Genomic DNA, 57671 nt, shown 5'->3' on the forward strand with positions numbered 1-57671 from the left:
TTAATCACCTGATCCTGACGGTAAATACTCTCCTGGTGAATGGCATTGTAAATGGTGCGAATAAACTCATCCGTAAATCCGAGGTGTTCTCCTTCTTTCATCATTTTTTCCACAATACTATTCCATCTTTCTTGTTGAAAAACAGCGACATTTCGATCGCGTTTCAGCGAACCAATCGCATCAGAAATCATCATTCTCTTTTTCAATAAATCTAATATTTTACTATCCATATCGTCAATTTGAATGCGATAGGTTTGTAATTTTTGTAGGTATTCCTCCGTATCATCCGTGATATTGCGCAGTTTAAGTGCTTGAACAATCGTTTTTAACTGTTCAGGTGTCACCTGTTGAGCTGCATCACTCCAGGCTTTATCGGGATTACAATGCGTTTCAATCATCAATCCGTCAAAATTCAAATCCAACGCCAACTGAGAAACCGCTAAAATGCGATCACGTCGTCCTGTAATATGAGAAGGATCACAGAAAATAGGAATATGAGGCAATTCTGATTTAATATCTAAAGGAATCTGCCATTCTGGTATATTTCTATATTTTGTTTTTTCATAGGTACTGAATCCACGGTGAATCAAACCTAGTTTATTGATATTTGCTTTCTCCAATCGTTCTAATCCCCCCATCCATAACGACAAATCGGGATTAATCGGATTCTTAAGCATAACGATTTTGTCCGTTCCTCTTAAGGCATCTGCTATTTCTTGTACAGAAAAAGGATTCACAGCGGTACGAGCACCAATCCACAAGATGTCGATATCGTTTTGCAAACACAAATCGACATGTTCTGCTGTTGCTACTTCTGTTGCTAACAACAATCCTGTTTCTTCTTTTACTTGTCGCATCCAGTCTAAACCAATTGCTCCCACTCCTTCAAATCCACCTGGTTTCGTTCTTGGTTTCCAAATTCCCGCACGAAATACTTTAACCTCTTGAGGCAAAGAGTGAGCGATTTGCAACAATTGTTCCGGTGTTTCAGCACTACAGGGACCTGCTATAATTGCAGGGGCTTGACCTTGAAAAGCAGTTAACCAATCTTTACTCATTTCTTACAATTTCATTTGATGCAAATTTACGAGTTATATTCTATATAATGAGATTTAATCCAAAATGATAAAAAGTAAAAAACAGATAAAGCTCTTTTTGTTCTTTGTTTTTTATAATAATTAATACATTTACTTTTCATCAAAAATTCAACCTTAATGTCATTATTAACTTTTATCTTAATTATGTTTCTAGGCGCCTTTGCAGCTGGTTTTATCGGCTCATTATCAGGACTTGGAGGCGGTATTATTATAATTCCTTTACTTTCTGTTTTCCTTGGTGTTGACATGCATTATGCCATTGGAACAGCGTTAGTAGCTGTAATCGCAACCTCATCAGGTTCTGCATCAGCCTATGTACGAGAAGGGATTACCAACATGCGATTGGGGATGTTCCTCGAAATTGCCACAACCATTGGTGCTGTAGTAGGTGCACTTATCTCAACCAACGCCCCTACTTCGTTACTCGCTATTATTTTTGGAGCCACCTTAATTTTTTCCTCCCTTAATTCGATTCGCAAAAAAGAAGACCACCTTATTCTACCAGAACAAGGCAGTACTTTGGCGAAGAAACTTAAACTAGCAGGCAATTATCCTACAGCTAGTGGCGAGAAAGTACACTATAGTATGACTAATATCCTAGGTGGATTTAGCATGATGGGTGTTGCAGGTATGATGTCGGGTTTATTAGGTATTGGGTCTGGTGCTTTTAAAGTAATTGCCATGGATACCATAATGAAGGTTCCCTTTAAAGTGTCTACAACAACGAGTAATTTCATGATGGGAGTTACGGCCATTGCAAGTTCGGTTATCTACATTCAAAAGGGCTATATTGAACCGTCCATCTGTATGCCAGTAATTATAGGAGTATTAATTGGTTCTATGGTGGGTGCGAAAGTTCTTATGAAAGCCAACACCAAAAAACTTAAATTGTTCTTTGCGGTACTTATTTTCATCATTGCCTTGAACATGATTTACAACGGAATTACAGGAAAAATTTAAAGCCAACACTATGAGTACAACTAAATTTACAGATAATCAATTGCAAAGTATCATCGGAAATGTGTTGCGTTATGGCGTATTAAGTGCTTTAACCGTAACACTTTTGGGTGGAATTATCCTCTTAGCAAAAGATTCCCAACAGATGGTTTCTTTCTCTACGTTTGTTGAAAAAGATCAAAATCTATTTGTTGTTTTTAAAACAATCCTCCAAGGTATCAAGGATTGGAATGGAGAGTCAATTATTTTCTTGGGCATTTTACTTCTATTTTTAACACCCGCTTTGCGTTTACTCTTATCGCTCTTTTCTTTTATTCTTGAAAAAGACGCGATGTATGTTGTGATTACCTTAATCGTAATTGCGGTTATCATTCTTAGCGTGTCCTTCGGATTTTCTCATTAATTTACCTACATTTGTTTTTACTAACCTTCCAGTATATATGTCTATTAAAGTAGAAAACATTAGTAAATATTACGGCGAGCAACAAGCGTTAAGCGCCATTAGTTTCACGGTGCCTAAAGGGCAAATTGTGGGTTTCTTGGGTCCAAATGGAGCGGGAAAATCAACGCTGATGAAAATACTAACTACCTTTATTCACAGTGACGAAGGAGTTGCTTATGTCAACGAGTTTAACGTAGCAACACAAGCCAAAAAAGTACAACAATCGATTGGTTATTTACCGGAGCATAATCCATTGTATTTGGATATGTATGTCCGAGAGTATTTACAATTTAATGCCTCGATTTACAAAACAAAAAAAGAACGCATTGAAGAAGTAATTACCTTAACAGGATTAACCCCTGAGGCACATAAAAAAATTGGACAACTGTCTAAAGGGTATCGTCAGCGTGTAGGAATTGCCACAGCTTTACTACACGATCCTGAAGTATTGATCTTAGATGAGCCAACCACAGGGCTTGACCCCAATCAATTGGTCGAAATTAGAGAATTAATCAAGACGGTAGGAAAAGATAAAACGGTTTTTCTTTCTACGCATATTATGCAAGAAGTAGAAGCAATATGCGAACGCGTTATTATTATCAAGAAGGGGCATATTGTTGCAGATCAATTCTTACACGAATTATTAGACAACCAAAATGAACAAATTATTGCTGTAGAGTTTGACTTTAAGATCGAAATTGAATTCGTTAATCGAATTCCACATCTCATCCAAGCCAATCATGTACACGATACACAATGGGAACTTGTTTTTCCAACAGATCAGGACTACCGTGCTACGGTGTATGATTTTGCGCAACAACAAGGGTTAAAAACGCTTTCCTTACAACCAAAGAACAAGAATTTAGAAAAACTTTTTCACGAATTTACAACGACCGAATAATAGAAATAAAAAAAAGAGCCTCGGGCTCTTTTTTTGTCTTTTATCTAAAATAATCCATTGATTTCTGCATTGATTTTATCGATAATTAATCCTAAATCTTCAGGCTTATCTACAAAATCCATGTGATCTACATCAATGACTAATAATTTTCCTTTGTCATATCCTTTGATCCAGTTTTCATAGCGATCATTCAATCCACTTAAATACTCAATAGAAATTGAATTTTCATACTCTCTTCCTCTTTTGTGAATCTGTCCGACTAAATTAGGCACCGTACTTCTCAAGTAAATTAATAAATCTGGTGCAGCTACTAAGTCTTGCATCAGGTCAAAAAGAGTAGCGTAGTTTTTAAAGTCTCGATTAGACATCAAGCCCATAGCATGCAAGTTCGGCGCGAAAATATGAGCATCCTCATATATCGTTCGATCTTGAATAATTGTTTTTCCACTTTGTCTAATTTGAAGTACTTGGCGAAAACGACTATTCAAGAAATAGACTTGTAAATTAAATGACCATCGATCCATTTGATGGTAGAAGTCATCTAAATATGGATTGTCAACCACATCTTCATAATGTGCTTCCCATCCATAATGTTTGGCTAATAAATCTGTTAGTGTTGTTTTTCCCGCTCCAATATTTCCAGCAATCGCTATATGCATTACGGTAATTTTATTTGATAATTATTTATTTTTTGCTCGGTAAAAATACTCAATTTTTGAGTGTTATAAAAGAAGCCTAAAATGCTTTTTACATCAACTGCAATTTCCCAAATCTTATTCTTCTCCATATCAACATAGTACAGCTTATTTAGATGCGAATAAAATACTTGTTTATTATTTACAATTTGAATGTGTTCATAATCTGTAGGCAATGTATAGTCTAATACTTCATTACCATAGATATCTATCCCTTTAATATGATTAGTAGAAGTAATACGATACAAATAATTCAGGGTAGACTGATAGGTCTTGATTTGCTCCTCTTTAATTGTATAAATATTGCGTACTTCAAGTGTACTTAAATTATAACGCAACACACTTTGATTGGCTTGATTTACAATCCATAAATTCTTCTGTGTACTTGTACCTATATAAGCAGGATCCATAGCTGAGAAACGCCCTGTCAGATCAATGGTGTTTAATAGCGCTAATTCCTTACTCAATAAAACGATGGAATTAAAATCACTATAAAACAGAACAGGAAACTGAGCATTGGTTAAGTCTACCATTTTCAGTGTACCTAGCTTAGGTAAGCTAAAATGCTCTGAGCTGTATTTACTTCGTTTGCGCAATATGTTTTCTTCTTGTGTAAAGGTATTGTCAAAAATATCTTTACTGAGGAACACTTCTTTTTCCTTCAGTGTTTCACTATTTAAATACTGTGCTTGCACGGATTCTTGAGCCGTTGCAACAAAACTACCGCAAAGCATAAACAAAGCGAATAACTTTTTCATATCTACTTTCGAGTATACGTTTGAAAAGTAAAAGCGTAGGCGTGTCGTTCATCTTGTGGATGATAACTCTCCTTTACCAATTGCCAATCGGAAGTTGAGAATTCAGGAAAAAACGCATCTCCATCAAAAGAAGCGTGAATTTGAGTTAGTTCTAATTTATCCGCGTAATCCAGAGCTTGGTGATAAATTTCACCTCCACCAATTACAAATACTTCTTTTTCGTTTTGGGTCAGCGTGAGGGCTTCCTTCAAACTATGTACCACTATGCAATGTTCTGGAACAACGTAATCTTGTTGTCTCGTAATAATCACATGAGTACGATTAGGTAAAGGTTTAGGGAAAGATTCAAACGTCTTACGTCCCATAATAATATAATGATGGGAAGTTAATGCTTTGAAGTGTTTAAAATCATCCGGTAAATGCCAAATGATTGCATTGTCTTTTCCTAATACTTTATTCTCTGCAATTGCTGCTATTAACGTGATCATTATTTACTGTTTTGAATCGTCGTGATTTAAATCGCGTTTTACATCCACTAAAGGAAAATCTTTTTCCACTTTAGCGCGTAATTGTCTAATTTTTTCTTGTTGGATAGCGATTAATCGTTCAATTTCTCGCTCTTGCCAAGCAGGCCCCATAAAGCGATTAATGACCAATACATTAATCACGTGAAACAAGAGTAACAAGGCCCATGCTCCTACAGCATATGTCCACCATACGCCTACAACTTGCGGATCCTTCACCCACATATTGATTCCGTATAGTACGATAGACCCCAAAAGAAAAACAACAAAGTGAAACAACAACATCTTGCGCTGTTTGATTCGATTCTTTGCGTATTCGTACTGTTTAATTGCTTCCGTTTTTTCCATAGCATTTTTGGATTAGAATTATACAGATACTTTACCTTTTATCGCAGGATGAGACACATAATCTTCTAGTGTAAAATCCTCGTAAGTAAAGCTAAAAATATCTTTTACAGCTGGATTAATTTTCATTTTTGGCAACGCATAAGGGGTTCTACTGAGCTGCAAGTTTACTTGTTCAATGTGGTTGTTGTAAATGTGAACATCTCCAAACGTATGAACAAAATCACCCACTTCTAAATCGCAAACTTGAGCAACCATCATCGTCAATAAGGCATATGAAGCAATATTAAATGGCACCCCTAAGAAAACATCCGCACTGCGTTGATACAGCTGACAAGACAATTTTCCTTCTGCTACATAAAATTGAAAGAAGGAATGACACGGAGGTAAGGCCGCTTTATTATTAGCTACATTTTCTGCAAAAGAAACACCAGTATCAGGCAATACGCTTGGGTTCCATGCCGAAACCATGATGCGTCTACTATCTGGATTGTTCTTTAAGGTATCGATTACTTCTTTGATTTGATCAATCCCCTCTCCGTTCCAATTGCGCCATTGATATCCGTATACAGGTCCCAAATCTCCATTTTCATCTGCCCATTCATCCCAAATACGAACCCCGTTTTCTTTTAGATAAGCGATATTTGTTTCTCCTTTTAAAAACCATAAAAGCTCGTGGATAATGGATTTTAAATGTACTTTTTTAGTTGTTACCAAAGGAAATCCTTCTGCTAGATCAAAACGCATTTGATGACCAAAGATACTCTTGGTTCCCGTTCCGGTACGATCTCCTTTTTGTACACCTTTATCTAAAACTTCTTGTACTAAATTTAAATATTGTTTCATTCTTTCCCTCCTTAATTAACTATGATCGCTTACTAATTTCGTCTCTTATTCTCGCTGCTGTTTCGTAATCTTCATTACCAATAGCTTCATTTAATAATCGCTGTAAATCTTGTAATCCAAATTTACTGTAGCCCTTTCCTTCAATATCTAATTCTAGAAATTGTTCCACTTGACTTGCGATATCGTCATCTGCAGGATCTTCTTCTTCTACTTCTGGATTTCCACTTAAAATAATTCCTGCTTTATTCATGATATCAGGATAGGTATAAATGGGAGCAAAAAAGCGAATTGCTAACGCAATTGCATCGGATGTACGAGCGTCCATCACTTCTTCAGTTCCATTTTTTTCCCAAACTAAACTCGAAAAGAACACGCCATCCACTAATTTGTGAACGATGACATGTTTGAGTTGAATATCAAATGTATCGGCAAAACTTTTAAATAAATCGTGGGTTAAAGGTCTTGGAGGTCTAATTTCTTCTTCAATAGCAATGGCAATCGCCTGTGCCTCAAAAGCTCCAATAACAATAGGTAATTTTCGATCCCCGTGCTCTTCATCTAAGATAAGGGCATAGGCACCATTTTGAGAATGGCTATATGAAATTCCTTTAACTGTCAGCTTAATCAAACTCATAATTTTCTTTATAAAAACAAAAAACAGTAACTAAATCAAAGATAAACAATCTTTAGATTTTAGTTACTGTCTAAGTCAATTATCTAAATCAAAAAATGCTGATTACGCGTTTTTCGCTTTGAATTCTTTTAATTTCTCTACTAATTGAGGTAATACTTGGAAAGCATCTCCTACGATTCCGTAGTCTGCAACTTTAAAGAAAGGAGCTTCTGGATCTGTGTTGATGACTACTTTCACTTTTGATGAGTTCACCCCAGCAATATGTTGAATTGCTCCAGAGATACCTACAGCGATATAAAGGTTAGCTGCTACTGGTTTTCCAGTTTGTCCTACGTGCTCTTCGTGTGATCTCCATCCCACATCCGATACAGGTTTAGAACAAGCTAATGCAGCTCCTAATACCTCTGCTAAATCTTCTAACATTCCCCAGTTTTCTGGTCCTTTCATTCCACGTCCACCTGATACTACGATATCAGCATCAGCGATGGTTACTTTTCCAGATACTTTCTCTACTCCTTCTACTTTTAAGCTGAAGTCAGCATCATTTAAACTTGGAGCAAAATCTTCTGCAGCCGCAGCACCAGAAGTTTCAACCAATCCAAATGAATTTTTCCCTAAAGCGATTACTTTTACATCTGAACTAATTTCAGTAAAGTTAAAGGCTTTGTTTGAGAATCCTGTTCTTTTTACTACAAATGGAGCAGTACTTTCAGGTAAAGCAATTACGTTAGATGCAAAACCTGCATTTAATCCAATTGCAACTGCTGGAGCAGCGTATAAACTGTCTGTTGAAGAAGATAAAACAACTAATTTAGCTCCTTCTTTTTGAGCCGCTTGTTTAATTACATCGGCATATGCTTTTGCGTTGAATGTATTTAATTTATCACTAGATACTTTTAATACTTTATCAACCCCGTATTTCCCTAATTCGCTAACATCAGCAGCATTAACTGTTACAGCAGTAACCGTTGTTCCCATTGATTCTGCTACTTTCTTCGCATAAGAAGCTAATTCTAATGCTACTTTTTTAAATTTTCCTTCTGCTGATTCAGCATATATTAAAACTGACATACTTTTTCTTTTTAAGGTTAAAAACTACTAGATTAGATCACTTTTGCTTCGTTGTGCAACAAATTGATTAACTCATCTAAGTTATCTGGAGCAATCATTTTACAAGCTGATTTTGCAGCTGGTTTTTCGAATTTCACTGCTTTAGTAGCGGCATCTGCTCCTACAGGCTCAAGCACAGTTAAAGCTTTTGTTCTAGCAGCCATAATTCCACGCATATTTGGAATACGTAGATCTTTCTCATCTACTAACCCTTTTTGCCCTCCAATAACCATTGGTAATTTTCCTGATATTGTTTCTTTACCTCCATCAATTTGACGAATTGCTTTTACCGCTGTTCCATCAACATCCATACCTTCACATGAATTGATGAAGTCATATCCTAAGATAGCAGCTAACATTCCAGGAACCATTCCACCATTATAGTCTAATGATTCTTTTCCAGCCAATACTAAATCATATCCTCCGTTTTTCACTACTTCAGCTAATTGTTTTGCAACAAATAAACCATCTGTAGGTACAGCATTTACACGGATTGCTTCATCAGCACCAATAGCTAATGCTTTTCTCAATGTAGGTTCTGTGTCAGCTCCTCCAACATTAACTACAGTAACTGTAGCTCCTTGTTTTTCTTTAAACCAAATGGCACGTGTTAATGCATACTCATCGTTAGCATTGATCACAAATTGTACCCCATTTGTATCAAATTCAGCATCACCATTCGTGAAATTGATTTTTGATGTAGTATCAGGCACGTGGCTGATGCAAACTAATATCTTCATTATTATTATAGTTTTTTGTTTTACAATATTACTTGTGAACGAAAATAAGAATTTATTTCGAACTTTTTACTATGCAAGCATACTAATTTAGTTTGAATTAACCAAATAAAATTTACTAAATCGCATAATAAGTCACAATCTTTTCCATGATTTTGTTCATCAAATAGTCATTCTTTGAAACAAAAGACAAAAAATTAAAAAGTTTGTAATTTAATTGAAACTAGATAAAAGTAAGACACATCATCTAAACATGAATAAAAATTAAACTATCTTTTTTTTTCTAACGCTAACCTTATTAATTCTGAAAGCAAATCAGATACTGATAAACCAGAATATTCAAAGAGTTTAGGATACATGCTATAAGGCGTAAACCCTGGTAGTGTATTAATCTCATTAACAACAAAATCTCCATCTGCTTTTAAAAAAAAATCAATGCGAGCAAAACCCTCACAACAAACAACTTGATAAGCTTTTAGAGCACACAATCTAATTTTCTCAGAAATTTCAACAAGAACATCAGCAGGAATTTTCATTGTAGCCTTAGATGTATTACAGTATTTTACATCGTAAGAGTAAAAATCTGTACTTGTAACTATTTCACCAAGAGAAGAAGAAATAGGTTTCTCGTTTCCTAAAATACTACATTCTATTTCTTTTCCTTCAATTGCCTCCTCAATCAAAATCTTAGTATCGAATCGAAAAGCGAGATCTAATGCTACTGTAAAATCTCTACTATTATAAACTTTAGATACTCCAAAAGAAGATCCACCATTACAAGGTTTCACAAAAAAGGGACTACCAAGTTCCTTTACAATTTGATTAAAGGTTATTATTTCTTTATTTACTTGATATAAAGTGATAAACCGAGTAATAGGAATCCCATTATCTTTTAAAATGCGTTTCGTTATTTCTTTATCCATACAAATTGAAGATCCCAAAACACTAGAACCTACGCAAGAAATACCGAGAAATCTAAAAAAACCTTGTAAAGTTCCATCTTCACCAAAACCACCATGTATAATAGGAAAAACAACAGTAAAAATAGCTAATACTTCGTGAGTTTGGCTATCGACAATTAATCCATTCCCCTGATCCTCTTGTATATGTACTTTTCGTGCCTGACTAAAGTAGTCATCTACTGTCAAATCTACCTGTTCTTTTGCATAATCGCAATTATAATACCATTGTCCTTTTTTATTATTTCCCAAAAGAAGAACTTCAAATTGAAATTTATTAATTGCATTATAAATAGTAGTAGCCGAGATTAAGGACACTTCATATTCTGGAGATCTACCTCCAAATACTATAGCAACTTTTTGTTTCATCTTTTTATTTTGTCTTTTTTTTCAGTACATAACAAACAACCTTATACTCTTCAAAAGATTCGCGAGCATCTAAAATTTCTTTATAGACGAGATTATCAAACATATCGATAATCTCAAACCCCGTTTTTTCTATTACTTCTCTCAGATTATCCACACTTTTATACGTTTCCCAAGAATCCTCATTTTGAAAATTCAAGGGAGAGCAACCTATAACAAGTCCATCATCTGCTAGAATTTTAAAAAATTTTTTGATATTATATTCTATGGAGCCACATCTATCCAAATAATTCACATTGACTATTAAATCAAAATTATTATCTACAAAATTGTATCGCTCAAAATTTTCGCACAAAAACTTAATATTCGCAAACGAAAAACTCGGTAATTTTAAGTCTTTAAAGCCCCTATTCGCTAAAGAAATCTTTTTCCCTTTATAGCTTGATGAATTAATCTCCTTTGCAGTTTCAATCATTTTTTTTGATTCATCAAGAGCTATAATAAAACTTTTCTTATAAATCTTTGCCAAATCAAAAGTTGTCCTTCCAACACCACAGCCAACATCTAAAATCTTTTTTTTATTAGTTTCTTCTAAATTGCTTACAACTAATGATATTATAGTTCGATATAATCCTTCTGAATAGGCATAATTATTTAAATACCCATATGACCATAATGCCATATAAGCTTGAACAAAATCTTCATTCTCATATTTACTCAACTCCATCATTCATAACAATATTTCACAGTTTGAAAATCTTTTCTAAAAGAAACAACTTCGTTCTTAACCTTCTCGATACTTTTCTTCCCATAATATACATCTGAGATAAATTGTGCTATCACAGGCATATCCACCTCTGTCATACCTATTCTAGTTATTTCTGGAGTACCTATCCGAAAACCCGAAGGATTTTTAAATCCTACATCACCTGGCAAGATGTTTCTGTTAAAAATTATATTTGCTTTCTCAAACCTCTTTTCTAATTCTTTTGTTTCATATTTAGACTTATTCTTCATCAACAACATATGTGTCTCTGTAAAATCTTTATCCTTAAACAAAATATTCATATCTAGATTACTTAGCTCCCTTGCCAAGGCCTTTGAATTTAATACAACATTATGTATATAATTCCTCCCAAAAAGTTTCAATTCAAGTAAAGTTACTATAGCACTTACTGTTTCGTGTAAATGATGTCCAGATACTGTTGAAGGAAAAGTTGTCTTTTTTATAATTTCACCATATTTTCCATTAGCTACGATTATAGCGTGTTGGGGGCCTGGAATTGTCTTACATGTAGAAAAGGTCATTATATCTATACCGTCTTTCATTGGGTTTTCATAATCTCCAGTAGCTATTAATCCTGCTACATGTGAAGCGTCAAAAATGGTTAAAATATCTAGTGATTTACATAACTTTACTATTTCTTTTATTTCTTGTCTAAACAATAAAACAGATCCCCCCATAATAACTAGTTTTGGTTTTTCTTGCATAATGACCTCTAAAGTGCGTGGTACATCAATAGTAAAACCATCATTACTGACAGGAATACCTAATACTTGTAGTTTAAACATATTTTTGGGCGTTCCTCCACTCATACTAATATGTCCTCCATTTTTAATTGAAAAAGACAACACTTTATCATTAGGATTAGTAAAGGCTGTATAAACAATCATATTAGCATGAGTCCCTGAAATAGGGCGTAAGTCCACAAAATCACAACAAAACATTTGCTTGACTATATCTATTCCTATTTGTTCAATTTCATCATAATATTTAATTCCAGGAAAAATCCTTTCCCCAATCCATCCTTCTGCTACTCTATTACCTAAATCAGATATCAAACAATTTTTAGCTAATGGACTGAGCAAATTCTCGCTTGCTATAAGATTTATGGTTTGAGACATCCATTTTTCATGACTATCCAGTAGTTTTTTAGTTTTTTTAATCAAATAAATTTCTTTCATATAATTATTTTTAAGTTTGGATAATATTCTTGTATTAATGATTAATTAAAGACAGTAGAATTTCATCATGTGAGATATTCTTTCTCAAACATAATTGAGGAAAAATAGAATTTGGCATTAGACCTGGTAGTAAGTTAATTTCAAGAACATAAATATTATGTTCTTTGTCGATAAGAAAGTCTGTGCGAGAAAAATTTTTACATTTAAATTCTTTATGCAATAAATATGCTATACGTTGCATTTCTTTATAAGTATCACACTCTATATCTATTATATATTCCTTTTCATTAAAACCATTTATTTTTGATTCATGAGAAAAAAAGTCTGTAAATGTTCTAGTCTTACAGATTGGCAATCTTATACTATCATTACCGTATTCAAGAATCCCAGTTGTATACTCTGTTTTATCATTATCTATTAATTCTTCCAAAAGAAAATCACTTTGGTATTCTTCTTGAAGTATTTTAATCCATTCAAAATACTCATCTTCATTTCTAATGATATTTATTCCTACAGAATCACCAAGCTTATTAGGCTTAATAATAATATTAAATCCCAATTCTTCTTTTACTTTATCATAATCAGGAGGAGTTTGATTTTCGGAAACATAAATAAATCTAGGTGTTTTTATTCCAAGAGATTGAAAAATAATTTTTGACAAATATTTATTTGACCCCAAGAAAGATGCAGTAGAACCAGAGCCAGAATATCTCATATTATGACATTCAAGGAATCCTTGAACAAAACCAAATTCACTATATACTTTTTGTTTAATAGAAAAATCAGAAGGTGTAAATAAAACGATCGATGGATTAAGTTCAATTAACTTTGAAAAAAACATACTATGAACATCTAACTTCAGAATTTGAATCTCCCATCCAACTTTACTAAATGTTTCAACTATACTTTGATAAAACTCCTTATTTTCTTGATTTCCTAAAATCACAATTAGATCTTTATCCTGTACATTCATAAATAATACTTTTTTTGTCTTTTACTATTTCTTTTCAAAACATCTATATATCTTCAAAAGGCAATTTGAGTTTTTAATAGAAGTTATTTGCTCTTTAAAAACTGACATTCGCCACTAAATTTTCTCCTATCGCCTCAGCATTTCTAAAGAGTACACCATCTCTAAATACTTGAACAGTCATCTTAGACAAACTACTTTCCCCTGAAACAGCATGACCTGTAACAGCTATCGTTACCGGCACATCTCCTGTAAAAGAACGACTCCATCTTCTTCCATCATGATCTATAGTCTCTATTTCTCTATCCCCTTCTTTGACTTGAATCCTCGTTATACTAGCTTTTTCAGAAGCTTGCACAACCACTTCATAACGAGAAACTTGACCAAGTCCTACCTCTAAATTCGCTTCATGCTTATATCCATAAGCAACCATACCTACAGCAATAACCAATACACTTAACGCTGTCATTTTCATTTTTTTCAACATAATTCACGGGGTTTTAATTGATTTACGATTCTTACAATACGCAAGATTTTTCCTTTAAACCCTGTATCAAAAAAACAGCCATTCTATCCTTTATATACTAAACTTATCAGCAATCGTATCCATATATTTGAATTGTGTATGTAATTTTCTGTTCTTCCTTAAAAGAGAATACAAATCATCCCTTTTTTGCCTCAAATACAAACAAAAAAAGAGTCCAGCAGGGCTGAACTCTTCCTTTTATATCTTTTGAAGTTACTCTAGTTCTTTCAAGAATAAATGTAAATTACATTGAAATACTTGCTACTAAAATACTTCCATCTGCTTTTGATGTTTTCACTACTTTTCCATCTTTCACAACTTCTAGTGTTAAAACACCTGCTTTATCTGCAGTATCCACTGTACCACCTGTAACAGAAACAGCTACTACTTTCTTCCCTGAAAACGATTTTGACCATTCTTTTTTTCCAAGTTCAGCAATCGTTTCTGTAGCTCCATCTTCAACCACTACGATATTATTAATTAGCGCATTATCTGATGTTTTAGCTACAATTTCATATGCATCCCCACTTGATGAATTGTCATCACTACTACAAGAATAAAGCCCCATTGAAACCATCGCACATACAAGTGCAACTTTTACCTTTTTCATCATACTTTTTAATTTTTTTTATTGTTTACAGTTACAAATAAAACAATGATTCTCAAGCTGTACAACATTTTTTAACAAATCGGCAAAACTTCATCATCTTGCGTATTTTTTCTACAATTCCACCCCTAGATTAGACACAAATTACTCAAAAAAAGCACTCTTTTTTTCCTGATTTCTCATGGGTGTATCCCTCAGGGTATCGTTTACTTTTATCCCTTAGCCCTCTACTTGTTTTGAGGAAGTGCCGTTAAAAAAAACAAAACAGAAAGTAAGATAAGCGAGGTAAGGATATTTTTTCATACTTTTGCTCCTATTGAATAATTTTACGGAAAATAAGAACTTATGAGAACGATTCAATTTAGAGAGGCCGTATGTGAAGCTATGAGCGAAGAAATGCGTCGCGATGAAACCATATATTTAATTGGAGAAGAAGTAGCGGAATATAATGGTGCTTATAAAGCTTCAAAAGGTATGTTGGACGAATTCGGTCCTAAACGCGTAATTGACGCTCCTATTGCAGAACTTGGTTTTGCAGGAATTGGTGTTGGTTCTGCCATGAATGGAAACCGTCCAATTGTTGAATTTATGACATTCAACTTCTCTTTAGTAGGAATCGACCAAATCATAAATAACGCAGCAAAAATGCGTCAGATGTCAGGTGGTCAATTCAACATTCCAATTGTATTTCGTGGACCAACGGCTTCAGCAGGACAATTAGGGGCTACTCACTCTCAAGCTTTTGAAAATTGGTATGCTAACGTACCAGGATTAAAAGTTGTGGTACCATCTAACCCTTATGATGCAAAAGGTTTATTGAAATCTGCTATTCGCGATAATGATCCTGTGATTTTCATGGAATCAGAGCAAATGTATGGAGACAAAGGAGAAGTGCCTGAGGGAGAATATACTATTCCATTAGGAGTAGCAGATATCAAAAAAGCAGGGAAAGATGTAACAATTGTTTCTTTTGGTAAAATTATCAAAGAAGCATTAAAAGCAGCTGAAGAGCTAGAGAAAGAAGGAATCTCTTGTGAGGTAATCGACTTGAGAACTGTACGTCCTTTAGATCAAGAAGCTATTTTAACTTCTGTGAAGAAAACAAACCGCTTAGTGATTTTAGAAGAAGCTTGGCCATTTGGAAGTATCTCTTCAGAAATTACGTATTTAGTTCAAGAACAAGCATTTGATCATTTAGATGCTCCAATTCAAAGAATTACAACAGCAGACACACCTGCACCTTATTCACCAGTTTTACTTGAACAATGGTTGCCAAATGCAAACGATGTAATCAAGGCAGTGAAAAAAGTACTATACAGATAAACTTTTTTAAGTAAAAAAATATTGTATATTTGAATTACTCCATCTTATTTTTAATAGGATGGAGTTTTTTGTTTACTCCCCAATTGATTATGAAAAAAAAGATATTATTTTACCTAGTTTTCCTTTTATTAGCTAGCTTTCAATGCATTGCCCAAACAAAAGTAAGTGGTAGAATTAAAGATACGAACCAAGTTGACGTATCTTATGCGAGTGTGTACTTCAAGAATTCCACCCAAGGAGTGATTGCAAATGAGCTTGGAAAATTTTATTTGGAAACTGAAAATAACTACGACACTTTAGTAGTATCATTCGTGGGATACAAAACGGCGTATATCCCTTTAAAAAGCCGTACTAACCTCGATTTAAGCATTACTTTACAAGAAGATAATATGCTCGAAGAAGTGCGTATTTTTACGGGTAAAACCTCCAAAAAGAATAACCCAGCCATTGATATTTTGCGCAAAATTTGGGAACGTAAACGCAAAAACGGTTTGTACATGTTCAGTCAATACGAATTTGACAAATACGAGAAGATTGAATTCGACCTGAACTCTATTGACAGTGCTTACCGCAAGAAAAAGATATTCAAAGGCATGGAATTCATTTTTGATCAAGTGGATACCAACCGCATCACCGGAAAAACATACCTCCCTATTTTCATCAATGAGAATATTGGACAAGTATTTGGAGATAATATCGACAACAAAAAAATAGAGAAAACCTTAGGAAACAAAAACTCAGGTTTTGATACCAACCAACATATTATTGAGTTTGTCAAAGATTTATATGCAGAATATAATATCTACAACAACTATATCAAGATTTTTGACAAAGATTTCGTCAGTCCGTTATCGCGAACAGGAATCAATGTTTACAACTACGTTTTAGCGGACAGTGCCTTTATTGATAACAAATGGTGCTACAACATTGTTTACTACCCAAGACGAAAAGGAGAACTCACATTCAAAGGTGATTTTTGGGTTAATGACTCTACCTATGCCATCAAAAAAATCAATATGGAAGCCAGTCGTGATGCAAATATCAACTGGGTGAAAGAAATTTATATTGAGCAAGAATTTGATGTATTGAATGATTCCGTATTCTTACTGACGCGTGATCACTTCATGTCCGATTTTGCTCTTTCGAAAAAAGAAGAATCCAAAGGTATCTATGGCAAGCGAACAACCGTATACCAAAATCATCAATTCAACATCAAACATCCAGATGATTTTTATAAAAAGGATGTCAATGAATATGACGAGTCTATTTATACTCGCTCAGATGATTTCTGGCAAACCTATCGTTTTGAACCTTTGAGTAAGGATGAATTTGGTATCTACAAAATGTTAGACACCTTAAAAACTGTACCTAAGTTTAGATTTTTATTTGACTTAACGTCGACCATTGCTAGTAATTACTATAATATTCCGAAATACAAATTCGACTATGGACCTATTTTCTCGACCTTCGGTTACAATGATATTGAAGGGTTGCGTATGCGTGCTGGAGGGCGAACTTATTTTGGTCCTAATGACAAATGGAGATTAGAAGGATATGGGGCTTATGGTTTCAAAGACAATAAATTCAAATATGGTATCAGTGGAAAAGTATTACTTCACAGTCCATCTCGTTTTATCCTTTTTGGAGGAAACCGTCGAGATGTTGAACAAATTGGAGTGAGTTTGACAGAAACGAATGATGTATTGGGTCGTAGTTTCGCTTCAAGTTCTCTTTTTGCTAGTGGAGATAATTCCAAATTGACTGACATCAATCTTTCAACAATAGGGTTAGAAATTGAGCCAGTAAAAAACTTGCGTTTATTGACCACCTTCAGTTACCGAACCCTAAAACCAGCCTCGGACCTCTTCAACTTAGACTACTATGTAGACAAAGAGCGTACGCTTATCTCGAATGAAACCAAACAATCAGAAGTGGAGATGGCAATTGATTATACACCAGGAAAAAGAACAATTGGCTATGGAGTAGATCGCAAAGAAATTGACCAGAAATACCTCAAATTGTACCTGCGTTATAGTCATGGTTTCAAAGGTGCTTTCGACAGTAATTTCCAATATGACAAATTGCAATTATATGCTCGAAAACCTATTTTATTAGGAGGTTTCGGAACATTTACCACTACATTTGAAGCAGGTAAAACATTTGGAGAAGTTCCTTTAGGCTTACTAAGTGTAGTACCAGGTAACCAATCGTGGTTCAATATCGAAAATACGTTTGCAAACTTGAATTATTATGAATTTGTAACGAACGAATACGCTTCTATTCACTTAGAACACAATTTTGGAGGACGCTTACTTTCGAGAATTCCTTGGTTTAGAGATTTTAACTTAAGGGAGATTGTCGGGATTCGAGGAATTTACGGTAAAATTTCTCAAGAGAACATTAATTTAAATGCTTCTCAATTGGTATACAAAGCGCCTGAAGACTTTTATTATGAATATTATGTAGGTGTGGGTAATATTTTTAAAATTTTCAGACTTGACTTAAGCTGGAGAGGAAATTATCTAGATATGCCAGATGCGAGAAGGTTTGCAATTCGAGGTTCTTTTGGAATTTATTTCTAATATTATGGATAAAACTTGGTAAACAGCACGAATTGAAGTATTTTTGCACCCATTATTAAGTTATTTGACTATAAAAAATAAATGAATATGAGTACATTCGAAACTTTTGATGCCTTTATTGAAATCCCAGCAGGTAGTAGAAATAAATACGAATATGATTTTGATTTAAAACGATTGAGATTTGATCGTTTACTTTACTCAAACATGAGATATCCAGCTGACTACGGTTTCATTCCTGAAACGTTAGCTTTAGATGGAGATCCACTAGACGTACTAGTATTATTTACTGAACCATCTCTTCCAGGAATGGTTGTTGAAGTAAAACCTATTGGTATTTTTTACATGGCTGATGACAAAGGACAAGATGAGAAAATTCTTTGTGTTCCTGTTTCAGATCCATTGATGAATAAATTAAATGACATCAACGATGTAAATGAACACTTCAAAAAAGAAGTAGAACATTTCTTCAAAGTTTATAAAGACTTAGAAAACAAAACTGTTACTACAAATGGTTTTGGAGATAAAGCTGCTGCTGTAAAAATGATTCAAGAATGTACAGCGCGTTTTGATAACTTAGAAAACAAAGCAGAAGGTTTATTCAGCATCCGTTACTAAGCACAAAGGTTAAAAATAGTATATAAAAGCTACTTCAATAATGAAGTAGCTTTTTTTTATGCCTACCACCTTCCCTACTTCCCAACGAACTTTAGCAATCTCTTTTATTCAACTCCCAATCACCGTTCAATCATCTTCGAAAAAAAAACTTTCACAAAGAAAATTTGAGGTTGTATGGAAATGATTTAAACAAAACACCTCTGGAATCTTCTTCTTCATTTCATCAAAAAAAGCACCTTTCTCTTTCACTATACAAAACAAAAAAACCGATTACATATAATAATCACAACAAAGTTGTGTATTTGATTAAAAAATTATTATTTTTCAATTCAAAATATTTCTAATGGAAGAAGCAATTAAATTTATTAACGACATACTATGGTCTAATGTATTTATCATTTTATGTCTTGGAGCAGGGTTGTTTTTCACAATCAAAACGAAATTTGTTCAAGTGCGTTACATCAAACAAATGGTAAAACTACTCTTTACGGAAGGATCTTCCGAAAAAGGTGTAAGTCCCTTTCAAGCCTTTAGTATTGCAATTGCTGGACGTGTAGGAGTGGGAAATATTGTAGGGGTTGCCACTGCAATTGCATATGGTGGACCTGGCGCAATCTTTTGGATGTGGATGATTGCCTTTTTAGGTAGTGCTTCTGCCTTTGTTGAATCTACCTTAGCCCAGATATACAAAGAAGAGAAAAATGGTCAGTATTGTGGAGGGCCTGCTTTTTATATTGAAAAAGGATTAAACAGTAAAAAGTTGGCCTTGGTTTTTTCTTTTGTAACCATTATCAGCTGTGTGCTATTTTTACCCAGCATCCAAGGAAACAGTATTTCTATCAGCATCAAAGATGCTTTTCAAGTTCCACAATGGATTACCGGAATTGCTATCTGTGTTTTACTTAGTCTAACTGTATTTGGAGGAGCTAAAAAAATTGGTCGAATTGCCCAAGTTGTTGTTCCTTTCATGGCAGTAATTTACATTGTCATGGCTGTTATCATCATTGCCATTAACGCAAAAGAAATTCCTTCAATTTTTGCATTAATCTTTCGTTCTGCCTTCAACTTAGAAGCAACTTTCAGTGGTATCTTTGGTGCTGCTATTGCTTGGGGAGTAAAACGCGGAATTTATTCCAATGAAGCGGGACAAGGTACCGCTCCTCATGCTGCTGCTGCATCCGAAACCTCTCACCCTGTTAAACAAGGATTGGTACAAGCTTTTTCCGTTTACATAGACACCTTATTTGTTTGTACTGCTACTGCATTGATGATTTTATTCACGCATCAATACAATGTTTTCGATGAAGCAGGCAATTACATCGTCAATAATATTCCTGGAGTAGAAGTAGGTTCTGCCTATACAGTAAAAGCAATAGCCGTACACTTCCCTTTATTGGCTAGTCAATTCATCGCTATTGCCTTAACTTTCTTTGCCTTTACGACCATCATGTCTTATGTATTTATTGCAGAATCAAATTTTAATTATCTAACCAATCAACCTAGAACTATTCTTCGTTGGTTGATGCGCTTGATTTTATTAGCCACGGTATTTTATGCTTCTATCAATGAATCTTCTACTGCTTGGGGCATTGGAGATATCGGCGTCGGACTTATGGCATGGATTAACTTTATCGTCATTCTATTCCTCTATAAACCTACCATTATTGCCTTAAATGATTATATCGCCCAATACAAACAGGGCTTGAATCCCATCTTTGATCCAGAAAAGCTAAACATTAAAAATGCAAGTGCTATTTGGCAAAGATTACTAAAAGAAAGAAAAAATTAGTTGAACACTAACAAACTCTTTCCTAACTTTGTAAAAAATTAAAAAACAAAATCATGCATTTTACCATTAGACCTGCACAAAAGGAAGATTTTGATGTTGTTCCTGAATTAATGCTACAAGCGATGGAAGACATTGTATTCCGTTTTATTCAACAAGAAGATATTGAAGAAGCCATTAATTTTCTAACTACTTTATTCAAACAACCTGATAATTTATACAGCTACCAAAATACATTTGTTGCTGTTGACCAAGAAGATAATATCGTTGGCTCAATTACAGGGTATAACGGGGATGATTTTATCAAATTAAGAGAACCCGTGCTAGCATTAATGCAGAAGAAGTACAACAATGATATGATTCCGGAGCCTGAAACAGAAGGTGGAGAATATTATCTTGACACTGTTGCGGTCTCTCCCTTGGTACAAGGAAAAGGTGTTGGCAGTCATTTGTTAAAAGCAGCTACAGATTTTGCTCAATCTCAACAATATAAACAAGTGGGATTAATTGTAGACTTAGAAAATCCTAATGCCATGAAATTATATACAAGACTGGGGTTTGTTCAAGGAAAAAAACTTGATTTTGTTGGTGGAGAATATTATCACATGTACCTAAAATTCTAATTTATACAAGGGAATATCGATTTGATATTCCCTTTTTTAGTTCCCTCTCTTTATTCCTCGATAGACCCTCTCTTTTTGATAGAGATTATTTATATTTGCCTAAAAATAATAACAATGAGTAAAAATATCACGCCCTATAAAGATTCTCAGCTTGGAAAGAAACAACAAGTAGAGCAAATGTTCGATACAATTTCAGGTAACTATGACAATTTGAATCGAATGATCTCATTAGGGACGGATCAAGGTTGGAGAAGAAAAGTGCTAAAATTGGTTGCTGAAACTAATCCTACGACTATATTAGATATCGCTACAGGAACTGGTGATATGGCGATTCTTTTATCAAAAACGAATGCTCAGAAAATCACAGGTTTAGATTTATCTGCAGGAATGCTGGAGGTAGGTAGAAAAAAAATAAAAGCATTAAATCTAGACCATCGCATTGAAATGATTCAAGGTGATTCAGAAAATTTACCCTTTGAAGACAACTCCTTTGATGCCATTACGGTGGGCTTTGGAATACGAAATTTTGAAAATTTAGAAAAAGGTTTAACAGAAATTTTAAGAGTATTAAAACCTAATGGAATTTTTATTATCTTAGAAACCTCAGTTCCGACTAAATTTCCTTTTAAGCAAGGGTACTTCTTTTACACAAAAAACATTATGCCATTTATGGGTAAACTGTTTTCAAAAGACCAAGATGCTTATAAATATTTATCTGATTCTGCTCAAAATTTCCCTTTTGGACAAGAATTGAACAATATTTTAGTGAAAGTTGGGTTTAAGACTGTAAAACACCGTCCGCAAACGATGGGTATAGCAACCATATATTCTGCTTCAAAGTAGTTATGAGAAAACTGTTTATCTTACTTATTATTCTATTCACCTCTGCAAATGTATCTGCACAGTGGATTTTTGGGAGAAATCCAATACTAAATAAATCTGATTGGGACAAACAACGGGTTCACTACGGGTATTATATTGGGTCCAATTTCTTGAATTTCAATTTTGACTACGATAAACAATATTACGACAAACTGAAAAGTTTAGCTGGCGAATACGGCAGCGATCATACAGAAATACAAGTAACAACTAATATGGGTTTCAATGTGGGACTTGTAGGAAACTTGCGCATTATGGAGTATTTGGACTTGCGCTTTGAACCAGGATTGATCTATTCTAAACGCGATTTAAAATTCCCTCGCGCTTTTGTCATGGATTATTACATGAAGAACAAGCCTAATGCGGTTCCTTCTCTACAGGAAATAACCAATTCAAGTACAAAGTCCATCAGTTCGACCCTAATTCACTTGCCTTTGCTTCTTAAATTCTCAGCGTTGCGTACTGGAAATATTCGCCCTTATGTATTAGGTGGTTTTTCTGCTGACCTAAACTTAAGTAGTAACCACAAATCAGACGACGATAACTACGAAGGAGTTTGGAGAATGAAACAATGGACTACGAACTACGAATTAGGAGTTGGTGTTGACATTTACTTCGAATACTTCAAATTCAGTCCTTCTATCCGTGGTGTATTTGGTTTAGGTGATGAATTAATTCGCGATAAAGATCCAGATAGCCCTTGGACTGGACATATCAGCTCTATGAAAACAAAAGGTATTTTCTTAAACTTTACTGTGCATTAAAAACACTTCTTCGGAATTCACTCAATACTATAGAGGTAGCCATAGCTACATTCAAGCTCTCTGTTTGCTGTAAATTGCCAAAACGAGGAATTGTAATTTTGCGAGAAACCAGCTGTTCTATTTCGGCAGAAATACCATTGGCTTCATTTCCCATGACGATAACTCCTGGCATTACCTTTTTCATCTCATAGATATTCTCACCGCCTAAAAAGGTTCCATATAGCGGTACCTCTACGGTTTCTAATAGCTCCGCTAAATCCGTATACACTATGTTTACACGAGAAACAGATCCCATGGTTGCTTGAATTACTTTAGGATTATAACAATCTACGGTTTCAGATGAACACACCATATGACTAATACCAAACCAATCGCATAAACGAATAATGGTTCCTAAATTTCCAGGATCTCGAATATCATCTAAAGCGACTACCCAATCGGAAAAATCAATTGTTTTACTTTCTAAGCAATGAAATACAGCCAAACAATTAGGCGTTGTAGTCAAAGCACTCATTTTATTTAAATCATCCTGAGAAACTCGTGTAACTTGATGTGCAGGAACTCCAAAATTCATCTCATTTGTCACATATAGATGATCTAAAACGAAAGACGATTGCAAGAGTTCTTGGATGACTTTAACCCCCTCTGCAATAAATAATTGGTGCTCTTTTCTATATTTTTTTTGATGAAGGCTTTTTATTCGCTTAATTTGGTTTTTGGTAACCATAAAAAAATGTATTTTTGATCTGTATATATCGATGTAATAAAGTTGGGCAATTTTTTATCAAAAATAGTATTTATTCTTATAATCTCTGCATGTTTTTTTTCGTGTTCCTTAACGAAGAATGTGCCAGAGGATTATGATTTATTAATGGAAAACAGCATTGTTCTCAATGATAAGAAAACATCAAAAGAAGAGATTTACAACCAGCTGTACCAACAACCTAATAGCAAATTTCCTGTTATTGGCACGCGTCTACGTTTGAATTTATACAACTTAGCAAGACAAGATGCGGATTCCAACTACCACGCTTGGTTAAATAAACATCCCAAAACAGATAAAGCGCTGGAAGGAGTTCTTTCTCGCAAGCAAGTTAATCGCTTAGGTCAATCGTTTATTATTGCTGGTTTCAATAATTTCCTAATCAAAACAGGTGAACCTCCTGTATTATATGATAGCCTTAAAACAGAAAAATCCTTAACGCGATTGAAAAACTATTATTTCAACAAAGGATATTTTGATACGAAGGTTACGAATGAAACGAAACGCATCGGTGAACAAAAAATGACGAATTCCTATTTCATCACAACAGGAAATCCTTATTTGATTGATAGTATTTCGTATCTAATCAGCACACCTGCATTAAAAACATTATACGAAAGCAATCAAACCAAAAGCTTGCTAAAAACGAATACTGTATTTGATGTAAAGAACTTTGAAGAGGAACGCAAACGCATCACTTCTATTTATCGAAATCACGGAGCTTATCACTTCCAAGAAATCAATATTCGCTATGAAGTAGACACTATTTTAGATAGTAAGAACAAGGCGAACATTTTGTTGATTGTCGATCAACAAACCGTAAAATCTGGAGATACTTTAAGTCAAGTACCTTTTAAGATTTACCACATTAGCAAGGTGAATATTTTCACCGATAATGTTTCTAAAAACAAAGCCTATGTATTGGACAGCATTCAATACAACGGTTTTAATATTTATAGTTCAACGAAACTCCAATACAAGCCCAAGGCTTTAACGGATGCTATATTCATTACCCCAGAAAGCACTTTCAGTGATTCGAGACGTATTCTTACCTCTCGTTCTATCAGTAATTTACGCATCTTTAATTACCCTGTAATTGAATATGTAGAGGATCCTACTGATCCTAAAGGCGAGACATTGATTAGTAATATCTATTTAACTTCTCGTAAAAAAATGACCTTCAATCCTTCCCTAGATGTGACACACTCCAATATTCAAGATTTCGGAATTGGTGGTAGCATGGGGTTATTGTTTCGAAATGTATTTAAAGGAGCTGAAATTCTAGAATTTGGATTGCGAGGTACCATTGGTTCCTCAAGACAAATGAGTAATCCCAACGATGTGTTTTTTAACGTTACAGAGTATGGAGCTGATATTAAATTGACCTTTCCACGTTTTTTGTTTCCCTTTGCATCCAATAAAATCATCCCTAAATCCATGCTTCCTACCACAGCTATGAGCTTTGGTTTTTCAAGACAACGAAACATTGGTTTGGATAAAGATAACTTCACGGGAATCATCAATTATAGCTGGTATCCTTCGCGTACTAATTCATTTAGTGTGGATGTTGCCAATATTCAATATGTAAGAAATACAAACCCAAACAACTATTTTAGTGTATACAAATCTTCATACAACACCCTGAATAACATTGCAAAAGGATATGAAGTACCTACAGAATATGTAGATGAAAGTGGAGATTTGACCATCCAAGGAGAAGGTGCTAATCGCTTCATTAATGATGCTTTAGCCACCAATAATCCTTTAGGAATTTCTACTGAGGACTATGGCGAGATTCGCAGTATTCAAGAGCGCAAAGTTCGCCTTTCTGAAAACAACTTAATTTTAGCCTCGAATATTTCCTTTAATTCATCAACGAGAACCGGAATTAATGATAATAGTTTCTATACCGTTCGTGCAAAGGTTGAGGCTGCTGGTGGGTTACTTGATTTAATTATGAATCGCGTCAGTGACAAAGAAGGACATACAGGTAAAAGAACGTTATTTGACGTAGAGTATTCACAATACATTAAAACGGAGCTAGATTTTGTAAAATATTGGGATATTGGACGTCAACAAATCATTGCGATCCGTTTATTTGGTGGTTTGGCGGTTCCTTATGGCAATGCCAATTCTATTCCGTTCTCTCGAAGCTATTTTTCAGGAGGATCGAATGACAACCGCGGGTGGCAATCTTATCGTTTAGGTCCAGGTAAAAGTGGAGGAATTAACGATTTCAATGAAGCTAATATGAAACTCTTCTTTAGTACAGAGTACCGCTTCAATATTACAGGTAAGTGGAATGGGGCGTTCTTTGTGGATGCAAGTAATATTTGGAATGTTTTTGATAATATCGAAGATAAGAACTACACCTTCAATGGGGTAAGCTCACTTAAAGATTTAGCAGTAAGTTCAGGTTTTGGAATTCGCTATGACTTTAGTTTCTTTGTATTCCGATTAGATATGGGATTCAAGACGTATGATCCATCTATTTACTCCAAACGCAAATGGTTTGGAGAATTTAGCTTCAAAGAGTCAGTCTTGAATGTTGGTATTAATTATCCATTCTAATCAAATAATAATTAGTATTTTTGTCCAATAAATTAAACACACGACTATGGCACACAATATTAAACCTGGAGTAGCATTTGGAGATCAAGTGCAAGAAATATTCAACTATGCAAAAGAGAAAGGTTTTGCTTTACCCGCTGTTAACGTGACTAGTTCTAGTACAATTAACGGTGTATTGGAAACAGCAGCAAAACTAAATGCGCCTGTTATTATTCAGTTTTCGAATGGTGGTGCATCTTTTATGGCAGGAAAAGGTTTATCTAATGAGAATCAAAAATCTGCTATTGCAGGAGCTATTGCAGGAGCAAAACACGTACACGCTTTAGCTGAAGCTTATGGTGTGCCTGTTATTTTACATACGGATCACTGTGCAAAAAAACTATTACCTTGGATTGATGGTTTGCTAGATGCTAGTGAAGAACATATGACGAAATACGGAAAACCGTTATTTAGTTCACATATGATTGATTTATCAGAAGAACCAATCCAAGAAAACATTGAAATTTCTAAAAAATACCTAGAAAGAATGGACAAAATGGGTATGACTTTAGAGATTGAATTAGGAATTACAGGAGGAGAAGAAGACGGAGTAGATAACTCAGGTGTTGATTCTTCTAAACTATATACACAACCAGACGAAGTTGCTTATGCTTATGAAGAGCTAAGTAAAGTAAGTCCTCGTTTTACCATTGCAGCTGCTTTTGGAAATGTACACGGGGTTTACAAACCAGGAAACGTAAAACTTACACCAATTATCTTGAAAAACTCTCAAGATTATGTAGCGAAGAAATTCAACTTAGGATCTAATCCTGTTGATTTTGTATTCCATGGTGGTTCTGGTTCATCACTAGAAGAAATTAGAGAAGCTATCTCTTATGGTGTAATCAAAATGAATATCGATACAGATATGCAATTTGCTTATACAGAAGGAATAAGAGATTATATGACTTCAAAAATTGAATATTTAAAAACACAAATAGGAAACCCTGAGGGAGCAGATGTACCGAATAAAAAGTACTACGATCCACGTGCATGGGTAAGACAAGGAGAAATCACTTTCAATGCTCGTTTAGAAGAGGCATTTAAAGATTTAAACAATGTAAATACATTGTAATTTCTTCTCTAAACCTATTAACATAGTATAAACAAAACAGACATTTATGGCTTGGTTTAAAAGAACAGAAAAAGGAATTCAAACACCAACTGAGGACAAAAAGGATATACCAAAAGGATTATGGTACAAATCACCAACAGGTAAAATTATAGATTCTGAAGAACTAGAAAAAAACCTTTGGGTAAGTCCAGAAGATGGTTACCATGTTCGAATTGGCAGTAAAGAGTATTTTGAAATTCTTTTTGATAATGGCGATTACAAAGAAATAGCAAAGAGTTTATCTTCAAAGGATATGTTGAAATTTGAGGATACAAAAAAATATGTAGATCGTTTAAAAGAAGCTACTTCAAAAACGCAATTGAATGATGCTGTGCGTGTAGCTGTTGGAAATTCAAAAGGAGAGAAATTAGTTGTTGCTGCAATGGATTTTGCTTTTATTGGTGGATCTATGGGATCTGTAGTAGGTGAAAAAATTGCAAGGGGAATTGATTATTCTTTAAAGCACAAAATTCCTTTTTTAATGATTTCTAAATCAGGAGGAGCACGTATGATGGAAGCTGGTTTTTCATTGATGCAAATGGCAAAAACTTCTGCTAAGTTGACGCAACTAAGTGATGCTAAGATTCCTTATATTTCACTTTGTACGGACCCTACGACAGGAGGTATTTCTGCATCTTTCGCTATGTTAGGGGACATTAATATCGCTGAACCAGGAGCTTTAATCGGATTTGCTGGACCGCGAATTGTAAAAGATACAACTGGAAAAGATTTACCAGAAGGATTCCAAACCTCTGAATTCTTATTAGAACACGGATTCCTAGATTTCATTACACATCGTAAGGAATTAAAGAAAAATGTAAATCTATACTTAGATTTGATTTTAAATCGTCCAATTAGATAATAAAAAAAAGAGTTGCTTTAAAGCAACTCTTTTTTTTATGTGGATGGTGAGGAGTTTGATGGTGTGGCGGTGAGGTGGTGAGGTGGTATGGTGGTATGATCGTGAGGTGGTGAGGAGTTTGATGGTGAGATGATCAGATGGTGTGGTGGTGAGATGGTGTGTGGTTTTATCGATAAAAACCCTTAACTCCTAACCCTTAACTCTTAACCTACATTCCTGATCGAATTGCTTCAACTGGATCTAATTTCGCCGCCGATTGCGCAGGCAAATACCCTGAAATCAATCCTATGACGATAGACAATCCCAATCCAATTCCAATATTAAACAAACTTAATACAAAATCAAAATCAAGCAGTACACTTACTCCTTTTGCTATCACCCAAACGACAATAATCCCTACTAATCCTCCTATTAAAGCTAATATAATCGACTCAAACAAGAATTGTAAGAGAATAACACGTCGCTTAGCTCCTATTGCTTTCTGAATACCTATTAAGTGCGTGCGTTCTTTGACGGACACAAACATAATATTGGCAATCCCAAATCCTCCAACCAAAAGGGAGAACATACTGATAATCCAACCTACGATATTCATCTGTCCGATAATATTGTCCAAAAACTCCATCATGCCTCCAAATACATTGACAAAGAAATTCGTATCCTCACCTACTTTTAAACCTCGAAATGCACGTAATTTAGTGGTAATTTCATCTTCAAAAAGTTTAATATCTGCTTTTTCATTGGGTTTTAAAATAATTACAGGCGTATAGGCTTTGATGTTATCTCCAAACATTTGTCGAAATAAGTTTACAGGTATATACGCTGTTTCATCGTGCCCCCCTCCTATGGAAATTGCTCCTTGCTTATCTAAAACACCAATGACCACAAATTTACGTCCGTATAAGCGAATGTTCTTCCCTAAAGGATCTTGCCCCGGAAAAAGTGTATTGGCAATTTCGTTTCCAATAACAATAACCCCACTTCCATTCACGGCCTCTGATTCATTAAAAAAACGTCCACTAGCCATTTTCACGTTATCCAGGTATTGCATATCCGCACTACAAGGGCGTACAATCACATCATTCGCATAATAACGATCTGCTTTCATATTTTCATTGCGCACGAAAAAATTGAAGGAAGCATATTCGACATCACTTAAATTTCTTTTTAAATAATCGTATTCTTCATAAGTTACATCGGGAAACTGATCAATCTTCCAACGGGGAATTTCGGACGGTCCAAAGGAATGATTAAATACATAAATCATGTTGCGATCGAATCCACTTAATTCTGATTTTATCGTTCGATCCATCGAATCTACAGCTGCTAAAACGGCAATAATAGAAAAAATCCCCACCGTCACCCCTAAGAGAGAAAGCAAGGTTCTAAGTTTATTTGTTCTCAATGCATTGATTGCAAATTGAAAACTACTGAGTAAAAGCCTAAAATATATTATCATAGCAACAAATTCAACAACTTCCTTATTAGTAGTAGAAGAGCATAAAAGTTACACTTCTCCTCCATTTTTCTTTTAAAAAAACAAGACAATTTACGCCTCTTAAAATTAAAATAAAAACTTCTATATTAACTTTATAAATACCTAGACATTAGTTATTTTTGCCGTTTAATTAATAACACACAATGAACACAACTAAAAAGATTCAATCGGCCTTAATTTCTGTTTTTAGCAAAGACGGATTAGAACCTATTGTAAGAGAACTACACAAAAACGAAGTAACTATCTATTCTACTGGTGGTACAGAAACTTTCATTAAAGATTTAGGTATTCCTGTTGTACCTGTTGAAGATATTACTTCATATCCTTCTATTTTAGGAGGTAGAGTAAAAACTTTACACCCAAAAATTTTCGGTGGAATCTTAAATAGACAAGATCATGAGGGAGATATTCAACAAATGAAAGAATTTGAAATTCCTCAAATCGATGTAGTCATTGTAGATTTATATCCATTTGAAAAAACAGTTGCTTCTGGAGCGAATGAAGCAGATATCATTGAAAAAATTGATATCGGAGGTATTTCATTAATCCGTGCAGCTGCTAAAAACTTCAAAGACACTGTTATCGTACCTTCAGTAAATGAATACGATTTATTTTTACAGATGTTGATTGAGCATCAAGGTTCAACAACATTAGCACAGAGACGTTTACTAGCAACAAAAGCGTTTCACGTTTCTTCCCATTACGATGGAGCCATTTTCAACTACTTCAATGAAGCGGATGACACATTAAAAATCAGCCATGCAGAAGGAATTGAATTGCGTTATGGAGAAAACCCACACCAAAAAGGACACTTCTTTGGTGATTTCGATCAATTATTCAAAAAATTGAACGGAAAAGAATTGTCGTACAACAACTTATTAGATGTTGATGCTGCTGTAAACTTAATGAATGAATTCAAAGGAGAGCAACCAACATTCGCTATTTTAAAACACAACAATGCTTGTGGTGTAGCACAGAGAAGCACAATGAAAGAAGCCTATGTAGATGCATTAGCTGGAGATCCTACTTCTGCATTTGGAGGTGTTTTAATTGCAAATGGAACGATTGATGTTGCGACAGCACAAGAAATCAACCAATTATTCTGCGAAGTTGTAATTGCACCTGCTTATGAAGAGGCAGCCATTGAAATCTTAAAAGAAAAGAAAAATAGAATTATCTTGATTTTAAACGAAATTGAATTACCTAAGAAACACGTACGTACTTGTTTAAATGGTATTTTAGTTCAAGATAAAGATCATGTAACTGACAATAAAGACCACTTAACAACCGTTACTAAAGTAGCCCCTTCAGATCAAGAAGTAGTTGATTTATTATTTGCTTCTAAAATCTGTAAACACACCAAATCAAACACAATTGTTTTGGTAAAAGACGGTCAACTTTGTGCTTCTGGAACAGGGCAAACATCAAGAGTAGATGCTTTACGTCAAGCAATTGAGAAAGCTAATTCATTTGATTTCAACCTACAAGGAGCTGTAATGGCAAGTGATGCATTTTTCCCTTTCCCGGACTGTGTTGAGATTGCTGGAAATGCAGGAATCACTGCGGTTATTCAACCTGGTGGATCAATTAAAGACGATTTGAGTGTGACTTATTGTGATGAAAATAAAATCGCAATGGTTTTCACGGGAATTCGTCATTTTAAACATTAATTTACTAATTTTGTAGAACAACATAAATATTAACTCTAAAAGCCTTTTATATCTATGGGATTTTTTGATTTCATGACGGAAGATATCGCAATCGATTTAGGAACTGCGAATACCCTTATCATTCACGATGGAAAAGTTGTCGTTGACAATCCATCAATCGTTGCTAGAGATAGGACAACGGGAAAAATTATAGCCGTTGGAAAAGAAGCGAGTTTGATGCAAGGGAAAACTCATGGTAACATCAAAACAATACGCCCTTTAAAAGACGGAGTTATTGCTGATTTCGACGCATCAGAAAAAATGATAAGCCTCTTTATCAAAAGCATTCCAGCACTAAGAAAAAAAATGTTTACTCCAGCTTTACGCATGGTGGTATGTATTCCTTCAGGAATCACTGAAGTAGAAATGCGTGCAGTAAAAGAATCTTGTGAGCGTGTGAATGGTAAAGAGGTTTATTTAATACATGAACCAATGTCTGCTGCAATTGGTATTGGTGTAGACATTATGCAACCAAAAGGAAATATGATTGTTGATATCGGAGGAGGAACAACAGAAATTGCTGTTATTGCTCTTGGAGGTATTGTATGTGATAAATCTGTAAAAATTGCAGGTGACGTATTCACCAATGACATCATTTACTATATGCGTACGCAACACAACTTATTTGTTGGAGAAAGTACAGCAGAAAAAATTAAAATTCAAACAGGAGCTGCAACAGAAGATTTAGAAACGGCTCCAGAAGATATGCTTGTTCAAGGACGTGACTTGTTAACAGGGAAACCAAAACAAGTAACTGTTTCTTACCGTGAAATAGCAAAAGCATTAGACAAATCAATACAACGTATCGAAGATGCTGTAATGGAAACGTTATCTCAAACGCCTCCAGAATTAGCAGCAGATATTTATAACACAGGAATTTACCTTGCTGGTGGAGGATCTATGTTGAGAGGATTAGACAAGCGAATCTCTCAAAAAACGGATTTACCTGTTTATATTGCTGAGGATCCATTGCGTGCAGTTGTACGCGGAACAGGCCTTGCCATCAAAAATATTGACAAATACAAAAGTGTATTGATAAAATAAACTAACCCATGCAGCAAATAATTAATTTCTTTATAAAAAACAGTACTAAGTTACTGTTTTTGCTGCTTTTAGTTATATCATTTGCCCTAGTACTCCGAACTCATACGTTTCACAAGAGTTCCTTTATTAGTTCGGCAAATGGTGTGACAGGTTACGTCTATGAAAATGTAAATAATTTAAAGGAATACATGCGTCTTAAGACTGAAAATGACGCCTTAGTTCTGGAAAATGCCCTACTGAAAAAACAGGCTTTTAATAGTGCTGTTGTCACAGATTCTATCCCTATTGAATTACCTCTTCTTACAACTCAAGAAGATACATACAACGTTATTGTAGCCAAGGTGATTAAAAATGAATTTAACACCAAGGAAAACTATTTAACGATTAAAGGTGGAGAACGAGAAGGTATTACAAAAGATTTAGGAGTAATTAATAGCAACGGAATTGTAGGGATCATTCAAAAAACATCCACAAAGTATTCTACCGTACAGAGTATCTTAAACGCAAAATCTAAAATCAATGCCAAAATTAAGGGTTCAAATCACTTTGGAACCTTACAATGGGATGGTAAAAGCACAGGGTATGTTCAATTGAATGACATTCCTCGCTTAGCAGAACTCTTCCAAGGAGATACCATTGTCACAGGAGGTATTTCAGATATTTTTCCTGAAAATATCCCCATTGGTACCATTGAAAAAGCGTATACTACAGAAAGCTCGAATTACTTTACCATTGAAGTCAAACTTTTTAATGACATGACAAACTTAGGGTATGTATATGTGATTAAAAATAACGACATTAAAGAAATTATTGAACTAGAAGAAGCTACACGCAATGAATAGTGCTATTTCCAATATTACGCGTTTTGTTATCTTGCTTATTGCACAGGTATTAGTATTTAATAACTTGGATTTATTTTCTTTTATAAATCCATTTCCCTATATACTTTTTATTGTACTCTATCCCACTGATGGCAACAAAGCACTCTTTTATGTTTCTAGTTTTCTTTTAGGATTAACCATAGACATGTTTGAGAACTCAGGAGGTGTACATGCTGCAGCTTCTTTAATCCTTGCTTTTAGTAGGCCCTTAGTCCTGAAATTTTCATTTGGTATTAGTTACCAATACCACAACCTCAATATCTTTAAGAAAGTAACGAAAGATTTATTTTCTTCTATGGAAGTATTGGGTTATTTAATTATTACTGTTGTGATTCATCACGTTGTACTATTTGCACTTGAATTCCTGCGTTTTAACTTTATATTGGAAATTTTATTGCGAACTTTACTGACCACAGTAGCAACATTAATTAGCTGTATATTAATCCTCTATCTGATCAAACCATCTAAACGATGAGAAAGTTATTACTTCCTATTATCATAGTTGCAGTAACTATAACCATTCTTATTCGACTGTTCTATTTACAAGTCGTAGATGATACCTATATCAAAAAATCAGAGAATAACGCCTTAAAAATCGTTTATGAGTATCCTGAGCGCGGGTATATATTCGATCGAAATAAAAAATTATTGGTCGCGAATCAACCTTCGTATGACATCATGGTTATACCGAGAGAGGTAAAAGATATCGACACCTTAGCTTTGTGTAAATTACTCGATGTAACCCTCGATGATTTCAAAACCAAACTACAAAAAGCAACGGTTTATAGCCCACGCCTTCCCTCTGTCTTTTTAGCTCAGTTGAGCAAGGCGGAATATGCAGCTTTTCAAGAAAAAATTCGCCATTTCAATGGTTTTTATGTACAAAAACGTTCTCTGCGTGACTACCAAGTCAATGCTGGGGCCAATGTCTTTGGTTACATTCGCCAGGTTAATGAAGATAACATCAAGCGAAATCCTTATTATAGATCTGGAGACTTAATCGGTATTCAAGGGGTTGAACAGCAATATGAAGATATTCTTCGCGGTACTAAAGGGGTGAAATACATCCAACGCGACCGTTTCAACCGCGAGATTGGTTCTTTTAAAGACGGGGTTTATGATACCATTTCCATCAAAGGAAGCGATATCACCTTGACCATTGACTATGAGCTACAGGCATATGGCGAACTTTTAATGCAAAACAAACGAGGTGGGATTGTAGCGATTGAACCTAAAACAGGTGAAATTCTCGCTCTAATTAATGCCCCTTCGTATGATCCTTCCCTATTGGTCGGAAGAGAACGTTCTAAAAATTACACCAAATTATACAATGACTCTTTAGCGAAACCTTTATACAATCGTGTGTTATCAGGAGAATATTCTCCAGGTTCACCTTTTAAAATCTTAACGGGTTTAATAGGTTTACAAGAAGGAGTCATCACGGAACACTCTGCTTTTTCATGCAACCGAGGATTCTATTATGGACGAGGAGCTTGGATGGGATGTCACGACTCTGGAACATGGAGTTTAAGACATGCGATTGCCTTATCTTGTAATACCTACTTTGCACAGACCTATAAAAAGATTATTGAGAAATATAAATCGCCTGCAGAAGGAATTGATCGTTGGAGCAAGCACTTAGAAAGCTTTGGTTTAGGGCAATTTTTAGGTTATGATTTACCAGAAGGTCGAAAAGGCCATATTCCCAATTCCGAATATTACAATCGCTGGTACCCTAATAAAGGATGGAAAAGTACCACGACCATCTCCAATGCAATTGGACAAGGTGAGGTCATCATGACTCCTATGCAATTAGCAAATATGGCAGCGGCTGTAGCTAATCGCGGGTATTACTATACGCCTCATATCATCAAAAACATTGAAGATCACAATATTGATAAGAAATTTGTTACCAAACAAGTAACAACCATTGATCCGAAACACTTTGAACCAATCATCCAAGGGATGAATCAAGTTTTCCATATTGGTACTGGACGTAGTGTTGCGGTTCCACAGCTAGAGATGGCAGGAAAAACAGGAACTGTAGAAAACTTTACACGTATCAATGGAAAGCGCTATCAATTAGCAGATCACTCTGTATTCGTTGCCTTTGCACCAGTAGACGATCCTAAGATTGTCATTGCCGTTTTTATTGAAAACGGGGTATGGGGTGCACGATGGGCTGCTCCTATTACGAGTTTAATGCTACAAAAATATCTACTTCCAGAAATTGTTCGTCCTGATTTAGAAAAACGAATGCTAGAAGGAAGCTTAGAAAGTGAATACAACAAAGTTTTACAACTATACAACTTAGCGGATAAGCAGAAAAAATAATGAGAAGCGGAAGCGTACAAAAGCATATCGATTGGATAACTATTATGTTATATCTCTTACTAGTTGTTGCGGGATGGGTAAATATCTACTCTACCTCACTTCCTAGTGAAGAAGCTAGTATTTTTGATTTTAGCCAAATCTATGGTAGGCAATTGGTCTTTATTTTGACGTGTATTCCCTTAATTATCCTCATTCTTGCTCTAGACACCAAGTTCTATGAGAAGTATGCCCTAATCTTTTACATTATCGGTATTCTCTCCATTCTGGGTCTATTTGTGTTTGGTAAATCGGTCAAAGGGCAAACCAACTGGTATCAGATTGGCGGATTGGGGGTTCAACCCTCCGAGTTTGTAAAAACGACCACAGCCTTATTATTGGCCAAGTACTTTTCGGACAACCAAGGTACTTTAAAGACGCTTAAAGAACAGGTAACCGTTTTTATGATCATTGGTATACCAACCTTATTAATCTTAAAACACGATACAGGAAGTGCTATGTTATTCGCTGCTTTAATCTTTGTATTATTCCGCGAAGGATTACCTTCTTGGTATTTATGGTCGGCTTTTATTACAATAGCACTCTTTGTTGCAGCATTGATAGTAAAACCTTCCTTAATCATCACATCCATTGTATTATTAACACTACTACACTACTATTTTAACAAAAACATCAATAGAAACCCCTTTATTTATCTTATTTTAGCCACCGTAATGTGCGGCTTTGTTCTATCTGTTGATTACGTGTACGACAATGTACTTGAACCCCATCAAAAAGATAGGATAAACGTTTTACTCGGTGAAAATGTAGATCTTCAAGCCGAAGGATACAACCTCAATCAATCGAAAATTGCAATTGGTTCAGGTGGTTGGTATGGCACTGGTTTTTTACAAGGTACCCAAACTAAGGGGGGCTTTGTACCTGAACAGCATACCGATTATATATTTACTACGGTTGGAGAAGAATGGGGATTCGTTGGTTCTACCACGATTATCGTCTTATTTCTTTGCTTATTTTTCCGCTTAATCTACCTAGCAGAAAAGCAAAAAAAGCGATTTAATAGAGTCTACGGTTATTGCGTCGTGAGTTTTTTATTCATTCACTTCGCCTTTAATATTACCATGTTAGTAGGATTATTCCCTACTATTGGGGTTCCACTTCCCTTTTTCTCCTACGGAGGATCGAGTTTAATTGCATTTACATTACTCCTATTCATCTTTTTAAAACTGGATGCTAACAGGATCAATGAATGGTAAAATTCGAACAACAATAGAATCAAAATAGAGAAAAAGAAAAATGAAAAAAACGTTTTTAATTGCTGGTATGATGCTTGTTTGCACAACCGCTATGCAAGCACAAGAAGTACAAAAAGAAGAATCTACAACAATTTTACCTGAAGTTCCGGTTGTAGAGATTGTAGAAAGCGTCGTAGAAGAGGCTCCAGCCATGAATACGCAAGAATTAAAGGCATTTGAGCAAGAACAAAAGCAAATCGAGCGCGAGCGCAAAGCAGAGCTTAAAAAGCAAAAAGAAATTGCTAAAACGCAAAAGAAAATTCAAAAAGCAACAGAGAAGTTAAACAAGACTAAAGCGAAATACAACAAAGAAAACGACACGTTTAACCGCGATATGGCTTTAGGTAAAATAGCCCCTGTTCAAGAATTAAAAATCAAAACTAAATTACATAAATACCAAACACAAATTGCTAATTTAGAATTTGATATTAAAGCAGAAGAATACAAATACGAAACGCTAACAAAATAAGAAAAAGCGAAACTTAGGTTTCGCTTTTTTTGTTTACGGTTGACAGTTTGCAGAAAACAAAAAAAACCGATAACGAAAGTTATCGGTTTTTTTCTGGTGTGGTGCCTCCAGGAATCGAACCAGGGACACAAGGATTTTCAGTCCTTTGCTCTACCAACTGAGCTAAGGCACCAGTTGCTTATTCTTCGTTTAAAATTTGTGGTGCCTCCAGGAATCGAACCAGGGACACAAGGATTTTCAGTCCTTTGCTCTACCAACTGAGCTAAGGCACCAGTTTTAAACTAAATTACTAAAAGCTAATTTTGTGGTGCCTCCAGGAATCGAACCAGGGACACAAGGATTTTCAGTCCTTTGCTCTACCAACTGAGCTAAGGCACCAGTTGCTTATTCTTCGTTTAAAATTTGTGGTGCCTCCAGGAATCGAACCAGGGACACAAGGATTTTCAGTCCTTTGCTCTACCAACTGAGCTAAGGCACCAGTTTTAAACTAAATTACTAAAAGCTAATTTTGTGGTGCCTCCAGGAATCGAACCAGGGACACAAGGATTTTCAGTCCTTTGCTCTACCAACTGAGCTAAGGCACCAATTGGCTTTTAGTAGTGAACTTTTGTTCTCTTAAGCGGTTGCAAATATATAATACTTTTTTATTCTTCCAAAACTTCTCTGGCAATTTTTCTTTATTTATCTTTGTTAAACTAAGCAATAGCATCATGATCTATACCCTTGATATCGGCAATACCAGAACCAAACTCGCTATGTTTGAAAACAATAGCCTTTTGAAAACCGAATATCTTTCAACGAAAAATTTACAAGAAGAACTTTTATTTTTTTTAAAAAAAAATAAAACAAAGCCTAAAATTATAGTTGCGAGCGTAGTTCATTTGGATCCAGACCTACTAAATTGGCTTCAAACGCATACTGATTTTATAGAAATCAGTCATACCACACCACTTCCTGTAGCTAATAAATACCAAACCCCTCATACGTTGGGTATCGATCGTTTAGTGGTTGCTGCGGGATCTACACTTGTTTATCCCGACACTGCCCGTTTAATCATCGATGCAGGAACTTGCATTACGTACGACATTGTCAATGCCCAAAACGAATATTTAGGCGGTGCTATTTCTCCTGGTTTACAATTGCGTTACAAAGCATTGAACGATTACACAGCCAAACTCCCTTATTTGCAAACAGAAGACATTAATTATTTTATTGGAAAAAATACAAATGAATCCATTCAATCGGGGGTTATCAACGGAATTGTTGCAGAAATAGACAATATTATCGACCATTATAAAAAAGATTATTCTGATTTAACAATAATTTTAACGGGTGGGGATACAGTTTTTTTGGCTAAAAGATTAAAAAATATAATATTTGCTAATCCAAACTTTCTTTCTGAAAGTCTGAACTATATATATCAATACATAATTGAAAATGATAAAAAGAATCATTCTTAGCTTTAGCCTTATTTTATCCGCTCAAGCTTTCGCTCAGCAAGGAACCGCATCTCCTTATTCATACTACGGAATTGGAGACTTAGGTTACAATGGTACAAATGAATATAAAGCTATGGGAGGTACTAGTGTCTATTCAGATAGTTTGCACCTAAACTTATTGAACCCTGCCGCTATTAGCAAATTACAGGCTACAACATTCACTGTTGGATCTACCTCGAAGTTCTATAATTTCAAATCAGATAACAGCAATGACAATATAAAACGTCAAACGATTGATTATTTCGTTGTAGGATTACCTATTTCTAAAAAGTCAGGGGTTATTTTTGGACTTCAGCCTTATTCTTCTGTTGGTTACAAAATCGAAAGAGAACAAATGAATGAGTTGAATCAGAAAGAATTCAATCAACTGGAAGGAAGTGGAGGGATTAACCGAGTATTCTTAGGTACAGGTTATGAAATCAACAAAAACTTTCAAGTAGGTATTCAAGCGAGTTATTTCTTTGGTAACACAGATAATACCAATACCATAGCGTTGTTAGATGCAGGAGATGGATTTGGTTTAATAACTAGTACCAATGAAAAAAGACGTATTGACTACAAAGGATATGAGATTCGCGCAGCTCTTCAATATGAAGGAAAATACAAAGGATATGATTGGAAAGCCAATCTTACATACAGCCCTGAAACTAAATTAACAGCTGATAATGTAACCAACTTGAGAATTATCAACACAAATGGTGCTATTGTAGATTCCAAAGAAATTTTTAATGGAAGTACAAAATTAACTAAGCCACAAGAATTAGCGATTGGAGCAGGTATTGGTAAAAACTTAAAGTGGTTTGTTTCTGGGCAATTCACCTATATTGAAAACAGCAAATTAGCATCAAGCTGGAGTACGGCTCAATATGCAGGTTATGAGGATACCAAACGCTATGCTGTTGGAGGTTTTTACATTCCTAAATACAATTCTTTCACAAGCTATTTTGATCGCGTAGTATATCGCGCTGGATTCCGTTATGAGAACACTGGTTTAGTATTGAAAAATGAATCTATCAACGACTATGCCTTTTCACTTGGTGCAGGATTCCCTCTATTTGGGCGTTCTTTGTCTAATGTGAATATCGGATTGGAGTATGGAAATAAAGGAACAAAAAACAGTGGATTAGTTAAAGAAAACTACTTTAACCTTTCTATCGGTTTATCCTTAAACGATTTCTGGTTCTTAAAACGTAAATTTGATTAATACAACTCATCCATGTTGTTAACTAAAAAAACACTTTTAATTTCTTTACTACTCGGTAGCATCAGCTTTGTTTCTTGCGAGAGTAAGTTTAGAGATATTCAAAAAATACACGATAAAGCCCCATTTTACCCTGCAGGAATAGCAGAAAAAATGCGCGGTCAATATGTTGATTCGGGAAGAGTCAAAGCGATTTTAGTTAGCGAAAAAATGCTTGATTACTCCACAGTAAAATACAAGTTTACCGAATTTCCCGAAGGAATTAACCTGACGTTTTTCGATAACAATAACAATAAAAACACCGTTGTAGCAGATTATGCCATTCAATACACCGCAACGGAGCTTATTGATTTAAGAGGCAATGTAGTAATTACAACACATGACAATAAGAAATTTGAATCTGATCAGTTGTACTACAACCAAAAATTGGATTGGTTTTACACCAATGGCAAATACAAAGCTTCCACAGACAAAGAAAACTTCACCCAAGGTGTAGGAGTTGACTTCGATGGAAAGCTAAACATAATTAAAGCTAGAAATAGCTACGCAGAAAGTATTAAAAAAGAAGAAAACTAAACCCTATGAAAGCACTACGAATTATACCTTTTCTATATTTATTTGTTGCCATTCTATTCATTTATGATGCGGCAACTAAAATCATGGCAGGTGAACCCTTCTCCAACTATTGGACAAGCTTTCTTGTAGCAGGTCTAGCCGTTTTCATGTTCTTCTTCAGAAGAAAATACAGCAAAAGAATGGTTGATCATTACAATAAAAAATAAGCATCAAAAACAGATGTAAAACCGTAGAGCGATAAACAAGCTTTACGGTTTTTTTTATCCTACAAATTCAATCTTCCTCTAGTTCTTTTTCCATTTCTTGTTTTTTTATTTTTACGCTATTTGTTGTTTTTCCCACCATTTTTCCTATCTTGAATCTCGCTTTAAATAAAAAATTCTGTTTTTTAACATTAAAAAACAGCAAGAAACACATTCTTTCTTCAAAATAATAGGTTTACCCCTTTTATTATTAAAGAGATAATTGTATTTTCGCTCTCTGAAAAAAATTACACATAATAAAAAAACATGGCAGTTTTATCAAAAATTAGACAAAAGTCGGCGCTGTTAATTGCAGTAATTGGTATTGCTTTATTAGCATTCGTTATTGGAGACGTCGTTAGAAGCGGAGGTGCTGGTTCTTCAAGAAATATTGGAAGCGTAAATGGTGAAGATATCAATACGCAGATTTTTCAACAGAAAGTTTCCCAAGCAGAGCAAGGGAATCAAATGAGTAGAAATCAAGCCTACCAAATGGTTTGGAATACCGAAGTGAATAATATACTGCTAAAAACGGAATTCGAAAAACTAGGATTACAAATCGGAAAGGATCAATTAATCAACGTAGTGAAAACCAACCCTATGTTTGCTAATAGTCCTGAATTCCAAAATCAATTAGGTCAATTCGACATGGCTAAGTTCAACGCTTGGGTTATGGCAATGAAACAAGCTGGACCAGAACAATGGCAAGCTTGGTTAAGCTATGAAGTTGAATTGGAAAAATTTGGTTTACAACAAATGTACAATGCCTTGGTAAAAGGAGGAGTATACACCACTCAAACGGAAGCTAAATATGCTTACCACGGAGAAAATAGCAAAGTAACTTTTGACTATGTAACTGTTCCATATAGCACAATCAATGATGATCAAGCGAAAGTAAGTGATTCAGAAATTACAGGTTATATGAAAAAACACGAGAATAGATTCCAATCTGAACCTACACGTGAGTTAACTTATGCTTATGTTGAAAGCACTCCTTCTGAAAAAGACAAAGAAGATGTAAAAGAAACAGTTGAAGCTTTCTTAAAGCCAACAGTTCAATACAACGCTGAAACAAAAAAGAACGATACAATCGCAGGTTTTAAAGCAACCAAAGACTTAGTTGCTTTTATCAATGCAAATTCAGATGTAAAATTTGATAGCGTTTATTATGCTAAAAAAGATTTACCATTAGAATTCCAAGAACAATTATATAACTTACCTACAGGAGAAGTATTTGGTCCTTATATTTTCAATGATCATTACTGTATTTCTCGTATGGTAGGTAAAAAAGCTGGAGCAAAAGTAAATGCTGCTCATATCTTAATTTCCTATGCTGGTGCACCACAAAGTGCTGCTACTAGAACGAAAGAAGAAGCAAAAGCAAAAGCAGATGAAATCTTGAAAAAAGCTACTGCAGCGAACTTTGCTGAATTAGCTCAAGCTGAATCAGAAGATCCAGGATCAAAAGCAAATGGCGGTAAATACGAAGATATTGCTAAAGGACAAATGGTTAAACCTTTCGAAGATTTTATCTTCAACAACGCTACAGGTAAAATTGGAGTAGTTGAAACAGACTATGGATTCCACGTAATTCAAGTATTAGGAAAATCTGAAGGGGTACAAATTGCTACTTTAGCTAGAAAAATTGAAGCTTCAGAAGCAACAGCTGATGAAGTATTTGCAAAAGCAACAAATATTGAATCTGCTGCAGCTACAGGAAACTTAGTAGCAGAAGCTGAAAAAGTAAATGCAGTTGTTCAACAAAACGTAACAGTACGTCCATTTGACGAGTACTTACAAGCAGTTGGAGCAAGAAGTGAAATCGTTTCTTGGGCATTTAACAAAGAAACAAAAGATGGAGATGTAAAACGTTTTGACATTCCTGATGGTTATATTATCGCTACTTTAGCTTCAACAAACAACACTGGTTTATTGCCTATCGAAGAAGCTAGAAAGATTGTTGAGCCAATTTTAATGAATGAGAAAAAAGCGCAAGTAATTAAACAAAAAATGACGGCTGCTACAATAGAAGAAGTTTCTAAACAAACAAATGCTTCTATCGCAACTGTATCAGAAGTATCAAGACAAAACCCATTAATTCCAAATATTGGTAATGAACCTTTAGTAGTAGGTACAGCTTTTGGAACAGCTTTAAATCAAAACTCAAAATTGATTGATGGAGCAAATGGAGTTTATATGGTAAAAACAACAAACGTTGCTTTAGCACCAGATTTAGACAACTACAACAACTACAAAACAAGAACTGAAAATGCAGTTCGTATGAGCGCTTCATCTAAAGTGTTACAAGCACTGAAAGAACAAGCTAAAATTAAAGACAACAGAATTGGAATGATCCAATAATCATATCAAAAGCCATCTACGATTAGATGGCTTTTTTTATTCCTTTTCGTTTAAGTAAGAAAAATACCTTATTTTTGCTCAGAATTCTTATTTAATACGATACATATGAAAGCATACGTTTTCCCTGGTCAAGGTGCTCAGTTCACTGGAATGGGTAAAGATTTATATGAAAGTTCAGCTATTGCAAAAGAACTATTCGACAAAGCAAACGACATTCTTGGGTTCAATATCACAGACATTATGTTTGAAGGAACTGCAGAACAATTAAAAGAAACGAAAGTTACACAACCTGCAGTATTTTTACATTCTGTTATCTTAGCAAAAACAATTGAGAACTTTAAACCAGAGATGGTTGCCGGACATTCATTAGGTGAATTTTCAGCTTTAGTTGCCAATGGTACCTTAGCTTTTGAAGATGCTTTAAAATTAGTATATCAAAGAGCGATGGCCATGCAAAAAGCATGTGAAATCACACCTTCAACAATGGCCGCTGTATTAGGTTTAGAAGATGCTATTGTAGAACAAGTATGCCAGGAAATTGACGGTGTTGTGGTTGCAGCAAACTACAACTGCCCGGGTCAATTGGTTATTTCTGGAGAAACAACTGCAGTAGAAAAAGCATGTGAAAAACTAAAAGAAGCTGGCGCTAAAAGAGCATTATTACTTCCTGTAGGTGGAGGATTCCACTCGCCTATGATGGAACCAGCTAGAACAGAATTAGCTGCTGCTATTGAAGCAACAACTTTCAACCAACCTTCTTGCCCTGTATATCAAAATGTACCGGCTCATGCAGTAAGCGACCCTGAAGTAATCAAAAACAATCTTATTGTACAATTAACAGCTCCTGTAAAATGGACACAATCCGTACAACAAATGATTGCAGATGGAGCAACTTCATTTACAGAAGTAGGTCCAGGAAAAGTTTTAACGGGCTTAATCAAAAAAATTGATAAAGACGCGGAGACTTTCAACATCTAAAATTCAATTAACCATAGTTATAAAATCCTTGATTCCAAAAGTGTCAAGGATTTTCTATTTAATCAAAAATCGTGGAAAAATTATCACTTCAAGAGTGGGTATTAATCTTTACACTCGCTAGCTTAACCGCTTTAGGTCCGCTAGCCATTGACATGTATTTACCTGCTTTCCCAAAAATAGCTGCTGATTTACAAACAGACGTAAGCTATGTTCAAGTATCCTTATCAACTTTCTTAGGAGGCTTAGCAGTAGGACAATTGTTTTGGGGTCCTATATCAGACAAATATGGAGCTAAAAAGCCCATTATGTTATCCTTGAGTATTTTCCTCCCCACTTCTTTTGCTTGTTTGTATGTATCTGATATCAAAATAATGTGGGCGTATCGCTTTTTACAAGCTTTCGGAAGTAGCGGTGGGCTTGTCATTGCGCGTTCTATTGTCAATAAACGATTCGATAAAGACAAAACGCTCAAGATATTTAGCATTTTAGCCCTTGTAGGTGGGGTGGCTCCTATTGTTGCTCCTATTTTAGGAAATGCTGTACTCAAACACTTTGATTGGCCTCATATTTTTACAGCCATGGGAGTATTTGCCCTTTTCAGTATTGCCATGACGTTTACCTTTTTAAAAGAAGATTTTTCGAATCGCTTACCCTCATTAGAGGTAAAATCCATCATTCAAAACTACTTGAGGCTTTTTGAAAACAAAATATTCATTACCTATACGCTCATCGGCAGTATTGCCTTCAGTTGTTTAATGCTCTATATTTCCAATTCTCCTGTACTTGTTATGGAAGTTGGGGGATTGAGCAGCACAGCCTTTAGCCTTGTTTTTATGTTGAATTCTTGCGGGTTAATGGTCGGATCATTCCTTACCTCCTCTTTTTTGAGAAAACGCTTAGAACCGAAACAAATTATTACCCTAGGTACCAGCATACAACTAATTTCGGCTTTGGTCCTGTTTGGATTCATTGTAACAAATGTCTCCATCTATTTCCAATTGGTACCGCTTTTCTTTTTTGTCTTGCCTTTGGGGATGCTATTCCCAACTTCAACCACTTTGGCTCTATCGCCATTTAAAGCAGAATCAGGTATTGCTTCTGCCCTATTCGGGGCCTCTCAATTAGCATTTACCTTTTTAACGTCTGTACTTTTAAATACATTAAACAATGGTTCCATGTATGTTGTAGCACTTTCTTTAGCGGCTTGCGCCCTATGTTCCTTGCTCATCAATACTTTGACCCAAAAAACATAAATAAAAAAGCCTTGATTTCTCAAGGCTTTTTTTATCGGGTTCAAGGACTATCCTAAAAATGCTTTAATCTCGTCCGTGATAAATTTAATTTGATCCGCTTCTAATTCAGAGTGCATAGGTAAAGATAACACCTCTTTCACCAATTGATTTGTCACAGGGAAATCTTCTTCCTTATAACGAGGATCTAGATAAGCCTTTTGGTTGTGCAACGGAATTGGGTAATAAATTGCGCAAGGAATTCCTTTCCCTTGTAAATGTGTCATCAATGCATTTCTATCTGCATTCACAATACGCAACGTATATTGATGGAATACATGACTATCGTCATCCCCTTCAACTTTTGGTGTAATTACATTCGGATGATTTGCTAAAGCTGCAGAATATTGAGCAGCTGCTTCTCTTCTTGCTTTATTATATTGATCCAAACGCGGTAATTTTGCATTTAATACTGCTGCTTGTAAACTATCTAAACGAGAGTTAACTCCAACAACATCGTGGTGGTAACGCTCATACATTCCGTGATTAACAATTCCACGGATGATATGTGCTAATGCATCATCATTCGTAAAAATAGCTCCACCATCCCCATAACAACCTAAGTTTTTAGAAGGGAAGAAAGATGTTGCTCCTACATGAGCAATTCCTCCTGTTTTTACTTTTTTACCATCTGAAAAAGCATAACTTGCTCCAATTCCTTGTGCATTATCCTCGATAACATATAAATTGTGCTCTGCAGCAATTTTCATGATCTCCTCCATATTAGCCACGTTCCCGAATAAATGTACAGGTACAATCGCTTTGGTTTTAGGAGTAATTGCTTTTTTAATCGCTTCTACATCAATATTCATGCTAGTTGGACAAACATCCACTAAAACAGGAGTTAGCTGTAATAAGGCAATAACCTCAACTGTTGCAGCAAAAGTAAAATCAGCTGTGATTACCTCATCACCAGGTTGTAACCCTAGTCCCATCATAGCAATCTGTAATGCATCAGTTCCATTCGCACATGGAATTACGTGCTTTACCCCTAAATACTTTTCTAAATTAGCTTGAAAAGTATGTACTTGAGGTCCGTTGATAAATGCAGAAGATTCTAAAACTTCTTGAAAAGATTGATTTACTTCTTCTTTAATTCCTTTATATTGACTTTTTAAGTCAACCATTTGAATTTGTTTCATCACATTGGATTTAGTAGTATCTCTAAGTCTTCGGCTCCTCCTTATTTTAGAGCCAAACAACTTGACTGTCGATATGTTTTACAGCTACAAAAATACTAATTTCTTTACTTCAAAAATCTTTTCTTTACTAAAAGAAACGTAATTTCGCTAGATAAACTATTCCCTATGCTATTTCTTTATAATCTACTTATCCATATTGCCACTGCAGTTTTGCATCTAATTGCCTTATTCAATAAAAAGATTGCCTTATTTGTTCAAGGACGCAAAGCCTCTTTTACCATTTTAAAGCAAAAGATTCAACCTACTGATCGCGTCTTTTGGGTTCATGTAGCCTCTTTGGGAGAATATGAGCAAGGTTTACCCATCATGGAAACACTAAAACAACAATTTCCTACACATAAAATTGTTTTGACCTTCTTTTCTCCTTCAGGATATGAAGTAAAAAAGAACAACACTATCGCTGATGCTACGTTGTATTTACCCATGGATACACAAAGTAAGGCCAAAGCTTTTCTAAAACTCGTACATCCAGAAAAAGTTTTTTTTGTCAAATATGAATACTGGCCAAACTACCTCAACCAGCTAAAAAAGCAACACATTGAAACCTACTTGGTTTCTGGTATTTTCAGACCCAATCAGGTATTTTTTAAATGGTATGGTGGCTTTTACAGAAAGGCCTTGCATACATTCACTTATTTCTTTGTGCAAAATGAAGAATCGCGTGCACTTCTTGCCTCTATCCATCTAAACAATAGTAAAGTAGTTGGCGATACCCGTTTTGACCGCGTGAGCCAGATTTTAGAGAACGACAATACCTTATCTTTTTTAGAAGAACTAACACAGGGAAAAACCAAAAAAACAATTGTGGTCGGTAGTTCATGGCCCCAAGATGAAAAGATTATCGTCGATTATATCAATCAAATACAGGATGACACCCTCAAATTTGTCATCGCTCCACACAATATCAAACCAGAGCAAATTAATCAACTCTACCAATCCATTGAAAAACCTAAGCAACTCCATTCCAACTATGTTGCTGGCACAACTGACTTATCTGAAACGCAGGTCTATATTATTGACGCCTATAGCTTATTAACCAAAGCCTATAGCTACGCGACAATTGCTTATGTTGGTGGTGGTTTTGGTGCAGGTATTCACAACATCTTAGAAGCTGCTACTTTTGGGGTTCCTATTTTAATAGGCCCCAATTACAAGAAATTCCAAGAAGCCAAAGACTTGATTCGATTGGGTAGTTGTATAGTTATTAACAATGAGACTGACTTTATTAACAATTTAACCGAGTTATTAACAAACAATACCTTGCGTTGTGAATTAAATCACATCAGTTCTACTTTTATTCTTAGCAACAAAGACGCTACAAACAAAATATACAATCACATTTTCAATTAGTTACAATAAAAATCAGCTTTTTTATGCTTTAAAAAGTTATCAACATTTCTCTTTAAAACAATTGACAACCCTTGTTGATAACTTTAAAAAAGTGAAGCAGGCTCTTGCCTGTAAAACGAAAAAAAGGTAAGTAAACACTTTTGTTTACTTACCTTTTATAATATGAATTAATAATTACACTATAGGTAACTTATAGAAAGTTAGAGGTATATAAAAATTATATGAATACCGAACGAGCAATATAAGGCAAATTATTGATTGCCACAATACCTTTAATACTATTTGTTAAATTAAACTCGCACCTTAAGATTATTTGTTTTTTTAAATACCTCAATCCTTATCAGGGTTCCTACATCATTTACTTATCTTATAAAGCCTTGGGAAAACTATTTTTTTTTAACATCCCTAGCTCTGCTTTCTTTTTTTATTTTCACATCTGAATGAGCACTTTTATTTTGCTGTATTTTCTTCTATAAACATGAGGGTTTATTGCTACTGATCATCACTTTGACTCGAATATTAAAGGAAAAACAACGATTCTAAATCAATGTTCTATTTTTCGCACTACTCTTTCCTAAAAACCGAATAAAACGTCATATCCTCATTTAACACGGTGTTTATTTTTCTCAAAATACACTTAAAATAGTGGATGGATATGCAAATCGTAGCTCCTATTACCTGAATAGTTGTATCTTGCCCAAAATAAAAAATAACGAACACTTTTATGAACTTAAGACTTAAAAACGCATTTAAACTGCTCGTTGCACTTCTTATTGTTCCTGTTTATGCACAACAAGGAGGTATGTGGATTCCTTCTTTGCTAGAGGGGATGAATGAAAAGGAAATGACGACCTTAGGAATGAAAATGTCCATTCAGGATATTTACGATGTAAATAATTCAAGCATGAAAGATGCTGTTCCACACTTTAATGGTGGATGTACATCAGAGGTTATTTCTCCTCAAGGATTACTATTGACGAACCACCACTGTGGATATGGTCAAATCCAGGCACACTCTTCGGTAGAACACGATTATTTAGCAGATGGTTTCTGGGCTAAATCACAAGCAGAAGAATTGCCAAACGACAATTTGGAAGTAACTTTCATTGTGCGTATTGAAGACGTAACAAGTGCAGTCATGCATGGAATAAAAGCGAAAGATACTGAAACCCAAAAACAAGAAAAAATCAACGCGAACATTTCGCGTACTGTTGCTACCTTCCCTAAAAAGGATTGGCAAGAAAACAAGATTAAATCTTTCTATGAAGGAAATCAGTACATTTTATTTGTTACAGAAACCTTTAAAGATGTGCGTTTAGTTGGAGCTCCGCCTTCATCAATCGGTAAATTCGGATCGGATACGGATAACTGGGTATGGCCACGTCATACAGGAGATTTCTCTTTGTTCCGTATTTACGCAGATAAAAACAACCGTCCAGCGGCCTATTCAAAAGACAACGTGCCATATACACCGAAACACTTCTTCCCTATTTCATTAGATGGAGTAGCACAAGATGATTTCACTATGGTATTTGGATACCCAGGTCAAACACAAGAATATTTACCTTCTTATGCTATTGAGCAAATCATCAATGATTTGAATCCTGCTAAAATTGGAGTACGAGATGTTGCTTTGAAAATTACGGATGAATACATGCGTAATGACCAAGCGATTAAAATTCAATATGCTTCTAAATATGCAGGTACTGCCAATTACTGGAAAAAGTGGATTGGAGAAAGTCAAGGATTGAAAAAGAGTAATGCTGTAGCAGCGAAAAAAGCATTCGAACAAGATTTTATTGTACGAGCGAAGAAGAGTAAAAATGCAAAAGAGTATACCGCAATTTTACCACAATTCGAAAAATTATATCAAAAGATAGCTCCTTATTCCTTAAGTAGAGATTACTTCATGGAAGTAGCCTTGCGCAATGGAGAGCTATTAGCAGCAGCTTGGCGTGTATATGGTGTTGAAAGCGCATTAAACAATGAGGCTCAATTCCAAAGTAGAAAAGCGAACTTATTGCGTTCACAAGAGCGTTTCTACAAAAATTACAACAAAAATGTGGATCAAGATGTATTCAAAGCTATTGTAACCTTATATAAGGAGAAAGCACCAAAAGCTTATTTAGCTCCTGAATTACAACAAGCAGATGTAGCTGCTTTGACTAATGACATTTACACCAACAGTAAATTGACTACCTATGAAGGGTTAAAAGAATTATTAAGTGGAGATGCAAAACAAGTAAAAGCTGCTTTATTAGCGGATCAAGGTTATGTTTTTGCTAAAAGCTTAATTGAAAACTACCAAACGGCTATCTTACCACAATATGAAGCTTTAGATTTAGAGATTAAAGCCCTACAACGCACTTATATGAAAGCGCAATTAGAGCTTTATCCTGATGCTAGAATTTTCCCTGATGCAAACAGTACGTTACGTGTTACTTATGGTAAAGTAGATGGATATGCACCAAAAGATGCTATTTATTACGAACCTGTAACTCATTTAGATGGAATCATGGAAAAATATATTCCTGGAGATTATGAGTTTGATGTACCAGCAAAATTAGTTGAACTCTATCAAGCTAAAGATTACGGAGCTTATGCAGAAGATGGTAAACTACCTATAAACTTCATCGCAACCAACCACACAACAGGAGGAAACTCAGGAAGTCCGGCTATTGATGCGCACGGAAACTTAATTGGGTTAAACTTTGACCGCGTTTGGGAAGGAACGATGAGTGACATTTACTATGATCCAGCGATCTGTAGAAACATTATGGTAGATGCACGCTATATTTTATTCATTATCGACAAGTTTGCAGACGCAAAACACCTGATAAATGAGATGAAATTGGTAAATCCTAAAAAAGACAAAAAATAACATACTGATTTACAGTGTTTTATAAATTATTTTTTTATAGAAAAATATTTTACAAAAACAAATTGTTGAATGAAATATTTTCTATATTTGTATCGAATTAATAATTAACTTTTATAACTTTAGTAAAATGAAAAAAATCGCATTAAGCATTGCTTTAGTAGCTATGATGGGTGTATCTTTTGTTTCTTGTAAAGATACTGCAAAAGAACCTGCAACAGAAGAAGTAACAACAGAAGAAGTAGCTGCTCCAGTTGAGACAGTTGTAACTGAAGAAGTTGTAACTGAAGAGGCTCCAGCTACTGAAGAAGCTCCAGCTACAGAAGAAGCTCCAGCTACAGAAGAAGTTGCTAAATAATTTTAGCTAGCAATAAAAAAAAGCTCTCACTAGGTGAGGGCTTTTCTTTTTTATATCCGTTTCGCTTTTTAATTTAAAGCGATTAATTCTTCCATCAATTTTCTATCATTCGATAAACGAGGTACCTTGTGTTGTCCACCTAATTTATCACTTCCTTTTAGCCAATCATAAAACAATCCTCGACGCGCTTGATGCAAGACCAAAGGATTTAATGTCATATTATTATAACGTTTGGCTTCATAATCAGAATTCACTTCCTGAATACACTGATCTAATACTTCAGCAAACTTGTTTAAATCTTGTGGTGCTTTCGTAAATTCAATCATCCATTCATGTGCTCCTTTTTCTTTACCTACCATAAAAATAGGTGCTACAGTGTATTCGGCAATTTCTACTTGAAACAATGAACACGCCTTTGCTAAGGCACGATCTGTATTCTCTACCATTAATTCCTCTCCAAATACATTGATATGATGCTTTGTTCTTCCTGTAATCTTAATTCGATACGGCAATAAACTAGTAAAACGAACGGTATCCCCAATCAGATAGCGCACCAATCCGGCATTCGTTGTAATCAACATGGCATAATTCTTCCCTAATTCCACATCGCGTAAAGAAATAATTTTCTGGACACTTGTACCAAACGTATCCATCGGAATAAATTCATAGAAAATACCATAATCTAACATCAACAACAATTCATTGCATCCATTTTGATCTTGAATCGCAAAAAACCCTTCTGATGCGTTGTATATTTCATAGTATTTAAAATCACTACTTGGCAGCAATTTCTGGTATTGCTCTTTATAAGGTTCAAAACTCACCCCACCATGAAAATATACTTCTGCATTTGGCCATAACTCTAATAAGCTCCCTTTGCCCGTTTCTTGCATAATCTTATTGAAAAGTACCAACATCCAAGAAGGTACCCCCATAAAACTGGTTACATTTTCATTTTGTACTTCTTTGATAATGGCATTCATCTTGGTTTCCCATTCTGCCATTAGTGATGTTTTATTGGAAGGAGTACTACTAAACTCGGCCCAAAAAGGCATATTATCTATCAAGATTGCTGAAAGATCTCCAAAAATGGTATTGTTGTCTTCGTACAACTGTTTACTTCCGCCTAAACGAAGTCCTTTACCTGTAAATAGCTGTGAATTTTCATTGTTGTTGAGATACAAACAAAGCAAATCTTTGGCTGCTTTATAATGACAATTTTCTAATGCTTCATTACTAACGGGAATGAATTTACTTTTTGCATTGGTCGTACCACTTGATTTAGCAAACCATCGAATCGGTTCAGACCAAAAGATGTTATTCTCCCCTCTCCTCGCTCTTTCTATATAAGGTTCGAATTCTTCATACGTATAAAGAGGCACACGTTCTGCAAACGTTTCATAATTTTTAATACTAGCATAATCATATTGCTTTCCTAGTAAAGTTTTTTCATTGGCTTTAATCAAACCTAAAAAAACATCATTTTGTACCTCATTGGGGTATTTTCGAAATAAATCTATTTGATGAATTCTCTTCTTAAGAATCCATGAAGCAATAGAATTAACAATTGTCAGCGCCATATATACATTATTAATAAAGTAAACTCCTTTTTCTTGTAAAAAGAGAATCTAAACAATAAAATTTGTTTTTGTACTTTTACTCCTTACCCAAAAATAACACTTTTATTTATGCTATACGAAGGAGTTTTAAACAAAATGCAAACGGAATGGAGTAGCCCTATTGAATACTATTTAGTCTTTCAAAACAACTTCATCAATTTAAATCAAGTATTAAATCGTCAACTGAAGATTTCATTTATCGATTACCAGTGTTTAAATTGTGGGCAACACAAAAAGATCTTCCGTCAAGGGTTTTGTTATGACTGTTTTTATGCAAGTCCAGCAGTTGGTGATTGGATTATGCGTCCCGAATTAAGTACGGCTCATTTAGGCATTGCGGATCGCGATTTGGACTATGAAAGCAAAGTTCAATTACAACCTCATATTGTCTATTTGGCTGCATCTAGTGATGTGAAAGTGGGTGTTACAAGAAAAACTCAAATTCCCACGCGTTGGATTGACCAAGGAGCCTCTAGCGCTGTTCCCATTGTTGAAGTACCCAACCGCTATTTTGCTGGTATAACTGAAGTTGCTTTAAAAGGACTTTTTACGGACAAAACCAATTGGCGAAAAATGTTGCAAAATGATATTATTACAACAGATTTACTAGCTATTAGAAATACATTAGCGGATAAACTCCCAGCAGAAGTACAGCCGTTCTTTGACACAACAACGGCGGATGTATATGAATTAAATTATCCTGTACTGGAATTTCCTACAAAAATCAAAAGCTTAAACTTAGATAAAACACCAACCTATCAAGGTGTTTTAAAAGGAATCAAAGGGCAGTATTTACTATTTGAAGATGGTACTGTTTTTAATATTCGAACATATGAAGGATATGTTGTTCAACTTGATATTGAATAAAAAAAAGAGGTTATTCTTAGTCTAGGATAGCCTTTTTTATTCTAATCAAGCATTTAATCGATTTTCTATTGTTTTAATTCTTTGAAGTAAATCGTTCCATTCTAAACTATGCCCTAGTATCATATTTTCTTGCATCAATTCATAATCCAATTTCCAATTCGATAACACCTCATCAGGTGGTATAATACTCAGTTTTCCTTTTTTGTGATTCAAATAGTCTATACCCCTTATAGGATTCATTACTTTACGATGCGCTACGATTAATTCAAATAATTCATTATTTGCTAAGGCTTCTTCTCCATAGCTAGACTGCATGATTTTATCCAAATCATAAAGATGCCTACTTAATCTTTCAACTCTTATTACGTCAATCGGTTTTAAAAACTCCTCATGTAGCAATAAAACTTTTTCTAAAAAAGTCCGTGTTGGAACAACAACACGTACATTAAAAGGAAGTATTGAAAAAATCTGTTTAGTATAATACTGATCAATAAAAGAAGAAATTAATTTTGATTCAACAGGTTCTGTCAGGGATCTAGCTCCTATTTCTAAGATTACGCGTTTTTGGATATAACTAACAATCTCTGGAATTTCAGATACGTAATACACTTCTAACACCATAGGATCACTCATATCATTTACCTCAGCTTGGTATCTTATTTCATATGAATGCGAAGAAATCCCTAGCAACTCTAATTGACGAATCAATTCTTCTCTAAACTCATGTATAATGAAATACCCTGAGGCTTTTCTTAATTGTTTTATTTTGGTCTTTGAATTAACAACATCAAAGCCTAATAAACTTTTATCCAGAATTAAATCAATATCTTCCGAAAAACGCTCAATCAAATGATATGCTTTACTCAATGAAGTTCCTCCTTTAAAAAAAATAAAATCCGAATATTTTGACTGAAAAATAGCTTTTAATAAAATAGTAACCCACCAATCCTTTTCTATGGCAAAAATAGGTAAACCATAAAAATTTCCTGTTTGTTCTAATACCTTCTTCTTTTGTTCTTTTTTTAGGTCAATCCACATATGCATTGGAATAATAAAGTCTATTAATTTCTTTTTGAATCCATACTGGAGCATATCTCAATTGACTTTCTATCATCTTTCTATCAACTTTTAGTATAGCAGGTGTAATTTGCTTCAAAAATAAAAGAGTTACTTCTTCTTGTCCTTTTGCTTTAAAAGCTTGAACAATAAGATAAAGCAATTGATCTTTTATTTCGAAAGTTTTAGGTACTGTACGTTTAAAAAGAAGTATACGATTCCCAATTTTAATTTCTCTTGGAGAACCATCAGTTAAGTAAACTGCTTTCAGCGGAATTTGCGTAGTTAATCCTAACAAATATTGAGCCATAATTCCCGTAGGAGCAATTCTAATTTTATCGCGTTTTGCTACTTCTTTTGCAATTTCTTCAATACTTGGATAAATAGTTCCTAGTACTGTATCACGCTTGGGTTTTACATAAATTCCTGCAGCAAGTCTCTCAATACATTGTTTTTTCTCCAAACGAAAAAGCACCTGACGAATATTGTCAGATGTACCGTATTTCACAAAATCATCCGCAAAAAAAATAGTGCGTTTCGATGATTTAATAATTTTATTTTCTATTTGATTATGAATTGAGTAAGACATAAAAACACCTTTTAATTTGTAACAAAAATAAGACAAATTTGTGACAAAATACTCTTTAATTTACAATTGTAAAAAGCCTTATTTCAACTTGATATTGAATAAAAAAAGGAAGCTGTACAGCTTCCTTTTTTTTGTTATTCACTTTTCTTTTTGCCGAAAAGATCTTTCAATCCCTTTCCTATTTTCTCCACCGTTTCTTCGGCTTCTTTTTTCTTGTTCTCACTTTCAGGAGTGGATTCTCCATTGGCATTTTCTTTGCCTTTATTTCCACCAGTCAAGAGATCTTTCAATGCATCTTTTCCTTTGTCAAGGTATTTGTTTGCCTGATCTTCTGCTATTTGTTTGGTAAGATTCGTCACAACTTCATTCATATTCGTCCCTACCTTTGGTGCACTAAAATCACCCGTCAATCCTACTTTTACAGGAATTGCATCATATTTAGCACTTTCTTGTGGACTTAATTTTGCCAATAAATTCGCTACATCAGAACCTAGCATTTTAGCAGGTACTTTAAAATCTAACGTATAATTCATTTGTTGATCAAATCCATGTTCTCCAGAAACTTGAACATTCATGTCTTTCACTTTGAAATCAAAAGGAGAAACTTGTACTTTACCATCTTTGAACTTCAGGTGAATGCGCTTATTGTTCAAATCGAGTTTACTTAAATCCACAAATTTAACTGCTGAATCTAAAGAAGATAGTAACTTTGAATTTGCTACATTCACCTGTGAATTTAAAATATCTCCGGTAAGATCACCAGAAAGCGTATTCATAATTGGTGAAAAATCACTGCTTGCAAGTTGACCATCTAATTTGATATTGGCATTAATATTTCCTGCAATAATTCCCGCTATAGGTGCAATTTTTTTCAAGAACTCAAATTGGGTAAATGTCTCTTTAATATCTAGTGTTTTCAGTCCTAAATCCATAGCAAACTTAGGTTGTGTACCTTTGGTTGATACATCCCCAGCAAATAACAATTTCCCTCCGAAAATATCCGTTGTCATATTTTCCAAGCGTGCTGTCTCGTCTTTTACGATAAGACGACCTTTTACATTTTTCAACGTTAGATTATCATAGACCACGGTTTTTGCATCTGCATTTAACGTACAATCTAAGAAAGCAGGTATTTTTAGGGATTCTGCTGCTTTGCCCGCAGGTGCTTTCTCCTCTTTTGTTTGCTCTGTTGCTTTAGGTGTATCCTCTTTTAATAAATCCGCTAGAATAAAATTCGTAGAACGAACATTAAAGTTTCCTTTTAAGGTTTGTTTGTTGAATAAGAATCCATACAAATTATCCAAACGTCCATCTGCAGCGACGTCAGTTTGCCCCGTAACTAAAACAAACTTATTCAAGCTGACATAATTCGGATTAAACGTAATAGCCGCTTCTTTGATATCCAATGGCTTCGCCATGGCGTCCGAAGCAAAATGGAAATTCGTCAAGCTAATATCTCCTGCGTTTTTAATATTTTGATACTGACTCTTCTCTACGGAATTCATATCAAAATTCGTGGTTACATTGGCTTTCAAAATTCCCGTTAACGGAACATCCATCTGTACTGGATATGCTTTTGTGACATTGGCTAAATTAATTACTCCATTCAACTTAGCATCTACGATAGGATTCTCTGTAATATTTTTAATATTGGCACTTGCATGGAAGACATCTTGATCAATTTTAAACGACAGCTTATTCAAATCAACATAAGTATCTTTCATTAGCCCCGTTTTATTTATAACCTGCATATCAAGAACAATTTGCTCCACTGCTTTAGGCAAATCAGGATATTTGAAAGACGCTTTATTTGCTGCCATTTCAATCGCTAGTGTAGGGATAGTCGTTTCCGTTAAATTTCCTTTCACTTGCCCTTTTACTTTAAATTCACCTGTTGTTGTTACCCCTTTCAATCCTCCGGCATAGGCTTCAGGTATTAAACCTAAAAAGTTTTTAAAATCTGAATCTGGTGTAGCAAATGACAAATCAAAAGCCTGTCCTTCTTCTAACAATTGAACT

General features: G+C 34.8%; 53 protein-coding genes and 5 tRNA genes (2 of these 58 running past the window's edge). 31 read left to right on the top strand and 27 right to left on the bottom strand.

Going from position 1 to position 57671, the window contains the following annotated elements; all coding sequences use genetic code 11:
• Positions 1–1058, bottom strand: the 5' portion of a protein-coding gene (locus tag AWV75_RS00835) for a chorismate mutase (protein ID WP_060872584.1). 16 nt of this gene lie to the left of the window's left edge; only the first 1058 of its 1074 coding nucleotides appear in the window; it begins with the start codon at positions 1056–1058; its stop codon lies beyond the left edge, outside the window.
• A gap of 156 nt (positions 1059–1214) precedes the next feature.
• On the opposite strand from AWV75_RS00835, the gene AWV75_RS00840 reads away from it, so the two are divergent.
• Genes AWV75_RS00840 through gldA form a run of 3 tightly spaced genes read left to right on the top strand, consistent with a single transcriptional unit; the run spans position 1215 to position 3397 of the window.
• Entirely contained in the window at positions 1215–2057 is an 843-nt protein-coding gene (locus AWV75_RS00840) for a sulfite exporter TauE/SafE family protein (protein ID WP_060872585.1), read from the top strand.
• Positions 2058–2067: 10 nt separating this feature from the next.
• The gene (locus AWV75_RS00845; RefSeq protein WP_060872586.1) at positions 2068–2457 is read left to right on the top strand and encodes a DUF1634 domain-containing protein; all 390 of its coding nucleotides are present in this window, start codon (positions 2068–2070) and stop codon (positions 2455–2457) included.
• Positions 2458–2494: 37 nt separating this feature from the next.
• The gene (gldA, locus tag AWV75_RS00850) at positions 2495–3397 is read left to right on the top strand and encodes a gliding motility-associated ABC transporter ATP-binding subunit GldA (protein WP_060872587.1); all 903 of its coding nucleotides are present in this window, start codon (positions 2495–2497) and stop codon (positions 3395–3397) included.
• A gap of 44 nt (positions 3398–3441) precedes the next feature.
• Here the strand turns inward: gldA and AWV75_RS00855 are convergent, their stop codons facing one another.
• The 14 genes from AWV75_RS00855 to AWV75_RS00920 form a co-directional block, all read right to left on the bottom strand.
• The gene (locus AWV75_RS00855) at positions 3442–4056 is read right to left on the bottom strand and encodes a deoxynucleoside kinase (protein ID WP_002990065.1); all 615 of its coding nucleotides are present in this window, start codon (positions 4054–4056) and stop codon (positions 3442–3444) included.
• The gene (locus AWV75_RS00860; protein ID WP_060872588.1) at positions 4056–4850 is read right to left on the bottom strand and encodes a hypothetical protein; all 795 of its coding nucleotides are present in this window, start codon (positions 4848–4850) and stop codon (positions 4056–4058) included. Before AWV75_RS00860 ends, AWV75_RS00855 begins: the two co-directional genes overlap by 1 nt.
• A 2-nt stretch (positions 4851–4852) precedes the next feature.
• Positions 4853–5338: a dihydrofolate reductase gene (locus tag AWV75_RS00865; protein WP_060872589.1), complete on the bottom strand. Its 486-nt coding sequence runs from the start codon at positions 5336–5338 to the stop codon at positions 4853–4855.
• 3 nt (positions 5339–5341) lie between these two features.
• Complete coding sequence (locus tag AWV75_RS00870) at positions 5342–5722, bottom strand: 2TM domain-containing protein (protein WP_060872590.1); 381 nt, start codon at positions 5720–5722, stop codon at positions 5342–5344.
• An 18-nt stretch (positions 5723–5740) separates the two neighbouring features.
• Positions 5741–6565 carry a thymidylate synthase gene (locus AWV75_RS00875; RefSeq protein ID WP_060872591.1) on the bottom strand — a complete coding sequence of 275 codons (825 nt, stop codon included), beginning with the start codon at positions 6563–6565 and terminating at the stop codon, positions 5741–5743.
• Between the two features lie 19 nt (positions 6566–6584).
• Entirely contained in the window at positions 6585–7199 is a 615-nt protein-coding gene (locus AWV75_RS00880; protein ID WP_060872592.1) for a bifunctional nuclease family protein, read from the bottom strand.
• A gap of 102 nt (positions 7200–7301) precedes the next feature.
• Complete coding sequence (locus tag AWV75_RS00885) at positions 7302–8270, bottom strand: electron transfer flavoprotein subunit alpha/FixB family protein (protein WP_060872593.1); 969 nt, start codon at positions 8268–8270, stop codon at positions 7302–7304.
• Positions 8271–8302: 32 nt separating this feature from the next.
• Positions 8303–9049 (bottom strand): electron transfer flavoprotein subunit beta/FixA family protein, encoded by a 747-nt coding sequence (locus AWV75_RS00890; RefSeq protein WP_002990051.1) that lies wholly within the window; start codon positions 9047–9049, stop codon positions 8303–8305.
• A 266-nt stretch (positions 9050–9315) separates the two neighbouring features.
• Entirely contained in the window at positions 9316–10374 is a 1059-nt protein-coding gene (locus AWV75_RS00895; protein ID WP_060872594.1) for a D-alanine--D-alanine ligase family protein, read from the bottom strand.
• A gap of 4 nt (positions 10375–10378) precedes the next feature.
• Positions 10379–11101: a class I SAM-dependent methyltransferase gene (locus AWV75_RS00900; RefSeq protein WP_060872595.1), complete on the bottom strand. Its 723-nt coding sequence runs from the start codon at positions 11099–11101 to the stop codon at positions 10379–10381.
• Positions 11098–12336, bottom strand: a complete 1239-nt coding sequence (gene glyA / locus AWV75_RS00905) for a serine hydroxymethyltransferase (RefSeq protein ID WP_060872596.1) — start codon at positions 12334–12336, stop codon at positions 11098–11100. The genes AWV75_RS00900 and glyA overlap by 4 nt, the downstream gene beginning before the upstream one ends.
• A 34-nt stretch (positions 12337–12370) precedes the next feature.
• Positions 12371–13309, bottom strand: a complete 939-nt coding sequence (locus AWV75_RS00910) for a D-alanine--D-alanine ligase family protein (protein ID WP_060872597.1) — start codon at positions 13307–13309, stop codon at positions 12371–12373.
• Between the two features lie 94 nt (positions 13310–13403).
• Complete coding sequence (locus AWV75_RS00915; protein ID WP_060872598.1) at positions 13404–13793, bottom strand: hypothetical protein; 390 nt, start codon at positions 13791–13793, stop codon at positions 13404–13406.
• Between the two features lie 283 nt (positions 13794–14076).
• The gene (locus tag AWV75_RS00920) at positions 14077–14445 is read right to left on the bottom strand and encodes a hypothetical protein (protein ID WP_060872599.1); all 369 of its coding nucleotides are present in this window, start codon (positions 14443–14445) and stop codon (positions 14077–14079) included.
• Positions 14446–14784: 339 nt separating this feature from the next.
• Between AWV75_RS00920 and AWV75_RS00925 the strand changes: the two genes are divergently transcribed.
• From AWV75_RS00925 to AWV75_RS00955, 7 genes are all read left to right on the top strand, one after another.
• On the top strand, positions 14785–15762 hold the full coding sequence (locus tag AWV75_RS00925) for a pyruvate dehydrogenase complex E1 component subunit beta (RefSeq protein WP_002990040.1): 978 nt from the start codon (positions 14785–14787) through the stop codon (positions 15760–15762).
• 89 nt (positions 15763–15851) lie between these two features.
• Entirely contained in the window at positions 15852–18344 is a 2493-nt protein-coding gene (locus AWV75_RS00930; protein ID WP_060872600.1) for a DUF5686 and carboxypeptidase-like regulatory domain-containing protein, read from the top strand.
• Positions 18345–18431: 87 nt separating this feature from the next.
• Positions 18432–18959: an inorganic diphosphatase gene (locus AWV75_RS00935; RefSeq protein ID WP_060872982.1), complete on the top strand. Its 528-nt coding sequence runs from the start codon at positions 18432–18434 to the stop codon at positions 18957–18959.
• A gap of 343 nt (positions 18960–19302) precedes the next feature.
• Entirely contained in the window at positions 19303–20748 is a 1446-nt protein-coding gene (locus tag AWV75_RS00940; protein ID WP_060872601.1) for an alanine/glycine:cation symporter family protein, read from the top strand.
• Between the two features lie 53 nt (positions 20749–20801).
• Positions 20802–21368 carry a GNAT family N-acetyltransferase gene (locus AWV75_RS00945; protein WP_060872602.1) on the top strand — a complete coding sequence of 189 codons (567 nt, stop codon included), beginning with the start codon at positions 20802–20804 and terminating at the stop codon, positions 21366–21368.
• A gap of 114 nt (positions 21369–21482) precedes the next feature.
• On the top strand, positions 21483–22211 hold the full coding sequence (gene ubiE / locus AWV75_RS00950) for a bifunctional demethylmenaquinone methyltransferase/2-methoxy-6-polyprenyl-1,4-benzoquinol methylase UbiE (RefSeq protein ID WP_060872603.1): 729 nt from the start codon (positions 21483–21485) through the stop codon (positions 22209–22211).
• Positions 22212–22213: 2 nt separating this feature from the next.
• Positions 22214–23011, top strand: a complete 798-nt coding sequence (locus AWV75_RS00955) for a porin family protein (protein ID WP_060872604.1) — start codon at positions 22214–22216, stop codon at positions 23009–23011.
• Here the strand turns inward: AWV75_RS00955 and AWV75_RS00960 are convergent.
• Positions 22998–23738: a TrmH family RNA methyltransferase gene (locus AWV75_RS00960; protein WP_060872605.1), complete on the bottom strand. Its 741-nt coding sequence runs from the start codon at positions 23736–23738 to the stop codon at positions 22998–23000. The genes AWV75_RS00955 and AWV75_RS00960 overlap by 14 nt on opposite strands.
• Before the next feature lie 42 nt (positions 23739–23780).
• Here AWV75_RS00960 and tamL point away from each other — a divergent pair, with 42 nt between their 5' ends.
• The 3 genes from tamL to accD are packed head-to-tail and all read left to right on the top strand — an operon-like array spanning position 23781 to position 28360.
• Positions 23781–26345 carry a translocation and assembly module lipoprotein TamL gene (tamL, locus tag AWV75_RS00965; RefSeq protein WP_440131124.1) on the top strand — a complete coding sequence of 855 codons (2565 nt, stop codon included), beginning with the start codon at positions 23781–23783 and terminating at the stop codon, positions 26343–26345.
• A 46-nt stretch (positions 26346–26391) separates the two neighbouring features.
• A complete protein-coding gene (gene fbaA, locus AWV75_RS00970; protein ID WP_060872606.1) occupies positions 26392–27459 on the top strand; it encodes a class II fructose-bisphosphate aldolase in 1068 nt (355 codons plus the stop codon).
• Positions 27460–27505: 46 nt separating this feature from the next.
• Positions 27506–28360: an acetyl-CoA carboxylase, carboxyltransferase subunit beta gene (gene accD, locus AWV75_RS00975; protein ID WP_002990020.1), complete on the top strand. Its 855-nt coding sequence runs from the start codon at positions 27506–27508 to the stop codon at positions 28358–28360.
• 208 nt (positions 28361–28568) lie between these two features.
• Here the strand turns inward: accD and AWV75_RS00980 are convergent, their stop codons facing one another.
• Positions 28569–29819, bottom strand: coding sequence for an ABC transporter permease (locus AWV75_RS00980; RefSeq protein WP_060872607.1), 1251 nt, complete (start codon positions 29817–29819; stop codon positions 28569–28571).
• 182 nt (positions 29820–30001) lie between these two features.
• On the opposite strand from AWV75_RS00980, the gene purH reads away from it, so the two are divergent.
• The 7 genes from purH to AWV75_RS01015 are packed head-to-tail and all read left to right on the top strand — an operon-like array spanning position 30002 to position 37587.
• Positions 30002–31528: a bifunctional phosphoribosylaminoimidazolecarboxamide formyltransferase/IMP cyclohydrolase gene (gene purH, locus AWV75_RS00985; protein ID WP_060872608.1), complete on the top strand. Its 1527-nt coding sequence runs from the start codon at positions 30002–30004 to the stop codon at positions 31526–31528.
• A gap of 54 nt (positions 31529–31582) precedes the next feature.
• Positions 31583–32611, top strand: coding sequence for a rod shape-determining protein (locus AWV75_RS00990; protein WP_060872609.1), 1029 nt, complete (start codon positions 31583–31585; stop codon positions 32609–32611).
• An 8-nt stretch (positions 32612–32619) separates the two neighbouring features.
• On the top strand, positions 32620–33453 hold the full coding sequence (gene mreC / locus AWV75_RS00995) for a rod shape-determining protein MreC (protein WP_060872610.1): 834 nt from the start codon (positions 32620–32622) through the stop codon (positions 33451–33453).
• Positions 33446–33967: a hypothetical protein gene (locus tag AWV75_RS01000; RefSeq protein ID WP_002990009.1), complete on the top strand. Its 522-nt coding sequence runs from the start codon at positions 33446–33448 to the stop codon at positions 33965–33967. Before mreC ends, AWV75_RS01000 begins: the two co-directional genes overlap by 8 nt.
• Complete coding sequence (mrdA, locus tag AWV75_RS01005; protein WP_060872611.1) at positions 33964–35826, top strand: penicillin-binding protein 2; 1863 nt, start codon at positions 33964–33966, stop codon at positions 35824–35826. The genes AWV75_RS01000 and mrdA overlap by 4 nt, the downstream gene beginning before the upstream one ends.
• Positions 35826–37079, top strand: a complete 1254-nt coding sequence (gene rodA / locus AWV75_RS01010; protein WP_060872612.1) for a rod shape-determining protein RodA — start codon at positions 35826–35828, stop codon at positions 37077–37079. The genes mrdA and rodA overlap by 1 nt, the downstream gene beginning before the upstream one ends.
• 40 nt (positions 37080–37119) lie before the next feature.
• The gene (locus AWV75_RS01015) at positions 37120–37587 is read left to right on the top strand and encodes a hypothetical protein (protein ID WP_060872613.1); all 468 of its coding nucleotides are present in this window, start codon (positions 37120–37122) and stop codon (positions 37585–37587) included.
• Positions 37588–37686: 99 nt separating this feature from the next.
• On the opposite strand, the gene AWV75_RS01020 is transcribed toward AWV75_RS01015, so the two are convergent.
• The 5 genes from AWV75_RS01020 to AWV75_RS01040 form a co-directional block, all read right to left on the bottom strand.
• Positions 37687–37759: transfer RNA gene (locus AWV75_RS01020), tRNA-Phe, on the bottom strand.
• Between the two features lie 27 nt (positions 37760–37786).
• Positions 37787–37859: transfer RNA gene (locus AWV75_RS01025), tRNA-Phe, on the bottom strand.
• Between the two features lie 33 nt (positions 37860–37892).
• Positions 37893–37965: transfer RNA gene (locus AWV75_RS01030), tRNA-Phe, on the bottom strand.
• A gap of 27 nt (positions 37966–37992) precedes the next feature.
• Positions 37993–38065, bottom strand: a tRNA-Phe gene (locus AWV75_RS01035).
• Positions 38066–38098: 33 nt separating this feature from the next.
• A tRNA-Phe gene (locus tag AWV75_RS01040) sits at positions 38099–38171 on the bottom strand.
• 126 nt (positions 38172–38297) lie between these two features.
• Here AWV75_RS01040 and AWV75_RS01045 point away from each other — a divergent pair.
• From AWV75_RS01045 to AWV75_RS01070, 7 genes are all read left to right on the top strand, one after another.
• Positions 38298–39047 (top strand): type III pantothenate kinase, encoded by a 750-nt coding sequence (locus AWV75_RS01045; protein ID WP_060872614.1) that lies wholly within the window; start codon positions 38298–38300, stop codon positions 39045–39047.
• Positions 39025–40290 carry a hypothetical protein gene (locus AWV75_RS01050; RefSeq protein WP_060872615.1) on the top strand — a complete coding sequence of 422 codons (1266 nt, stop codon included), beginning with the start codon at positions 39025–39027 and terminating at the stop codon, positions 40288–40290. Before AWV75_RS01045 ends, AWV75_RS01050 begins: the two co-directional genes overlap by 23 nt.
• Positions 40291–40302: 12 nt before the next feature.
• The gene (lptC, locus tag AWV75_RS01055) at positions 40303–40863 is read left to right on the top strand and encodes an LPS export ABC transporter periplasmic protein LptC (protein WP_060872616.1); all 561 of its coding nucleotides are present in this window, start codon (positions 40303–40305) and stop codon (positions 40861–40863) included.
• A 5-nt stretch (positions 40864–40868) separates the two neighbouring features.
• Positions 40869–41069, top strand: coding sequence for a hypothetical protein (locus AWV75_RS18355; RefSeq protein ID WP_082711009.1), 201 nt, complete (start codon positions 40869–40871; stop codon positions 41067–41069).
• Positions 41070–41372: 303 nt separating this feature from the next.
• Entirely contained in the window at positions 41373–43466 is a 2094-nt protein-coding gene (locus tag AWV75_RS01060; RefSeq protein ID WP_060872617.1) for a peptidylprolyl isomerase, read from the top strand.
• A 105-nt stretch (positions 43467–43571) separates the two neighbouring features.
• Positions 43572–44444 carry an ACP S-malonyltransferase gene (gene fabD / locus AWV75_RS01065; protein ID WP_060872618.1) on the top strand — a complete coding sequence of 291 codons (873 nt, stop codon included), beginning with the start codon at positions 43572–43574 and terminating at the stop codon, positions 44442–44444.
• A gap of 71 nt (positions 44445–44515) precedes the next feature.
• Entirely contained in the window at positions 44516–45697 is a 1182-nt protein-coding gene (locus AWV75_RS01070) for a multidrug effflux MFS transporter (protein WP_060872619.1), read from the top strand.
• Between the two features lie 47 nt (positions 45698–45744).
• Here the strand turns inward: AWV75_RS01070 and AWV75_RS01075 are convergent, their stop codons facing one another.
• A complete protein-coding gene (locus AWV75_RS01075) occupies positions 45745–46875 on the bottom strand; it encodes a DegT/DnrJ/EryC1/StrS family aminotransferase (protein WP_060872620.1) in 1131 nt (376 codons plus the stop codon).
• A 165-nt stretch (positions 46876–47040) separates the two neighbouring features.
• Between AWV75_RS01075 and AWV75_RS01080 the strand changes: the two genes are divergently transcribed.
• The 3 genes from AWV75_RS01080 (at position 47041) to AWV75_RS01090 (ending at position 51521) form a co-directional block, all read left to right on the top strand.
• Positions 47041–48285 carry a 3-deoxy-D-manno-octulosonic acid transferase gene (locus tag AWV75_RS01080; RefSeq protein ID WP_060872621.1) on the top strand — a complete coding sequence of 415 codons (1245 nt, stop codon included), beginning with the start codon at positions 47041–47043 and terminating at the stop codon, positions 48283–48285.
• A gap of 724 nt (positions 48286–49009) precedes the next feature.
• The gene (locus AWV75_RS01085; RefSeq protein WP_060872622.1) at positions 49010–51166 is read left to right on the top strand and encodes a S46 family peptidase; all 2157 of its coding nucleotides are present in this window, start codon (positions 49010–49012) and stop codon (positions 51164–51166) included.
• 127 nt (positions 51167–51293) lie between these two features.
• Positions 51294–51521: a hypothetical protein gene (locus tag AWV75_RS01090; RefSeq protein ID WP_002989980.1), complete on the top strand. Its 228-nt coding sequence runs from the start codon at positions 51294–51296 to the stop codon at positions 51519–51521.
• A 68-nt stretch (positions 51522–51589) separates the two neighbouring features.
• Here the strand turns inward: AWV75_RS01090 and AWV75_RS01095 are convergent, their stop codons facing one another.
• Positions 51590–53101 (bottom strand): GH3 auxin-responsive promoter family protein, encoded by a 1512-nt coding sequence (locus AWV75_RS01095; RefSeq protein ID WP_060872623.1) that lies wholly within the window; start codon positions 53099–53101, stop codon positions 51590–51592.
• A gap of 108 nt (positions 53102–53209) precedes the next feature.
• Between AWV75_RS01095 and AWV75_RS01100 the strand changes: the two genes are divergently transcribed.
• Positions 53210–54007: a DUF2797 domain-containing protein gene (locus AWV75_RS01100; RefSeq protein ID WP_060872624.1), complete on the top strand. Its 798-nt coding sequence runs from the start codon at positions 53210–53212 to the stop codon at positions 54005–54007.
• A gap of 45 nt (positions 54008–54052) precedes the next feature.
• Here AWV75_RS01100 and AWV75_RS01105 read toward each other — a convergent pair whose 3' ends face one another.
• From AWV75_RS01105 to AWV75_RS01115, 3 genes are all read right to left on the bottom strand, one after another.
• Positions 54053–55099 (bottom strand): nucleotidyl transferase AbiEii/AbiGii toxin family protein, encoded by a 1047-nt coding sequence (locus tag AWV75_RS01105; RefSeq protein WP_231737923.1) that lies wholly within the window; start codon positions 55097–55099, stop codon positions 54053–54055.
• Entirely contained in the window at positions 55035–55652 is a 618-nt protein-coding gene (locus tag AWV75_RS01110; RefSeq protein ID WP_060872626.1) for a DUF6088 family protein, read from the bottom strand. The genes AWV75_RS01105 and AWV75_RS01110 overlap by 65 nt, the downstream gene beginning before the upstream one ends.
• A 134-nt stretch (positions 55653–55786) precedes the next feature.
• Positions 55787–57671, bottom strand: partial view of an AsmA-like C-terminal region-containing protein gene (locus tag AWV75_RS01115; RefSeq protein ID WP_060872627.1) — the 3' portion only. The gene runs 758 nt beyond the window's last position; the window shows 1885 of its 2643 coding nt (coding positions 759–2643); its start codon lies off the right edge, out of view; the stop codon is at positions 55787–55789.

The organism is Myroides odoratus, assembly GCF_001549985.1.
In the GTDB taxonomy this organism is placed as follows: domain Bacteria; phylum Bacteroidota; class Bacteroidia; order Flavobacteriales; family Flavobacteriaceae; genus Flavobacterium; species Flavobacterium odoratum_A.

Coding starts and splice junctions, on each gene's coding strand:
- AWV75_RS00840 (WP_060872585.1), top strand. CDS start 1,215: ATGTCATTATTAACTTTTATCTTAATTATGTTTCTAGGCGCCTTTGCA.
- AWV75_RS00845 (WP_060872586.1), top strand. CDS start 2,068: ATGAGTACAACTAAATTTACAGATAATCAATTGCAAAGTATCATCGGA.
- gldA (WP_060872587.1), top strand. CDS start 2,495: ATGTCTATTAAAGTAGAAAACATTAGTAAATATTACGGCGAGCAACAA.
- AWV75_RS00855 (WP_002990065.1), bottom strand. CDS start 4,056: ATGCATATAGCGATTGCTGGAAATATTGGAGCGGGAAAAACAACACTA.
- AWV75_RS00860 (WP_060872588.1), bottom strand. CDS start 4,850: ATGAAAAAGTTATTCGCTTTGTTTATGCTTTGCGGTAGTTTTGTTGCA.
- AWV75_RS00865 (WP_060872589.1), bottom strand. CDS start 5,338: ATGATCACGTTAATAGCAGCAATTGCAGAGAATAAAGTATTAGGAAAA.
- AWV75_RS00870 (WP_060872590.1), bottom strand. CDS start 5,722: ATGGAAAAAACGGAAGCAATTAAACAGTACGAATACGCAAAGAATCGA.
- AWV75_RS00875 (WP_060872591.1), bottom strand. CDS start 6,565: ATGAAACAATATTTAAATTTAGTACAAGAAGTTTTAGATAAAGGTGTA.
- AWV75_RS00880 (WP_060872592.1), bottom strand. CDS start 7,199: ATGAGTTTGATTAAGCTGACAGTTAAAGGAATTTCATATAGCCATTCT.
- AWV75_RS00885 (WP_060872593.1), bottom strand. CDS start 8,270: ATGTCAGTTTTAATATATGCTGAATCAGCAGAAGGAAAATTTAAAAAA.
- AWV75_RS00890 (WP_002990051.1), bottom strand. CDS start 9,049: ATGAAGATATTAGTTTGCATCAGCCACGTGCCTGATACTACATCAAAA.
- AWV75_RS00895 (WP_060872594.1), bottom strand. CDS start 10,374: ATGAAACAAAAAGTTGCTATAGTATTTGGAGGTAGATCTCCAGAATAT.
- AWV75_RS00900 (WP_060872595.1), bottom strand. CDS start 11,101: ATGATGGAGTTGAGTAAATATGAGAATGAAGATTTTGTTCAAGCTTAT.
- glyA (WP_060872596.1), bottom strand. CDS start 12,336: ATGAAAGAAATTTATTTGATTAAAAAAACTAAAAAACTACTGGATAGT.
- AWV75_RS00910 (WP_060872597.1), bottom strand. CDS start 13,309: ATGAATGTACAGGATAAAGATCTAATTGTGATTTTAGGAAATCAAGAA.
- AWV75_RS00915 (WP_060872598.1), bottom strand. CDS start 13,793: ATGTTGAAAAAAATGAAAATGACAGCGTTAAGTGTATTGGTTATTGCT.
- AWV75_RS00920 (WP_060872599.1), bottom strand. CDS start 14,445: ATGATGAAAAAGGTAAAAGTTGCACTTGTATGTGCGATGGTTTCAATG.
- AWV75_RS00925 (WP_002990040.1), top strand. CDS start 14,785: ATGAGAACGATTCAATTTAGAGAGGCCGTATGTGAAGCTATGAGCGAA.
- AWV75_RS00930 (WP_060872600.1), top strand. CDS start 15,852: ATGAAAAAAAAGATATTATTTTACCTAGTTTTCCTTTTATTAGCTAGC.
- AWV75_RS00935 (WP_060872982.1), top strand. CDS start 18,432: ATGAGTACATTCGAAACTTTTGATGCCTTTATTGAAATCCCAGCAGGT.
- AWV75_RS00940 (WP_060872601.1), top strand. CDS start 19,303: ATGGAAGAAGCAATTAAATTTATTAACGACATACTATGGTCTAATGTA.
- AWV75_RS00945 (WP_060872602.1), top strand. CDS start 20,802: ATGCATTTTACCATTAGACCTGCACAAAAGGAAGATTTTGATGTTGTT.
- ubiE (WP_060872603.1), top strand. CDS start 21,483: ATGAGTAAAAATATCACGCCCTATAAAGATTCTCAGCTTGGAAAGAAA.
- AWV75_RS00955 (WP_060872604.1), top strand. CDS start 22,214: ATGAGAAAACTGTTTATCTTACTTATTATTCTATTCACCTCTGCAAAT.
- AWV75_RS00960 (WP_060872605.1), bottom strand. CDS start 23,738: ATGGTTACCAAAAACCAAATTAAGCGAATAAAAAGCCTTCATCAAAAA.
- fbaA (WP_060872606.1), top strand. CDS start 26,392: ATGGCACACAATATTAAACCTGGAGTAGCATTTGGAGATCAAGTGCAA.
- accD (WP_002990020.1), top strand. CDS start 27,506: ATGGCTTGGTTTAAAAGAACAGAAAAAGGAATTCAAACACCAACTGAG.
- AWV75_RS00980 (WP_060872607.1), bottom strand. CDS start 29,819: ATGATAATATATTTTAGGCTTTTACTCAGTAGTTTTCAATTTGCAATC.
- purH (WP_060872608.1), top strand. CDS start 30,002: ATGAACACAACTAAAAAGATTCAATCGGCCTTAATTTCTGTTTTTAGC.
- AWV75_RS00990 (WP_060872609.1), top strand. CDS start 31,583: ATGGGATTTTTTGATTTCATGACGGAAGATATCGCAATCGATTTAGGA.
- mreC (WP_060872610.1), top strand. CDS start 32,620: ATGCAGCAAATAATTAATTTCTTTATAAAAAACAGTACTAAGTTACTG.
- AWV75_RS01000 (WP_002990009.1), top strand. CDS start 33,446: ATGAATAGTGCTATTTCCAATATTACGCGTTTTGTTATCTTGCTTATT.
- mrdA (WP_060872611.1), top strand. CDS start 33,964: ATGAGAAAGTTATTACTTCCTATTATCATAGTTGCAGTAACTATAACC.
- rodA (WP_060872612.1), top strand. CDS start 35,826: ATGAGAAGCGGAAGCGTACAAAAGCATATCGATTGGATAACTATTATG.
- AWV75_RS01015 (WP_060872613.1), top strand. CDS start 37,120: ATGAAAAAAACGTTTTTAATTGCTGGTATGATGCTTGTTTGCACAACC.
- AWV75_RS01045 (WP_060872614.1), top strand. CDS start 38,298: ATGATCTATACCCTTGATATCGGCAATACCAGAACCAAACTCGCTATG.
- AWV75_RS01050 (WP_060872615.1), top strand. CDS start 39,025: ATGATAAAAAGAATCATTCTTAGCTTTAGCCTTATTTTATCCGCTCAA.
- lptC (WP_060872616.1), top strand. CDS start 40,303: ATGTTGTTAACTAAAAAAACACTTTTAATTTCTTTACTACTCGGTAGC.
- AWV75_RS18355 (WP_082711009.1), top strand. CDS start 40,869: ATGAAAGCACTACGAATTATACCTTTTCTATATTTATTTGTTGCCATT.
- AWV75_RS01060 (WP_060872617.1), top strand. CDS start 41,373: ATGGCAGTTTTATCAAAAATTAGACAAAAGTCGGCGCTGTTAATTGCA.
- fabD (WP_060872618.1), top strand. CDS start 43,572: ATGAAAGCATACGTTTTCCCTGGTCAAGGTGCTCAGTTCACTGGAATG.
- AWV75_RS01075 (WP_060872620.1), bottom strand. CDS start 46,875: ATGAAACAAATTCAAATGGTTGACTTAAAAAGTCAATATAAAGGAATT.
- AWV75_RS01080 (WP_060872621.1), top strand. CDS start 47,041: ATGCTATTTCTTTATAATCTACTTATCCATATTGCCACTGCAGTTTTG.
- AWV75_RS01085 (WP_060872622.1), top strand. CDS start 49,010: ATGAACTTAAGACTTAAAAACGCATTTAAACTGCTCGTTGCACTTCTT.
- AWV75_RS01090 (WP_002989980.1), top strand. CDS start 51,294: ATGAAAAAAATCGCATTAAGCATTGCTTTAGTAGCTATGATGGGTGTA.
- AWV75_RS01095 (WP_060872623.1), bottom strand. CDS start 53,101: ATGGCGCTGACAATTGTTAATTCTATTGCTTCATGGATTCTTAAGAAG.
- AWV75_RS01100 (WP_060872624.1), top strand. CDS start 53,210: ATGCTATACGAAGGAGTTTTAAACAAAATGCAAACGGAATGGAGTAGC.
- AWV75_RS01105 (WP_231737923.1), bottom strand. CDS start 55,099: ATGCTCCAGTATGGATTCAAAAAGAAATTAATAGACTTTATTATTCCA.
- AWV75_RS01110 (WP_060872626.1), bottom strand. CDS start 55,652: ATGTCTTACTCAATTCATAATCAAATAGAAAATAAAATTATTAAATCA.